Source organism: Ensifer adhaerens, assembly GCF_028993555.1.
Lineage (GTDB): Bacteria > Pseudomonadota > Alphaproteobacteria > Rhizobiales > Rhizobiaceae > Ensifer > Ensifer adhaerens_I.
Map to the genome: position 1 here is coordinate 2,192,219 of NZ_CP118610.1, position 55,056 is coordinate 2,247,274.

Sequence of the window (55,056 nt, forward strand, 5' to 3'; positions counted from 1 at the left end):
CAAGGCCTGGTTCATGGCAACGGCCGAGCGCATTGCCCGAAGCCTGACGCTTTCTCTCTTCTACAATCCCGCGCTTGACGACCCCGCGCTGAAACGGGGGTAACGACCGGGCCCTGTCTTGGCGTCAGAGCGCGCGGCCCACGATCAGGATTTCCTCGGCCTCGTCGAATGACATCGAAAAGACCCGCTTGCCCAGCTCAAAGCTGAAGCCGCCCCTGGCAAAGGCAGAGAGCTCCTTCGCCGCGCGCTTGTCGTCGAGATCGACCTTGCGGAACGGGCCGAAGGCGCGCTTTCTCGCGAGGACCACGGCAGCGTAGAGATCGTCCGCCTCCGCGACCGCCGCCTCGACATCGCCCTTGGCAATGCCCTTCTGCGACAGTTTCTGCGCGATCGCCCGCTTGGACTTGCCGCTGCGCATGCCCGAGCGGGTCTTGATTTCGGCATAGGCCGTATCGTCGAGCGCGCCGTTGTCATAGGCAAAGGTCACAGCGGCAGCGGCCAGCAGTTCGACCTGGTTGACGCTGATATACTCGAACTTCTCCCGCGCCTTGCGGGCGATCGCGTCGAAAAGCTGTTTCTCCGTCATCATCTGGCGGTGGAGGCGATAGGCGGCGGAATTGCGCGCCCAGGCATACATGCGCGGCGTCGGCTGATCCGGTTGCTCTGTCTCGTCGTTGAGGTCCAAGCCTGCCCCACCCTCGAAGTGATCGCGAACGGCCGACGGTCATCCTCCCGGATCCGATCGTCGCCGCTTCGAAGGAAATGACCTGACTCTCCGAGCCAAGGCAATTCCGCGTCCAACCTGGCTCACAGTTTTCGCGGGCCACTATTGCTGGAATAGCGGCGAGCGCACGGACAAGCGAGTGCATGCGTGCCGCTGCGACGGAAGGGCCGCGCGGATCATCCGACCCGCTGGCCCTCCGTTTGTCGCGGAAGCTATTCGAACTTCTCGGTGCTATCGGCCTTGCCCTTCACCCAGTAGCCGGAGGCCTTGAGCCAGGTCAGCGGCAGGCCGCGCTCCTCGACGAAATGCGCCCGGATTGCCCGCGTCACCGCGGCTTCGGCCGCAATCCACACGAAGGTGCCGGGTTCGAGTTTCACCGAGCGCACGACCGAGAGCAGCGCTGAAGGGTCGCTTGCCTGTTCCAGCGGCCGATAGGCCCAATGGGTGGAAAGGGCTGCTTCGGTGCGGAACGACTGGCGCTCGTCCGGTCCGGTCACGACCGCGATGCTGGTGATCGCGTGGCCGGCCGGCGTCTCCTCGATGCGACGGCCGATTGCCGGCAGCGCCGTTTCGTCTCCGATCAGCAGCCAGCGCCGAAAATCTCCCGAGACCACTGCCGAGCCGCGCGGCCCGCCGATTTCGAGGTGATCGCCAACCGCCGCATTCATCGCCCAGGCGGTTACCGGCCCCGCCTCATGCAGCGCGAAATCGAGCGCCAGGATGCGTGCATCGTTGTCGTAGCGCCGGGGCGTATAGTCCCGGTGCTCCACAGTGCCATCGGCGCCCGGCACGAAGATCTTGATGTGGTCGTCCGCCCCGAGGCTGACGAAATCGGCGAGATCGTCGCCGGAAAGCGTGATCCTGAGCATGCCGGGCGTAATACGCTCGATGCCGGAAACGACCAGCGAGCGCCGCTTGAGTTCATGGCGGACACGCTCGATGCGCGGCAGAGGAAGGTTGGAATAGTTGAGAGGATTGTCCATTTGCATCCTTTAGGGGCTCGAAAACCTCGATCCGCAGGACACAGTCGCGCAGATCGAAGCCGCTTCAAGCCGTTCGATCATACGCGTTGAGTGACGTTAACGCTTACGTGGCCGGGATACGCCCGGTCATTTCACGCCTTCTGTCTATCGGAAGGCCCCGCTTCGATCAATGCGTCATCTTGACCAAAAAATGAAGGTTTTTCCAGCCCAAAGAAAAACGCGCCCGCCGGAGCGAGCGCGTTCCTCAAAAACGAAAGACAAGAGGCCTCAGGCCGCGAGCGCCGCCGCTTCGCCGCGGACCAGGTCACCAAGACGGCGAATGCCCTCGTCGATCATCTGGTCGTTGGCGCAGGAGAACGAGACGCGCAGCGTGTTTTCGCCCGAGCCGTCGGCAAAGAAGGCGCGGCCGGGCACGAAGGCGACCTTGACCGTCTCGATCGACTTCGCCAGCAGTGCCGCACCGTCCATGCCCTTCGGCAGCGTCACCCAGACGAACATGCCGCCTTCCGGCTTCGTCCAGGAAACGCCCTCGGGCATGTACTTTTCGAGAGCCGCCAACATGGCGTTGCGGCGCTGCTTGTAGACCCGGTGGATCTTGGCCACCTGCTGATCGAAGCCGCGCTCGGCAACGGTGCAGATCGCCATCTGGTTGATCGTCGAGGAATGCAGATCGGCCGCCTGCTTCATCAAGACGAGCTTGCGGATCACCTTGTCCGACGCAACGACCCAGCCGACGCGAAGGCCCGGAGCCAGCGTCTTGGAGAACGAGCCGCAATAGATGGTGCGGGTGTTGTTGATGTCGCCCTTCTTGGCGATTTCAAGCGCCAGGATCGGCGGCACCGGCTCGCCGTCGTAGCGCAACGACTGGTAGGCCGCGTCTTCGATGACGGCAATGTCGAGCTCTTCGGCCAGCGTCAGCACGCGCTCGCGGCCGGCCCGGTCGACGGTCTCGCCGGTCGGATTGGCGAAATCGGCAGACAGATAGGCGAACTTGACGCGGCCGCCCGCTTCCGATGCCGTCTGGCGGTAGGCTTCCGGCGTGCGGTTGCCGTTCGGGTTCAGCTGGTCGTAGCTCGGCTCATAGGCGTTGAAGGCCTGCAGCGCGCCGAGGTAGGTCGGCCAGGTGACGAGTGCGGTATCCTTCGGCGACAGGAACAGCTTGCCGAGATAATCGAGGCCCTGCTGCGAACCGGACGTGATGAAGATGTTGTCGACACCGGCGGGAATACCGAGCGCCGCCATCTGCTTGGCGAGCCATTCGCGCAGCGGCTTGTAGCCTTCGCTGACCGAGTACTGCAGCGCCGCGCCCACGGCCGGGCCTGAGAAGATCTCGGCATAGGCGTCCTTGAATTCCGCATCCGGGAACAGCGCCGGATCGGGAATGCCGCCGGCAAACGAGATGATGTCGGGGCGGTCGAGCAGCTTCAACAGTTCGCGGATTTCCGAGGCGCGCATCCGGCTCGAGCGCGTCGCGAATATGTGTTCCCAATCCAGCATGGGGCGTTTCCTCAGAGATTATGGTGCGGAAAGCGGTTCTCCGCTTCCTCCCGCGTCATTGTAGACGGTGAAGCGACAGGACCACGACGGCTAATTTATGTCAATATTATTGACCTAATTCCGTGCGTTTTTCGGGCTTTTCGGCACTCTCGCACGTTACGTCCAGCGCCTGACGCTACGTCAGTTATCCCGAATGCCATGCGGTCCCGCGCAATGCAAGGTGGAGTGTAACCGTTACTTACTTGCCGCCCGCGGGAAGGAGGCGCACAGTCACGCCTCCACCGATTGTCTTTCATGACAGCGCCGGGCGTCCGGTCGGACGCAGAGCGGCCGCTGTAGCACTTTCACGTGCCACGTGATGTGCCCTCGGACCGATCCCGATCGCGGCAGTTGCGCGGCACCCAAGCCTTAAGCCCTCTGGCGATATGGAGCGATGTGCCATGAGCAAGCATCCGGTACCCGATCATCCCGAGCAGACCGATCATCCAAAAGACGAACCATGCTTGAGCGTCAGCCGCCGCGACCTCTTGCTCGGCGGCAGTGCGCTCGCCGCCGCAGCACTCACCGTGTCCGCCCCCGCGGTCCACGCACAGCAATCGACGGCATCTGGCGCCGGAAGCAGCGGCAAGCCGAACATCCTGATGATCATGGGCGACGATATCGGCTGGTTCAATCCGAGCATCTATCACCGCGGCATGATGGGCTACCGCACGCCCAACATCGACCGCATAGGCAACGAAGGCGCCATGTTCACCGACTGGTACGGCGAGCAGAGCTGCACCGCCGGGCGCGCCGCCTTCATCACCGGCCAGTCGCCGATCCGCACGGGCCTGACCAAGGTCGGCCTGCCGGGCGCCGACATCGGCCTGCAGGCGGAAGACCCGACCGTTGCCGAATTGCTGAAGGCGCAGGGCTACGCCACCGGCCAGTTCGGCAAGAACCATCTCGGCGACAAGGACGAATTCCTGCCGACTGCCCACGGCTTCGACGAGTTCTTCGGCAACCTCTACCACCTCAACGCCGAAGAGGAGCCGGAGAACCCCGATTATCCGAAGAACCCCGAATTCAAGAAGCGCTTTGGTCCGCGCGGCGTCATCCATTCCTATGCCGATGGCCGCATAGAGGATACGGGCGCGCTGACCCGCAAGCGCATGGAAACCGTCGACAGCGAGTTCCTGGCGGCCGCGCTCGATTTCATCGACCGCCAGCACAACGCCCAGAAGCCGTGGTTCTGCTACTTCAACTCCACCCGCATGCATATCTTCACCCATCTGAAGCCGGAATCTCAGGGCAAGACCGGCAAGGGTGTCTATCCCGACGGCATGGTGGAACATGACGGCATGGTCGGCGAACTCCTGAAGAAGCTCGAAGATCTCGGCGTGCTCGACAACACCATCGTCGTCTACACCACCGACAACGGCGCCGAGGTGATGAGTTGGCCGGACGGCGGCACGACACCCTTCCGCGGCGAAAAGGCCACCAACTGGGAAGGCGGCTACCGCGTGCCCACGCTGATCCGCTGGCCGGGCGTGATCAAGCCGAACACGATCTACAACGACATATTCTCGCACTACGACTTCATTCCGACATTCTGCGCTGCCGCCGGAGAGCCGGATGTCGTCGCCAAATGCCTGACCGGTTACCAGGCCGGCAGCAAGACCTTCAAGGTTCATCTCGACGGCTACAACCTGATGCCCTTCTTCCGCGGCGAGGTCACCGACGGGCCACGGCGAGAATTCCTCTACTGGAACGACGATGGCGAACTCGTCGCCGTCCGCGTGCAGGACTGGAAGCTGGGCTTCAAGATCCAGGAAAACACCGGCTTCGGCGTGTGGCAGCGCGAGTTCACCAATCTGCGCATTCCGCTGGTCTTCAATCTCAGGGCGGACCCCTACGAACGCGGGCCTGAATCTTTCGAATATGACCGCTGGATGGCTGAACGCGCCTTCCTCGTCGTGCCTTCCCAGGCGCTCGTCGCCAAATGGCTCGAAAGCTTCAAGGAGTTCCCGATCCGCCAGAAGCCGGCAAGCTTCAACCTCGATGAGGTGATGGACAAGCTGTCGAACACCAAGCAGTAGGCGGCATTGCCATTGCATTCTTCCCCCACAAGCAACAGCGCTTGCGGGGGGATTTGGCCGTTGATGCGGGGAAATGGCACGCCCTCCCCGCCGGCTTCCAATCGCACGGAATCGCGCTACACCTTCGAGGCAACGCTTCGGAAGGGTGACTGATGACGCAAGCAGACTCCGACGACACCCTCGCCTTCTACCGCGATCATGCGGCGACCTATGCGGCGCGCGACCGCAAGCCACCGACCGAGCGGCTCGGCGCCTTCATGCGGCAACTTCCGCCGGGTGCCGCGGTGCTCGATCTCGGCTGCGGCGGCGGACACGACAGTGTTGCCATGCTGGAGCACGGTCTCGACGTCACCGCCTGTGACGGCTCGGCGGAACTGGCGCGCGAAGCGGAACACCGGATCCGCCGCAAGGTCGAGGTCGTCAGGTTTCAGGAGATCGATTGGCTGGGACGGTTCGACGGCATCTGGGCGGAAGCGTCGCTTCTGCATGTGCCGCGCGCCGAACTCGGCGATGTGCTCGCCCGCATTCACCGGGCGCTCCGGCCGGGCGGCATTCTGCAAGCGAGCGTCAAGGCGGGAGACGCGGAAGGCCACGACCGTTTCGGACGCTACTACAACTACCCGTCACCCGACTGGCTGCGTTTCTGTTTCGAGGAAACGGGCTGGTCGCAGGTCGATATCAGCGCGGCCGACGGCGGCGGCTATGACGGCGAGCCGACCCGCTGGCTGCATGTGGCCGCACGCCGAGCGGCCTGAGGCGCGCTCAGCGCCAGCATCTTTGAAAATGCGTGCCTGGTCCAACCCGACGCAAGCGGTGGCTATTTCGTCGTCGTTGCAAACATAGCGTCGACAAACCCCTTCATCTCCGCCTGTTGCTCCTTCGAACTTCCTCGGGTGTAGACCAACGTTCTCCATGCGTCGCGTCCACTGACGGCCACCGTCACTTCAACACGCGTATCCTCTGCACCCACAGCCTTGCCCGTTGCCCGCAAAGCCGCCACGTCGAGCACTGTGACTGGCAGCCACGGAGAGGTGATCTCGATATCAGAAGCCAAGGCGCTCTCGAGCGCATCCGCATAGATGGCGGTTTCGATGCCGTCGGACGGAAGCTGTTCGTGACCGAGGACCCCCTCGGACAGAAGTTCGGCGGAGAAGAAGTAGAAGGCGCGACCGCCATCGACGTCGAGTTCCTCCGGCTGCCATGACGCTCCGATGGTAGCCACCCTCTGCGTCATCGGATTGGACCAGGACTGGGTAGCGCGGATATTCCTCTCCGACTCCCGTTCTTCCATGCCCAGCACGGAGATGCCGATGAACAGCGCAGCGGCAACGAGGAGTGCGACCCCGAAACGAAACTGCGAGGGATCAGCAACAACAGCCGGGTTGCCGTTGTCATAGCTCGCGGGCTGCCCCAAGGCGAGGCGGCGGTGCTGTCGGATTTGCGTGAACAGTGAAACCAAGGGAATACCCAATCCCAAGCCCACCACCCACACCATGAACTCTCTGCCCAGGAAAAACGAGAAGCGGTCGTGACCGGCCGGTACGGGAACGCGGACGCCCATGATTGCCTTGCCCGGCGTGGTCCCCGTGATCGCCATGCTGATCGCCAGCACCAGCGCGACCAGGGGCAACAACATCAATCCGAAAAGGACACCGGGTACAGAGACGACTCGCAGATAGATACTCGGCGCGTAGAAAACAGCCCACACGCCGATGCCCGCGGCGAGCAGCGGGACAAAGAGGAAATTATCGATGAAGCGCGCCCAAAACCGCGGCCAGGGCCGGGAGTTGACGGTTGACCTTGGCAAGACGGTTGCCGCTTCGGCGATGGGTTCGGCGGCGCCCGGCGTGGCCGGCCGATTGGGCAGCGCTGCGAAGGCATCGGTAAGATCAGGATGACTTCCGGCCGGATGCCGATCTTCAACGCTTTCGCGCCAGACGAAGGTCTGCGCTACAACCTTGCCATCCCGAACGAGCGCGCGAATCTCGTCGTCACTGACAGGCCCATGTTGATCTGGTCCCGCCATATAGTACCAAGCTGCCATGCCGTCGTCCCCTTGCAACGCGGGACGATTAGCAAAGACACCAGCAGCGGTAAAGTTGTGAAAATCGAAAAGGAATATGCCAAGAGTTGTCGCCGCTCGCCGTCGCCACGAGGATAGACCTGGCGCGCTTGAGCGAAATCGGCCGACCGCTCCGGACCGGTAGCAGCCTGCGTGCGATCCTGGCGTATCAGGCCTCGCGGCTGAAGTAACTCAGGATCAGCAGCGTGCAGATCGCAGCAACGATCAAGGCGTCGAAAAGTGCGAAGTGCTCAAAGAATGAGAGCATGGCATTTCCTCCTTCCAACTAAACCTATGAGAGCACATATTTCCACGATTTGGAAGAAGCATGCGCAGATATACTTCTATTCAATCGTCACTACTCGGAAATATTATTGCTATGCAGCAAATTCATTTTGGCAGCGCACAATAGCGACTTCACCATCAAGACAGGTTGCAACCCAAAATTCGACGCTCGAAGGTGCAAGCCGAAGAGCTTGATTTCCTTCAATGGTCAAAGGCATGCCAGCCCGTTCGCAGGCCCGCTCGCCTGCTCGCGCCTGCCGTCGCGTGCCCTCTCGGTGGAAACGGCCAAGGGAAAAATCCCGGCACCGGCGCTCCGGCAAACCGATTGACGGCGCTACCGGAAGATGTAGATATTAGCGATATTGAATGAAAGATCCGCCGGCCGGCAGGGTCTATTTTCCAGGGGGTGCGGGATGTCTGAACTGCAAGCGAACAACGCCCGCGCAGGTGGCGGCGAAACGATTGCAGCCGGCAAGGTTAGAAGCGGCCTGACGCGGCGCGAAGCGCTCATGAGCGGCGCGGCGTTTGCCGCAGCCGTCGGCATGCCGGCCTGCCTTGCCGCCCTCTCGCCAAGCCCGGTCCTCGCCAATGGCGCGGCGCCGCCGAACGTCGTCTACATCATCGCCGACGATCTCGGCTTTGCCGATGTCGGCTTTCATGGCTCCGACATCAAGACGCCCAATCTCGACAGGCTCGCCGAGACCGGCGTGACCTTCGACGCATTCTACACCCAGCCGATGTGCACGCCGACGCGCGCCGCGTTCCTCACCGGCCGCTACCCCTTGCGCTACGGGCTGCAGACCGGGGTCATCCCCTCACCCGGCTCCTACGGGCTGGCGCTCGATGAGTACCTGCTGTCTCAGACCATGAAGGACGCCGGCTACAGGACCGCGCTCGTCGGCAAATGGCATCTCGGCCACGCCAAGGTGGAATACTGGCCGAAGCAGCGTGGCTTCGACACCTTCTACGGTGCGCTGGTCGGCGAGATCGACCACTTCAAGCATTCCTCCCATGGCGTGAAGGACTGGTACCGAGACAACAAGCCGCTCGAGGAAAACGGTTTCGACAACACGCTCTTCGGCGACGAGGCGGTGCGGGTGGTGGAAGGGCACGATCCCGCAGCACCGCTCTTCCTCTACCTCGCCTTCACCGCGCCGCACACGCCGTTCCAGGCGCCCGAGGATTATCTCGACCGCTACAAACACATCGCGGATGAAAACCGCCGCGCCTATGCGGCGATGATCTCCGTGCTCGACGATGGCATCGGCAAGCTGCTGACGGCCCTCGAAAAGCGCGGCATGCGCGACAACACGCTGATCGTCTTTCACAGCGACAATGGCGGCGTGACGAGCTCGCTCTTTGCCGGCGACAGCAAGGTCAGCGGCGGATTGCCGGCGAGCAACGCCCCGTTGCGCGACGGCAAGGGCACGCTCTACGAAGGCGGCACCCGCGTGGCAGCGCTTGCCAATTGGCCCGAGAGGATCAAGCCGGGCAAAGTCGGCGGCATGGTCCATGTCGTCGACATGTACCCGACGCTGGCTGCGATCGCCGGCGCGCCGCTTGGCAAGAACAAGCCGCTCGACGGCATGAACCTCTGGCCGGCCTTGAGCGAAGGCAAGCCTTCGCCACGCGGGGAACTGGTCTACAATGTCGATCCGATGGCGGGCGCCGTGCGCAAGGACAATTGGAAGTTTGTGTGGAAGGCAGCCCTGCCCTCCAGGCTCGAACTCTTCGACCTGGCCGCCGACCCGTCCGAGACCAAGGATCTTTCGGCGGGGAACGCCGACAAGGTGCGCGAGCTTCAGGACTGGATTACCAGCCTTGCCGGCGAGATGGTCCAGCCCCTGCTTCTCATGGATGCATACGGCTGACCTTCTATGCGCCGCCGGTCGTCGCCGATCCGGCGACGCTGTTCAGCCTCGGAGATTGATCACGCTCTCGGCGTCCACGCCGCTTAAATCGGCGTCACCGATTTCACGCTTCCGGCCGTATCGACGATGCAGTTGAACTTGCGGCCGCCTGCGTCGAGATCGACGCTATAGGAGGTCGCGTCCAGCGCCCTGGAACTCGTCGGCAGAACCTTGCTGCTGTCGACCTGTGCCGCGCCGGCGGCGGCATGGGCGCAAAGCAACTGCAGGTCGGCCGGCGCCGTCTGCAGGCTGGTGCGCGCCATATCCTCCGGCTTTGGCGCCGACTGGCAGCCGCTGATCGCGGCCAAGGCCGCCAGCGCCAGAACATGGCCTTTCATACGCAATATCCCCACGCTCACCACGCAATCCTCCCCTTTCGATCTTGTGCCTGTCCGTGCTTTCCTTCACGGCCACCACGCTGCCCCCAAACGGCTGGCCGAATTCATCAGGGCGCCTCAGCACGGCCCCTCAGAGCGAGGCCTGCGCCCGTGCCTCAGACACCCTTGTAGAGTGCCGCCCCCTGCATCAGCACGATCACCTTGGCGCCGATCGCGATGCGGGAATGCAGGTCGACGACGTCGTCATTGTTCATGCGGATGCAGCCGGAGGAGACGTCGAGCCCGATCGTCCACGGCTCCACCGTGCCGTGGATGCGGTAGATCGTGTCCTGGTCGCCCTCGTAGAGATAGAGCGCGCGGGCGCCGAGCGGATTGTCCGGCCCGCCGGGCATGCCGGCCGCCCATTTGGCTGCATTCGGGTCGCGCGCCACCATCTCTGCCGGCGGCGTCCAGGTCGGCCATTCGGCCGTCCGTCCGACGCGCACGATGCCGGCCCAGCCGAAGCCCTCGCGGCCAACCCCGATGCCGTAGCGGATCGCCTGGCCGCCCGGCTGCACGAGGTAGAGGAAATGCTGATTGCCATCGATGATGATGGTGCCGGGCTGCTCCGCCGTGCGGAACGGCACCACCTGACGGCGGAAGGCCTCCGGCAGCTGGTTGTTGCGGGCGAAGTATTGCCGCGCCTTCTTCTTGTCGTAGTTCACCCACTTCCTGGTGCGGGCGTCATAGATCTGCGTCTGCGCAAGTGCCGCCAGCGGCCCGAAGCAGAGGGCGGCGGCAAGAACGGCCGCACCGAGCTTGCGCCGCGTCCATGCGGGCTGATCCTTGCTGACGAGACGGTTATGGTCAGATGTCGCGGTCATGGCTTGGCCCACCCGTCGATGCGCGCTGCGTTGTCCTCGGCCCATTTCTTGGCAAAGTCGGCCGGCGCCTGCCGCTCGACCTCCAGCGCATAGCTCATCTTCGTCACTTCCTCCGGCGAGAAATCCACCTTCTCCAGGAACTTCGCGATGTCGGGGTGTTTCTTGCCGAAGGCGGTGGCATAGGCGATCTGGAAATGCGCCGCTTCCCAGGCGGTCGAGGCACTGGACTTCGAGACCCAGAGCGGGTCGCTCGGCGGCACGATCTTCCACTTGGCGGCATCGTGCGGCGGCTCTTCGAGCCTGACGATCTGGTGCAGCTCGAACACGTGATGCGGCGCGTAGCAGTAGAACACCATCGGCCGCGCGGTCGCGACCGCCGCATCCACCGCCGCCATCGCCACTTCCTCTTCCGCCTCGAACAGCGTCAGGGTTTCGCCATAGCCGTAGCCGGCAGCACGCGCCCGCTCGATGCCGGTCGAAAGCCAGGTCGCAGCCCCGATCCACATCTCGCCCTTGCCGTCGCCGTCGGTGTCGAGGATCTTGGTTTTCTCAGGATCGCTGAGATCGGCGACCGTCTTGATCGTCGCGGCGGCTTCCGGCGTGGCGCAAAGTCCCTGCCAGGCCGGCACGCTGCGTTCCGTCAGCTGGCCGACACCCTTGTCGGTCACGTATTTGCGCACGACATCCTCGAAATTCGGCCGCCAGACCTCAGGCTGGATATCGACCGTGCCCGTCTCGAAGCCGACGAAGGCATTGAGCGTGCCGAGCTCCTTGACCTCGGCATCGAGGCCAAACTTCCTGGCGATACCGACCTTCAGGATGTTGGCCGTTGCCTGGCCCGACGGCCAGTTCGGCATGGCGATCACCAGATCGGCGGCGGCGGCCGGCACGGTCACGGATGCGGCAAGCATGACAGCCAGCACTGCTGGCAGAAACCTCGACTTTCCCTTCACAGTCCCCTCCGGCCTCGATTGATCGATGCGAATGACGTCGTGAATGCGTATCAGGAATGCGTCCAAGTCCCGGGGCAACGCCAGGTGCGCGCCGCGGCTATGCGAATGCCAGGCTTGTCGATGAGCCGTCCGGCCCCTGGAACGTCCCGCTTTCAACTGGATCGATGAAAAGCGGATAGATGCCTGGTATCCAAGTGGTGCAGCGACCTTTGCGCGTCCGACAAGACACGAAGTCCCTGTGCCGTCCGCCGGCATCTCGTTTCTCGGCCGGCAGGATGCATAGAATGGCGGCCTTCGTCAACGATCTGGCTACACCACACGTTGCATGGGCGGGCCTCTTCGTCGGCCTTCGCGCCTCAGCGCCGCGCGAGAGCGGACGCTTTGCATTTCGCAGTTCGTGGCGCCTGCGGCTCCGCCTCGCGGGCATGGTTGGCAGCAAGAAAAGGGATGAGGCGGGTCGCACCCCCGGCCCGCCTGCCCGGTGACGGCAGGGCATGACTACCCCGCACGTCCCGCTATATAGCCTCAGGCGGCCCGTGCGTCGCCGGTGCGACGCCGTTCGCCAATGCCGCGGCTCGCCGCCTCCGTGCCCGCTTCACGCCGCTCAGCGCGGCGGTTGAGCTGGAAGCGATTGACGAGTTCGGTCAGCCTCTGTGCGCCTTCCGCCAGCCGGACGCTGACATCGGCGGTGCGGTCCACCATGCCGGCGTTCTTCTGCGTCATCGCGTCGATGTCGTTCACCGCCACGTTGATTTCGCCGAGACCGGCCGTCTGCTCGGTCGCAGCCGTCGCAATCGCCTCGATCCGAGCGTCGATCGCGGCGACAAAATTCTCGATCTCCTCAAGAGCACTGCCGGTATTGCCGACGAGGCGAACGCCTTCGGCCACCTCCGTCACCGAGTTGTGGATGAGATCCTTGATCTCCTTGGCGGCCTTGGCCGAGCGCTGGGCGAGCTCGCGCACTTCCGAGGCGACGACGGCAAAACCCTTGCCGGCATCACCGGCCCGCGCCGCCTCGACGCCGGCGTTCAGCGCCAGAAGATTGGTCTGGAAGGCGATCTCGTCGATCACGCCGATGATCTGGCTGATCTCCTCGGACGCCGCCTTGATGCGCTGCATTGCCGTCACCGCATCACGCACCACGCCGGACGAGGCATGGGCTGACTGGCGCGCGCTCTGTACGAGCGTGCGCGTCTGCTGCGTGTTCTCGGTGGAGGTGCGCACGGAAACGGTCGCCTGCTCGAGCGCCGCCGAGGTCTGCTCCAGCGCGCTTGCCTGCTGGCGCGTGCGTTCAGACAGATGCTCGGCCGCATCCTTCATCTCGTGGCTGTTGTCGTTCAGCTCGCGGGTCTGGCGCAGTACCGCCGAAAGCGTCTCCTGGAACATACCGATCGAGGTGTTGAAATCGCGCCTGAGGCTTTCGAGTTCGCCGACAAAGGGTTCGTCCAGCGTCATGCGGATATTGCATTCGGCAAGGCGCCCAAGGCCGGCGCCGATCTCCTTCACCGCAAGCACGCGATCGGAAACGTCGAGCGCGAACTTCACGACCTTCAGCACCCGCCCCGCATCGTCGAGGATCGGGTTGTAGGAGGCCTGGATGAAGACCTTTCGCCCACCCTTGCCGACGCGCATGAACTGGTCGGTGGCAAAGCGGCCCGTCGAAAGATCGCGCCAGAAGGCGGCATATTCGGGCGAGTGGGCATAGTCCGGCTCGCAGAACAGGGAGTGATGCCGCCCGACGATCTCGCTGAGTTCGTAGCCCATCGTCTTCAGGAAGTTCTCGTTGGCGGTGATGATCTCGCCCGAAGGCGTGAACTCGATGATCGCCTGAGCGCGTGACAGCGCGTCGATCTTGCCCTGATCGTCGGTGCTCTTCGCCTTCGTCGCGGTGATGTCGGTCGCGAACTTCACCACCTTGTAGGGCCTCTTGCCCCTGAATACAGGATTGTAGGAGGCCTCGATCCAGATCTCGCGGCCACCCTTGCCGATGCGCTTGTATTGCTGGCGGTCGTATTCACCGCGGGCAAGGCGCGCCCAGAATTCGCGATAGACGGCCGACGCCGCCTCCTCCGGCAGCACGAACATGCGGTGATGGCGGCCGACGATCTCGTTGAGCTCATAGCCCATGGCGCGGCAGAAGTTCTCGTTGGCGGTCAGGATATTGCCGGTGAGATCGAATTCGATGATCGCCTGCGACCGATTGATCGCATCGAGCATGGCTTTGGCATCGGACGAAAAAAGAGACGGCAGGCCAGTCATGGAGGGCGAGACCTATAGCTAACAAATCGAAAAGGGATACATGCGAATTGTAGCTATTCGTATGATAAATTCCTTAAGCGATCGTTTTCGAAAACGATCGCTTTGGAAACCGCCTGAAACGCCTCACACGTTCAAACCAGCCCGGCCTCCGCCGGGCGCCGCGTCCGGATATCGCCGACCGCCAGACCCGCCGCCAGCGCCACGATCAGCATTTCGAGCGCGAAGGACCAATGCAGCAGGAAATTGAGATACCAGGGCTGATAGAGCGCCGGCACGTGCACGAGGTTCAACCGCAGGTCGGAGACGGGAAAGAGCCAGCGAATATCGGCAGCGATAGAATCCATCGCCAGATGCATCAGCACGCTCAGGAGACCGACGCCGACGAGGATCAGCTGCCTGCGTCGACCGGTGGCCACGAGCAGAACTGCCGCGGCCGCGGCCACCGCAAGCCAGAAGACCGGAGTGTGTACCCAGTAATCGTGATGCGGCGTGCGGCGCTGGTCGACCAGGTAGAAATAGGCGAGATCGAAATCCGGCAGCACGGAACAGAACAACTCGACGCCGAGGATGGCGCGGGCTTGCTGGGGATTGCGACGCGCGAAGGGACGGCTCAGCAGATAGCCTGCCGGCAGATGGGCAATGAACAAGACGGGTCTCCTCCAGAAGCGCGAGCCGACAGCGCCGCGCGCCACATGCGACACGCACCGCCTTGACGCGAATTTTTGACGATTTGCAACCGAACATGTCGGATTTGTGGCCGTAGCCCACAGCCGCCGGTGCTCGCCGAAACGCTACCAGTTTCCGGGATCTGCCGTGTGATCGATGCTGGCGAATTCGTCCGCCGCTTCCCGGTCGAGCGTCAGGCTGGTCGTGTCCTTGGCTGCATCGGTAACGGTGTAGGAGAGCGGCGCAGGTTCGCGGGTGAGAAACTGATACATCAGAAGTGCTGCTTCCTCGGCACTATCGGCCTCGAACTCCCTGGCAACACTGACGGAAAACTTGTGCATGGCCGGCCCCTGCTCTTTGTACGCTCCTATGAGATGGCGCGCCCGCGCCCGGCGTCAATGCGCCGGACGTCAATGCGTCACTGGCCCATCCGCCTTCTTCCAGGCGGCGATGCCGCCCTCGATATGGCAGGCGGTGATGAGGCCGGCCGCCTGGGCGGCCTCCACGGCCATGGCGGAGCGCTCACCATAGGCACAGTAGAAGACGATGCGCTTGCCGGTTGCCGCTGCCAGTTCGTGCAGTATGCCGCCCGAGGCAATGTTCTGCTCGAGGTCCGGATAGGGCGCGTGCAGCGAACCGGGAATGACCCCGTGCTTTTCCCGCTCCGCCTTCTCGCGCAGATCGACGAGCGCGATCTTCGCCCGGCCGCAGAGCGCCAGCGCCTCCTTTGCCGAAAGCGCCCAGCCGCGCCGCGCGATTTCGTCCTGGTGCAGGCCGATGTGAACGTTGGCCGGCACTGCCACATCCATCATCTTCGGGTTCGGCAGGTTGAGGTTGTTCATCAGGTCGACATATTCGTCGACGGATTTCACCCGCAAGCGCGGGTTGAAGTGCTTCTCTTCGCCGATGGTCGAGACCGTGTCGCCCTTGTAGTCGTGCGCCGGATAGACGAGCGTCTCGTCCGGCAGCTTCAGGAGCTTGTTGAAGATCGAGTCATACTGCTGGCGCGGGTCGCCGTTCTGGAAGTCCGTGCGCCCGGTGCCGCGGATGAGCAGCGTATCGCCGGTAAACACCCGCCGGCCCATGTCGCCGCCCATCAGGAAGGAATAGGAATCGTCGGTGTGCCCGGGCGTATAGAGCACGTCGAGGCTCAGACCCTCGATCGACACCCGGTCCCCCTCCGCCACCCGCATGGAAACGACGTCGGCCGCCGTCTGTTCGCCCATCACGGTGATGCAATGGGTCTGGTCGCGCAGCGCCCCGAGACCGGTGATGTGGTCGGCATGGAGATGGGTATCGACCGCCTTGACCAGCCTCAGGTCGAGCTCGCGGACGAGCTGCAGGTAGCGCTCGACCTTTTCCAGCACCGGATCGATGATCAGCGCCTCGCCGCCCTGCCGGCTGGCGATCAGGTAGGTGTAGGTGCCGGATACGCTGTCGAACAATTGACGGAAGATCATCGGCGGCTCCTTGGCTGACGATAACGCGGCTTCCAATTGGGGCCATCAGGCAGTCGGGGAACTGAAGAGCCCCTCGCCCTGGCCCTCTCCCCGCGAGCGGGGAGAGGGTAACTCGAGAGCGCGGCGCCGTCCCTTCGCCCCGCTAGCGGGGAGAAGGGACGGCAGGCGGATGAGGGGCATTTTCCTTACCACACGGTTGAAGCCTATTTGCCTCGCCGCGCGGATGAGGGGCATCCCCTCGCCACGCCGCACCGATACGTGTCGGCCCAGTCTCAGCCCTTCGGCTGCGGCACGATGCGGATATAGGGCTTCGGAGCCTTCCAGCCTTCCGGATAGACCTTGCGGGCATCCTCGTCGCTGACGGAGCCGGCGATGATGACGTCGTCGCCCTGCTTCCAGTTCACCGGTGTGGCCACCTTGTGCTTGGCGGTCAGTTGCAGCGAGTCGATCACGCGCAGCACCTCGTCGAAGTTGCGGCCGGTGGTCATCGGATAGATGAGAACCAGCTTGATCTTCTTGTCCGGACCGATGACGAAGACGTTGCGCACTGTCTGGTTGTCGGCCGGCGTGCGCTTGGTCGGGTCGCCGGAAACCGGCGCCGGCAGCATGCCGTAGAGCTTCGACACGGTGTAATCGACGTCGGCGATCATCGGGAAGTTCGGCGCATGGCCTTGCGTTTCCTCGATGTCGGCGGCCCAGCCGGCATGGCGGTCGAGCGGATCGACCGAAAGCCCGATGATCTTGACGCCGCGCCGGTCGAATTCCGGCTTGATGCGCGCCATGTAGCCGAGTTCGGTGGTGCAGACGGGCGTGTAGTCCTTGGGGTGCGAGAACAGGACCGCCCAGGAGTCGCCGATCCAGTCGTGAAACTGGATCGTGCCATCGGTCGTTCCGACCTCGAAGTCCGGTGCGAGGTCATTGATTGCAAGCGTCACGATACCCTCCAATGTGTGTGAGCGCTGCGCCCGCCCGGGCGCGATGGGAGCACTCTATTTTCTTGACAGCGCCGCGTCCGGCAAGGTGCCGAAAGGCCGCTGCAATCCTCTGCTTTCGTCCATTGTTTACGCTCCGGCGACGGCCGCGCGGAGGAAAAATTCCTTTAGAAAATCAAATCATTACAGTGGCCATGGATCGCGCCGGAAAGCCCGGCGCCAAGGCGCGAGGCCCAGTGTGCCACTTTTGCCGTTTAAGGCAACCGGAAAGACGGGCGCCATGGCCGTCAGATCGCACTCCGGCGCGCCCTCCTGGCGTCCGGCTTGAAGGAACCTAGCTTTCCTGCAGCAGGGCGCAGAACGTCGCGAGATCGACATTGCCGCCGCTGATCACGATGCCCACTCTTTGCCCGGCACAGGGAAGCACGCCCTGCAGCACCGCCGCCGCCGCCAGGCAGCCGGTCGGCTCCACGATCATCTTCATGCGCTCGGCAAAGAAGCGCATGGTCTCGACGAGCTGGGCGTCGCTCACCGTGGCGATCTCGCCGACATCGCGCTTGAGGATCGGGAAATTGTGCTCGCCGATATGGTTGGTCAGCGCGCCGTCGGCGATCGATTTCGGTACCGGGATATGAACGATCTCGCCCTTCCTGAGCGACTGCTGGCCGTCATTGCCGGCCTCCGGCTCGACCCCGACGATGACCGCTCCGGGCGAACGCTCTTTGGCGCTGAGTGCCGTACCGGCGAGCAGGCCCCCGCCGCCGAGCGGCGTCACGATCAGGTCGAGTTCGCCCACCTCCTCGATCAGTTCCAGGACCGCCGTGCCCTGCCCGGCGATCACGTCCGGATGGTCGAAGGGCGGGATGAGGACGGCGCCGCGCTCGGCCGCCAGCTTTGCGCTGATTGCCGACCGGTCCTCGGTATAGCGGTCATAGAACACGACATCGGCGCCATAGCCACGGGTCGCCGCCACCTTCATTTCGGGCGCATCCTTCGGCATTACGATCGTCGCGGCAACGCCCTGCAGCCGTGCGGCATAGGCGATCGCCTGCGCATGGTTGCCGGAGGAGAAGGCGACGACGCCCCGCTTCTGGCCGCTTTCCTGCAGCGCCGCGATCGCATTGTAGGCACCGCGGAACTTGAAGGCGCCGGCGCGCTGGAAATTTTCCGCCTTGAAGAAAAGCCGTGCCCCGCTGGCAGCGTCCGCCGTGCGCGAGGTCAGAACAGGCGTTCGGTGGGCGACCCCGGCAATGCGGTTGCGGGCCTTCTGCACGTCGTCGAATGTCGGAAGGCGCAATGCCTCGTCTGCCGCTGAAACTGCCATCAAGTCTCTCCCTGAGCCTGCCACTTCGGAGGCTATTGAAGACCGCCATACAAGGCAAGGTCGTCAACCCGGTTACCCATTTTTGGGCGGAACCGCGCAATAGTGATCGACCGCGAAGCTGAAAAGCACCTTCAGCATGAAGAGGGCCGACACCACCATCATCGGCGGCGTCAGAGCAGGCAGAAACGGCAGGCCGGTAAGGCCGGCCGCTAGCAGCAGCCCGCCGACAAAGGTCTGTGTGCCGCGCCCCGCAAGCAGATTGACGATCGCCGCGCCGGCAATCGTATAGGCCCAGACGGCGACCGCAGCACCGAGCCCGGTGCCGACGAGCAGCGCGACAATGACCACATGGAAGTGAATCGCGATGAAGATCCAGCGATTGCGCGGCCGCGCCGCGTAGAAGTCGTTGGTCGAGGGCGTGAAATTGGCGACGCAGCCGGCGGCGATGTCGAGCACGAGGACGAGCGCCAGTGCCGCCCGCCACCAGGCAAGCTCCGCCAGCATTGGTGTTGCCGATAGCGCAAAGATGGCCGCGACAGCAACGCCGAAGAGGAGGATCGCCAGCAGATAGGCCGGCGGCTGCGCTTCACCGAACACGTCATGAAGCTGGGGAGGGATGCGAACGGATCTCATGAAGGCCACACCGCCACACTGAAGGGTTGCTCACTATGTGCGGACACAGCCGTGACGCAAGCAGCTAACCGTAACGCGAGGCCGGTTGCGACCTTGGCCTCACCCCTGTTTGCAGGCGTCAGCTTACGGGCCGGTTACCAGCACTAGCTTGCGACCCTCCTGACGGCCGTCATGATCTCCGCGGCGCTCGGGAACACGCCCAGTTCGTCGGGGCCGAACCGCGCCTCGATCTCGCTCCAGCTGATGATGCCGGCTGCATCGACCAGGAAGTGGCCGACCAGTTGCGTGCCGTGTTCGGCGAAGATGCGCAGATCGGTCTCGTCCGGCTCGAAGCCTTCGCGTGCATTGATCAACTCATTGGCCTGCATCGGATGCATCGGTTCGGCAAGTTCGCCTGTCGGGTTGATGCGCGCCGCCGCGAAATCGGCGGGCCGCGTGCGGTAGGGCCATTCCGGTGTCTCCGTGCTTTCGGGCGGAAGCAGGGCCGCATGCGGCGCGCCGAAATCCCTGTGCGTCTGGCAGTCCGGATCCGCAAGGACCGTGACCGGCGTCGGCTGGAAACGGAAATAGAGGCGCGCCCGCTCGACCGGCGTGTTGACCACCGCCAGCGTTTCCACACCGACAGCGCGCAATGCCGGCTCGACGGCGGAAAACTGCCGCATCTGGCGCCGGCAGAACGGGCAGTGCAGGCCGCGGAACAGGCCGATCAGAAACGGCCGGCCGCGAAGGCTCGCAAGCGAAACCGGATCGTCCCGATTGGCGCTTGCAAGTTCGAAGGCGGGTGCGGGTTGCCCCGGCTGCAAAGGCTGCACTCTCCGGTCTGCCATCGGACTCGCCTCCTGATTACGCCATACTTTCGTAAATCCGCGAAAATTGATCCCGACTTGCACACGCCCATACATGCGAGCGTCGCCGCCACGGACCCGTTGCCCCTGTACCGGTTGCCCGTGGGCCGCACCAACAAGACTATAGCGGAGATGACACCGCCGCACTACGGCGCGGCGCGGCGCCCTTTAGTCGTCCCAGCGCAGCAACATCTTGGCAAGTTCCGCCACGCCCTTGCCGATCTCCGCCGCCTCGAGGCTGGCATAACCCATGACGATCCCCGCCCGATCGGGCCGATGTTCGGCTTCATCCGCACAGTAGAGCGGCGAGATCGGATAGAGGCCGATGCCCGCTGCCCGCGCCCGCGCGATCAGCCCTCCCTCCCGCGCCCTTTCTATCCGCTCGAACCAGACGACGACATGCAGCCCGGCATCGGCGCCCGATATCGTCACCTGGTCGCCGAGTTCCGTCTTGAGCGCCTGAAGCAGCGCCTCGCGGCGGCGGCCATTGCTGCGCCGGCTCCGGCGGATGTGGCGTTCATAGGCCCCGCTTGCAATCATGGCCGCCAGTGCCTCCTGTTCGAGGCTGGGCGAATGGCGGTCGGCGAGCTGCTTGGCGGCGGCGAGGACGGGGTAAAGCGGCGGCGGCACGACGAGATAACCGAGCCGGAGCATCGGCGACAGGCTCTTCGAGATCGTGCCGAGATAGAGGACATTCTCCGCATGGGCCATCGTCTGCAGCGGCGGGATCGGCCGGATGTCATAACGATATTCGCCGTCGTAATCGTCTTCGATCACATAGGCGCCACTGCGTTCCGACCACGCGAGAAGCTCCTGCCGTCGGCGGGCCGAGAGCACGCTGCCGAGCGGAAACTGATGCGAGGGCGTGACATAGGCGAGCTTCACAGCTTCGAGCCCTGCGAGCGCCTCGGTTCGTAGCCCCTCCTCGTCGACGGCAATCGGAACGACGTTCGCGCCGGCGGCCGCAAAGACCCGGCGCGCCATGACGTAACCGGGATCTTCGATCGCGACCCGGTCGCCGGGATCGACGAGCACACGGGCGGCGAGGTCCAGCCCCTGCTGCGAGCCGTTGACGATGATGATCTGATCCGGCGTGCACCTGAGCCCGCGCGCGCGCCAGAGATAGGCCTGAAGCGCCGAGCGCAATTCCGCCGAGCCACCGGGGTCGTCATAGGCGAGCCGCAGTTGGCGCCGCCGAAGTGCGGCGTTGACCGCCCGCCGCCAGGCCTCAGCCGGAAAATCGGCAGCCGACAAGTCGCCATAGCGAAAATCGGCGATCAACCCACCGGACAGAGGCGGCACCCAGGTCGGCCCGTCGCCAAGGGCCGCTCCAAAGCGCGACAGGCGAACGGATGCTGCCGGTCTCGGCGCAGACCGAGAAGGCGTGCCTGCGGGAAGCGGCTTGGCACCCGCATGCGCATGCAGCAGCGCCACCCGTGAAGGCGCACCCTGGCGGCTTTCCAGAAAACCCTCGGAAAGAAGCTGCTCATAGGCCGCTGTCACCGTGGTGCGCGAGACGCCGAGCTCGGCCGCCAGCGCGCGCGTCGACGGCAGCCGATCTTTTGGGCCATAGGTGCCGCCGAGGATCTGCGCCTTCAGCGCCTCATAGATCCGCCGGGTTGTCCCGCCCCTCGCCTCGTCCTTTTCCGTTGCCAACTGGCCCACTCATTTATGCAGAAACTGGATATTCGTTCAGGTCCAGTTTGCATCTATGACAGGACAGGCACAAGGAGCGAGATCATGTACACACCCCCGGCCTTCAAGGAGGAAACACAGAGCGTCCTGCACGCGATCATCGAGTCCGCATCGCTGTCGACCTTCGTCACGGCCACGGCCGATGGCCTGCTTGCCACGCCGCTGCCGCTGCTGCTTGATCGCGACGAAGGTCCCCATGGCACGCTCTACGGCCACCTCGCCCGCGCCAACCCGCAAGGGACGACGGCGCCGATCGGCGCAGCCATGGCGACCTTCATGGGGCCGGACGCCTATGTCACCCCCTCCTGGTACGCCTCCAAGCGCGAGCACGGAAAGGTCGTTCCGACCTGGAACTATTCGGCCGTGCATGCCTATGGCGCGGTCGAGTTCTTCGCCGACGAGGATCGGCTTCTCGAAGTCGTCACCCGCCTGACCAACCGTCACGAAGCGGCGCGTGCCGAACCCTGGCAGGTGAGCGACGCCCCGTCTGCCTACGTCAGGGCCCAGCTTCGCGGCATCATCGGCCTGAGGCTGCCGATCGACCGCCTCGACGGCAAGCGCAAGTTCAGCCAGAACCGCAGCACCGAGGACCGCGAGGGCGTAGCAGCCGGACTCGCAGCGAGCGCCCGCCCGGAGGATCGCCTCGTCGCCGCGGAGATACCGGTCTGACGCTCAACGGGTGCGCCCGGGCCTGCCGTCTCTCGATGGCTGAGGCGCCCCGATTTTCCTTCAACTTTCCCGCGCAAGTCCTTACAACGACTCCCTAAAGAGGCCGCGCATCAGCAGACGAGGTGTATCCCATGCCATCGCTCGACATTCTCCTCACCTTCTTCGTCACCACGGCGATCTTCGCCTATATCCCGGGACCGGCGATGCTCTACGCCGCAGCACAGACGATGGCGCGCGGCCGCTTTGCCGGGCTGATGGCCTCGCTCGGCATCCATCTCGGCGGTTATGTGCATGTCATCGCGGCCGCCGCTGGTCTTTCGATCCTGTTTCATGCGGTGCCGACGCTCTATCTCGCGGTGAAGCTTGCCGGTGCCGCCTATCTCGTCTGGTTGGGCTTCACGCTGATGCGCGCCAAGGCGAGCGGCGAAGGCGGCCTGCCGGTGGTGGAAGCGAAATCGGCACGTCGCGCCTTCTTCGAAAGCATCACCGTCGAGGTGCTGAACCCGAAGACCGCGATCTTCTTCGTCGCCTTCCTGCCGCAGTTCACCGATGCCTCCGCCGCTTTCCCGGTCTGGGTGCAGTTTCTGTTGCTCGGCACCGTCGTCAACCTGATGTTCTCCTCGGCCGATCTCGTCTGCGTGTTTCTCGCCGATGCGGTCGTCGTCAAGATGCGCCGCTCCACCCGGGCTCAGCGCCTGCTGCAGCGCGCCGGCGGCACAGTGTTGATCGGCCTCGGTGCCCATCTTGCCTGGCAAAGGACCTAGGGCGGCGCATCGACGCAAAGACGGCAAGCCCGCCTTGCTTGCACCCGCATCACTTGCAGCTATCATGCGGCTGAAGGCTATCGGGGGACAGGCGCATGGGAGAAGGCGGCCAACGAACGCGCACCACGGGCGCGGACATCCTGGTCGACACGCTCCTGGCAAACGGCGTCGACGTCTGTTTTGCCAATCCCGGCACGTCGGAAATGCACTTTGTCGCCGCCCTTGATCGCAAGCCGGAGATGCGCTGCATTCTCGGCCTCTCCGAAGGCGTCGTCACCGGTGCCGCCGATGGCTATGCCCGCATGGCGGGTCGCCCGGCGTCGACCCTGCTCCACACCGGGCCCGGCCTCGCCAACAGCCTCGCCAACCTGCACAATGCGCGACGCGCCCGCACGCCTGTCATCAACGTCGTCGGCGACCATGCCTCCTACCATCTTCCGCTCGATGCACCGCTGACAAGCGACATCGAGGGCCTGGCCCGCCCGATGTCGAACTGGGTGCGGCGGGTGAAGGATCCCTCCGATGTCGGGCCAACTGCGGCAGCCGCCTATCGCGCCTCGCTGACGCCGCCGGGCGTCGCCACCATGATCCTGCCTGCGGACGCGTCCTGGGGCGCGCATTCCATCGACGCGCCGGCGCAGAAGGTGCTCGTCGCAGCGCCCCAGCCCGCGAGCCCCGAGACGGTCCGCGAGGTCGCCCGCCTCATCCGTGCACACCCTCAAGGGGTCGCCATGGTCCTGAGCGGCGATGCCGCAAAGGCAGAGAACCTCGCCATCGCCGGGCGGATCGCGGCAGCCTGCAACGTCGAGCTTTTCAACGAGGTGCTTGTCGCCCACACCCAGCGCGGCCGCGGGCGGGTGGCGCCGCGACGCATCCCCTACCCGATCGACATGGCGCTCGAAACGCTCCGCAACATCAAGGTCCTGATCCTCGTCGGCGCACCGGAACCGGTGGCATTCTTTGCCTATCCGGGAAGACCCGGCCGCCTGGTGCCGGATGGCTGCGCGGTTACAGCACTTGCCCGCCACGGTGAAGACCTCAAGGCAACGCTCGAAGCGCTGCGCGACGAACTTGGCATCAGCCCATCCCACCCTCTGCCAGCGACCGGCACGCCCACCGATGAAGGCGAACCTTCCGGCACGCTGACGGAAGACGCGGTCGCCGTCATCGTCGCCCATAAGGTGCCGGAGAATGCCATCGTCTGCGACGAGGCGGCCACTTCGGCCCGGCGTTACTTTGCGCTTTCGGCCTTCTCGGCTCCCCACGACTTCATCATGCAGACCGGCGGCGCCATTGGCGAAGGCATCCCGCTTGCAACCGGTGCGGCGATCGCCTGTCCCGACCGCAAGGTGATCTGCCTGCAGGCCGATGGCTGCGCCATGTATAATATTCAGGGCCTGTGGACCCAGGCGCGCGAAAACCTCGACATCGTCACCGTCATCTTTTCCAACCGCACCTACGCCGTCCTGCATGCCGAAATGCGCAATGTCGGCGTTGAAGAGATCGGCACGAACGCGCGCCGCATGCTGAACCTCGACCAGCCCGCGCTCGACTGGGTGTCGCTTGCCCGCGGCTTCGGCGTCGGGGCAGCCGTCGCGACCTCCTGCGAAGCCTTCGCCGCCCTCTTCGATGCCGCACTGTCGCGGCGTGGACCCTTTCTGATCGAGGCTCGCCTGGTGTGAGTTTCCGTGCTGTTTTCGCACTGAGTCGGGCACCGGCGCGTCGTAAGGATGGCGCGCCTGACCCATGGGATTTACCGGCCTCCGGGCGCGGAAACCACAGGATAAGCGGCTGATTTATATAGATATTCCACAAAAATTCGGCCGCAAACTTGCGCCCGGGGACTTCTCGCTTATATTAGCGACGCCCTAGGTTCGCGCTCATCTGTCCGAGTCGCATTTCAGTTTTGGGCCCCCTTCAACCGACAATGTTCTTTGTCGGTGGACCAACGAAGGAGACACTTCATGTCCTTTAAGAAAGACCTAACCAAGGCCCCCGGCGCATCTCTGTCCCGCGTCAATGTGGGAGCCGCCATCAAGCGTTCGCGTGAAACCGCCGGCTACACGGTCGACGATCTCTCGGTCACGACTGGCCTGACGGAAGTTGAAATCTCTAAGATCGAGCTTGGCGCCGATATCGATCCCGCCAAGCTGCAGCGCATCGCCGCCGCATTGCAGGTCTCGCCGCAGACCTTTACAGCCGCCTGACAAGCGGGGGCGGTGCGCCAAAGACAAGCGCGCCGCCGCCTTCTACCCCCGGCCGATCCGGTTGCAACCGGCCCGAGGCCCGCCAGGGCGACACTCGAAGTCCACCTCCCCTTCAAAGACCGATCACGCCAGCCAAGTCCATGCATTCAGCCACGAGGCATGCGCCGCCGCCGATCGGCCCTCCATGCCGCGCACAGCCCTGTCGCAAGTGTTCCGGGGCGCTTCGCAATAAAGCGGACACGGGTCAAACGAGAAAAATATTCGGACGAAAAGCTTGGTATTCCATGATCGTAGGGAGGTTTGCCCAAGCGGACGCAAACGCAAGTCCGGATATTTTTGTTGAACTGAAAAAAGTATCGCCTATATATCGTGCCATCGAATATTGCTTGTGACCTTTGACGAAGCGCTTCCGCGCGGCCAGATTTCCTCTCAAATATCGATTACAGCCGGGAGAATATCTTCCGGAAAACTCAACGAATGAAAGGAAATCATCATGGCTTCAGGCACCGTAAAGTGGTTCAACAGCACCAAGGGTTTCGGCTTCATCCAGCCCGATGACGGCAGCACCGACGTGTTCGTTCATATCTCGGCTGTCGAACGGGCCGGCATGCGCTCGCTCGCCGAGGGCCAGAAGGTCACCTTCGACGTCGTCGCCGACCGCCGCACCGGCAAGAGCTCGGCCGACAACCTCAGAGCGGCTTGATTTGTCATTCGCTCTCCTCTGACCACGGATGTACTGGCAGGGAAGCGCTTGAATGACGGGAAGAGGTCGGGAAGCAACCCGGCCTTTTTGCGTCTCTGGATCTTGGATCTCCGTGAGGGAGATCATCGCGCCGCAAGCCTGCACGTTGAGCGACAACGTCTCGCTCCTGGCATGCGCCGCCGGCCCTTCGCCCCGAACATCGGGTCGGACCGCCACCACAGCTCGACCTTGGCTCAACCTTTGAGCGATCGATAGGCCGACAGTCAGAAGTCATGGCATCGTTGATGCTGCCCAGGAATTGATGAAGGAGAACGTATTTTGCAGGTACTTGTTAGAGACAACAACGTTGACCAGGCTTTGCGCGTCCTGAAGAAGAAGATGCAGCGCGAAGGCCTGTTCCGCGAGTTCAAGGCGCGCACCAGCTATGAAAAGCCCTCGGAAAAGCGCGCCCGCGAGAAGGCCGAAGCGGTACGTCGCCAGCGCAAGCTGCAGCGCAAGAAGCTCCAGCGCGAAGGCCTGCTGCCGGCGCCGAAGCGCGCTGTCAAGGCGCGCTAACAGCGCCACAGTCCCGCGCCGCGGCGACTTGCGAGAAGACAGGATCGGTGGCGCTGACGGCGCCACCGGGACCGGCAACGAAGCGGTCCATGGGCGATGCACAACCGCCCGAACAAACCTTGGCACCGTCGGCATAATTCCTTTAGGACCGACGCGATTTGCAGGTAAAATTACCCGGAGAATCAAAAGGCTAAAGCGACCGTTGCGCGGCTGCGCAGCGTTCGTTGAACGAAGACAGCACTCCTGTGGCGTGCCCGCCCTTTCACGGCGTCCCGCCCATCCTGCGGAGACAAGTCATGACTTCTACCGGCAGCAATCTCTTCAAACCCGGAAAGGCTTCGTCCGCGGACAAAGCCAGCGCCAACGATCATTCGGCGAAAAACATCATCGCCGCCGAGAAGATCGCCCGCGACAAGAAGACGGAAAAGCTCAAAGCGCTCCGCCTCGAACGCGCTGCCACCGAGCCGCAGGCACCACCACCGGCTCCCAAGACCTCCCGCAAACCGCAGCGGCCGTAACCGCTCAAAGCAGAGAACCGCGATCTGTTGCGCAATCGCCCGCGAGGTTCGACAACGATCTTGTGTTGGGCGCATTTGAAGCGCATGTTTCATGCATCGACATCGGCCTATTTGGCTTTTCGCGGCGTCAGAGGTCCACGGCCCGCCAATTTCCCTTTATCGACAGCCAAGCTTGCGCGACCGGAAAGCCGGGCGTGAATGCGGACGCAGCAGCAAATCTGAACCATGCCTTGCGACGCTCATGGAACGGGGATGCGCGGCGCGCAAAGCACGAAATCTCCGTTCGGACGGTCGGCCGCCGCGCAAGCGCTTCTACAACGACGTGCCGCAGGCAACACCACGATTGGACGAATACATGTTCCAAGACCTCGCACACAGAATTCGTCGATACGACTTCACGCTGGCGGCAATCAAGGCGTCGCTCGTCCTGTCGCTGCTGTTCGTCGCTTTCGTTATCTTCAGCGGCCTTCTCTGGTAGACCGCCTCCATTCGACACACGCCGTGTTGTCGATGACATGGCCGCGCGAGTTGCGCGGAGGCCACGATCGGAGGCAAACTCCATATTCCAGAAACTCCGAGAAACCGATTGCCCGCTCGGCAATTGCCCATACTACGCTCTTCGACGGGACACCCCATGGCACTGCACCTTGAAACTCCGCTGATCGAATCCCGGCCGCTGAGCCTCGCTTCGGATTGCTCCGTCTGGCTGAAGATGGATGCGTTGCAACCGTCGGGTTCGTTCAAGATCCGCGGCGTCGGCGCGGCCTGCGAGCACCATGCGCGAAACGGCAAGCGGCGTTTCGTCTCCTCCTCCGGCGGCAATGCCGGCATGGCGGTTGCTTATGCCGGCCGCCGGCTCTCCATTCCCGTCTCCGTCTTCGTTCCGGAAACGACCACCGAACGGGCAAAGGCGCTCATCCGCCAGGAAGGTGCCGAAGTGATCGTCCATGGCGCCGGCTGGGATGAGGCGAACGCCCGCGCGCTCGCATCCGTCGATTCCGAGACGGCGTTCATCCATCCCTTCGACGATCCGCTGCTGTGGGCCGGGCACGCCACGATGATCGACGAGGTCGTCAAGGCCGGCCTCGCCTTCGATGCAGTCGTGCTTTCGGTCGGCGGCGGCGGGCTGCTGTCGGGCGTCGCCGAGGGGCTGGAGCGCAACGGGCTCCGGGATATCCCTATCGTGACCGCAGAAACCGAAGGCACCGCGTCCTTTCTTGCCTCCGTCAAGGCAGGAGAACTGGTGGAGCTTCCCTTGATCAGTGGCGTCGCCACTTCGCTCGGCGCCCGAAAGGTCTGCAAGCGTGCCTTCGAAATCAGCCAGGTCCGGCCGGTCGAATGCGTCGTCGTCAGCGACCGGTCGGCGATCGACGCCTGCACCCGCTTTCTCGACGACCACCGCGTGCTGGTGGAACCGGCCTGCGGCGCGGCCCTGGCGATCGCCTATGCCCATGCCGATCAACTGCTGCGCTTCGCGCGGGTGCTGATGATCGTCTGCGGCGGCGCGACGACCACGGTCGAACGGCTGCAGGCCTGGCGGGATTGCTGATCGAGCGGCTATCGCCCAGGCGCGCCGCGCGCAACCAGAGTGGAAGCCCCTGGCAAAGGCGCCAGCGCGAACTTATCTGCAATTTGGAACCGCAGATTGCTTCGCTGCCGGCCAGGAGCCAGGAATGCGCGCTACGCTTGCCTTTATCGCTCGGTGCCTATGGTGCGTATCCGTCGTCGGAGCCGCGACGACCATCGGCGCCATGATCGGCTGGCAGAGCCATGGTTGGGGCGGAGCGTTCGGTTTCGGCCTGGTCGGGTTCGGCACCGGCTCGGCGCTTGCCGCCTTCCCGTCTTTTTTCCTGGACCTGCTCGTGAGCTTTGTTTTCGGCTAGCCCCCTCGCTGTGCCACACCTCGCGCCCAACACGGCCAGTCTCGATCTGACGAAAAAAGCCGGGGCACTGCCCCGGCTTCCTTCATTCGAGCGTTCGATAAGGCTTAGTTCTTTGCCTTGTCGACCAGCTTGTTCTTGCCGATCCAGGGCATCATGCCGCGAAGCTTCGCGCCGACTTCCTCGATCTGGTGGTTGTCGTTGACGCGGCGGATACCCTTGAAGCGGGCCGCACCCGACTTGTACTCCTGCATCCATTCCGAGGTGAACTTGCCGGTCTGGATGTCCTTCAGGACGCGCTTCATCTCAGCCTTGGTTTCTTCGGTGATGATGCGCGGGCCGGTGACGTATTCGCCCCACTCGGCCGTGTTGGAGATCGAGTAGTTCATGTTGGCGATGCCGCCTTCATAGATCAGGTCGACGATCAGCTTTACTTCATGCAGGCACTCGAAATAGGCCATTTCCGGCGCGTAGCCGCCTTCGACCAGCGTTTCGAAGCCGGCGCGGATGAGCTCGACGAGACCGCCGCACAGAACGACCTGTTCGCCGAAGAGGTCGGTTTCGCACTCTTCCTTGAAGTTGGTTTCGATGATGCCCGAACGGCCGCCGCCAACGCCGCAGGCGTAGGAGAGAGCGAGGTCAAGGGCGTTGCCCGAAGCGTCCTGGTGAACGGCAACGAGGCAGGGAACGCCGCCGCCCTTCTGGTATTCGCCGCGAACCGTGTGGCCCGGGCCCTTCGGCGCGATCATGACGACGTCGAGCGAAGCCTTCGGCTCGATCAGGCCGAAGTGAACGTTGAGGCCGTGAGCAAAGGCGATCGCAGCGCCGTCACGGATGTTGCCGGCGATTTCGGCCTTGTAGATTTCGGCCTGCAGTTCGTCCGGCGTTGCCATCATGATGAGGTCGGCCCACTTGGCGGCTTCCGCAACCGACAGAACCTGGAGACCGTCGGCCTCGACCTTGGCAGCGGTTGCCGAGCCCGGCTTCAGCGCGATGCGGATTTCCTTGGCGCCGGAATCCTTGAGGTTCAGCGCATGGGCGCGGCCCTGGCTGCCGTAGCCGACGATGGCGACCTTCTTCGACTTGATCAGGTTGATATCGGCATCACGATCGTAATAGACGCGCATTTTAGTGGTCCTTCCCGTTGTGTTCACTTTGTTTCCGCCGCATCGCCCAGGAGATCCGGGGCAATGCAGCAATTCCTGACGTTGCAGCGACCTTTGCGCTTCTTTCGAAGCGCGGCGCTGCCATTCCTTGTGCTTCAGCGACCTTTGCGCTTCTTTCGAAGCGCGGCGCTGCCATTCCTTGTGCTACAGCGGCCTTTGCGCTTCTTTCGAAGCGCGGCGCTGCAGTTACCTCTTCGTGCCGTAAAGCGCGAGGAAGGCTGAAACCGCCTGCTCCGCCTTGCGGCTGAAACTCTTCTTCATCTCGCCGGCCTCTTCGCCGAGCAGCATCTTCAGATGCCAGTCGGAGACGACGAGCCCATAGAGGGCACCATAGGCCTCGTCGGCATCGTCGAACGAAAGCAGCCCCGCCTTGCGCCCTGCCTCGAGCAGCGCTGCAGCACGCTTGCCGATCTGCCGGCGGCCGCGCTCCTGCAGCATGTGGCCGAGCTTGGAACCATCGCGGCTCGCCTGGCCGATCGCCAGCCGGTTGAGCGCCAGCGACACGTCGCCAGCGAGAACCTCGAGAAGATCCTTGGCGAACACGATCAGATGGCGCTCAAGGCTCTCGGCATCGAGTGCCCGAGCGGCAACATCCTGCGTGCGCACCTTGCTCGCCTGGAAGCCGATCATCGCCGAGATCAGGCCATCGCGATCGCCGAACCACTTGTACAGGCTTTCCTTGGAGCAATTGGCCGCCCGCGCGATGCCGGCCGTCGTCAGCGCCTTTTCGCCGCCGTCGACCAGAAGACGCAATGCCTGCTCGAGAACGGCGCCCTGACGTTCCGTCAGCCCCTCCCCGGCATTCGCCTCCCTTATCGCCGCAGCCATCTGCACGTCGCCTCGCTCCCGATCAGTACCGTACGGTACGGTTCGCACTCTTCTAGTGAAGCCTCCCGGAGGCGTCAAGACGATTCTCACAACGGGGCGAAATTTCGGCGGTGACGGCGAAAGACGGAGCCCATAGGCTGAAGAAGCAGACTGGAGAGAGGTCGACGTGCCGCCGTTTCAAAAGGCATACATTCTGATTGTCGTGGTTTTCTTCATCGCGGCCTGCATCAACGCAGCCAGGCGTTTCCGGGCCGAGAGAGACGCGATCGCTGCGTGGTTCTGGGGGCTTGCCGGTATTGGCGGCGCACTTGTTCTCGCCCGGTTTGTTTACGTCGCCTGGGGCTGAGTAAATGCGCCCTCCGGGTGCGCACGAATGCTGTCGGTTAGCGAGCCACCATGCCGAAGCTGCCTGGCTTCCGGCGAGACAGATCAATCGAACGTGTGATGGAGTTCCAAAGATGCAGCAGTCAGCCCTCGGTATTCTGATTGGCGGAAGCTCGCATGTCGGCAAGTCGACGCTCGCAGGCGCGCTGGCACGATCGCTCGGTCGCGAGCTGATATCGACGGACGCGCTCGGCCGCCATCCCGGCAGGCCCTGGCCGTCGCTGTGCCCTCAGGTGGCCGAGTACTATGCCAGCCTCACTGACGAAACCATCCATTGGTTCTTGAAGGTGCACCACGAAAACATGTGGCCTCGTATCCGTCAGATCATTGAAAGCCATCGCCAACGCGCGCAGCCGTTCGTGCTGGAGGGGGCGGCGCTGAGGCCAGAATATGTGGCGCAACTCGAATCCGGCAGCATTATCGCCCTGTTCCTCCATGCGGATGACGATTTCCTGCGCCGGCGGATGACGGACGAAGCGCGCCGTGACGAAACGTACGAGCAGAAAGCTGGGATCATCGATAAGTTCATCGAGCGCTCGCTTCGCGAAAACAGGGAAATGCTCGAAGCCGCCCGAACCGCCAACATCCGGTGTGTCGACGTCGCGACACCGGGTGCGCTCGACGCTCTGGTACGGGAGTTTTCTGCGGGCTGATCGATCACGGCCGACGATCGCCTGTCGGCGGTCATGCGTGGTTTTGGTGCTCTCGTAATTCAACGACGGCGCCCCTCATCCGCCTGCCGGCACCTTCTCCCCGCAAGCGGGGCGAAGCGGCGCCAGCTCGCCCCAACAATAAGCGCCGCACCGCCTACTTCCACCCCCGCATCGTCTCCTCGATGAAGGCCGCCACCGCTGCCACGCTCGGCACCCGCGCCCGCTCCGGGTGCATCATCAGATAGACCGGGCGTTCGGCGGTGGCGCCCGGTTCGTCCACCGCCTCGAAACGCGGATCGCGCGAGGCCGACACCTCCGGCAGCATCAGCTCGGCGCCGAGCGAAAGCGCCGCCTCCATCAGGATCTCGAGCTTGTCGGCGGTCAGCGCCACACGGGCGTCGGGCCGCAGCCGATCGAGCACCTGCATTTCCGGGACATGCGCAAGCGCTGGGCCGTAACGCACGACCGGGCAAGGTCCTATCCCCTGCCCCCTTGGCCGGAACAGCCGGAAGCGAAGCGTACCGAGGCTTTTCACCCGCACCGAATCCTCGCCGGTGCGCGCCATGCGGATGGCGATATCCGCCTCGCGCCGTTCGATGCTGAGCATCTGGTTGTCGGCGATGAGATCGAGGGTCAAGCCCGGATGCCGCTGCTCGAGCCGGGAAAGCGATGGCGCCAGAATGGCGCTGAGCACGAAGCCGATGCTCGTCACCCGCACCTGCCCCTTCAATTCCGCCGTACGCCGCAGCAGCGTCGCCAGCGACAGCGAGGCCTCCTCCGACATCGCCCGCAGCCGGTCGACAACCGGGGCAAGCACCGGCGTCGGCGTCAGCCGGCCATCGATACGGTCGAACAATGCGGCCCCGACGCGCCGCTCCAACGCCGCCAATCGCCGCGACACCGTGGTCTGGTCGACGCCAAGCGAGCGCGCCGCCTGACTGAGCGTCGCACCGCGCACGAGATGATCCAGCAGTTCGAGATCCGCCCATCCTCCTGCATTCATGCAGATTACCCTCCGAAAAATTCGGATCACTCTGCATGAACGCAGCCGCTAGGATCAAGCCCATAGACAGACCGCTTTTTGCAACCCGGTTCACAACGGCCTCTTCGACCAACCAAGGAACCTGCCCATGTCCGATTCTGCCAAGCTCTCGCCCTCAGCCCCCGCAACCCTCTTCACGCTCGCCGGCGTCACGCTCACCCCGCCCCCGCTTGCCGAGGCGACGCTGATCCTGATCGACTACCAGAACGAATACCTGGCCGGTCCCTTGCGGCTTTTCGAGCCGGAAGCCGCAGTCGAGAAGGCGCGTGAACTTCTGTCTGCCGCCCGTGCCGCCGGGGCCAAGATCATCCATGTCGCCCATCGCGGCGCGGCCGGCGGCGTGTTCGACCGGGCTGAGCACCGCGGCGCGATCGTCGATGCGCTGGCTCCGCTGAGAGACGAAGCCGTCGTCGAGAAGCCGCGGCCCAACGCCTTCTCCGGCACCGACCTTGCCGAGATCGTCGGCCCGGCCGGCACACCTGTCATCATCGCCGGCTTCATGACGCACAATTGCGTCTCCTCGACCGCCCGCGCCGCCAAGGACCTGGGCTACGGCATCACGATTGCAGCCGACGCCTGCACCACCCGCGACCTGCCTTCTGCGACCGGCACGATTTCCGCTAGCGCCCTGCATGAGGCCGAACTTGCAGGCCTTGCCGACCACCACGGCGCCGTCGTCGAGGTCGCCGAGCTCGTCGCGCCGCGCGGCTGACGCGCTATTGCCAAGGCTTGACAAAGGGGCGCCAGCACCACCCGGGCGCCCCTTTTGCCCTCACCTGCCGCGTCCAGGATTACAAAAATATAATGATCTCAATGCCTTTCGTCGGGGTCATTCTATTTTTGACCTACCAAAACGGCATCCGCGATGCCGGATAGGGCGAAGCGATGAACAAGACAAGGAAGACGGTCCGGGCCGAAACGGCGCCGCGCGACGGCGCGGCCCCCACCGTCACCTTCATCCCGGCGCGGAAGCGGAAAGATCCTCTGGTCACTCGTCGCAAAAGGGAAACGGGAGTAGAATTGCGAAGGCGGGAAAAGGTGTTCCCGTCCACCGAATGAGCCGATAAACGTGGCTTTCGTCACCTCGCCTGAGAGGGTGGGTCATGGGAGAGGACCATGCTGAGCGGCGGCTGGTTGCAATTCTCGCCGTCGACATTGTTGGTTATTCGCGACTTATCGAAGCTAACGAGGCCGGTACGCTTGCCGCGCTGAAGGCGTTGCGCTCCGAAGTCTTCGACCCATTGGTGGCGGAATATCACGGCCGCACAGTGAAGCTCATGGGCGATGGCGCGATCATGGAATTCGGCTCTGTCGTCGATGCTGTCCTATGCGCCGTGGCCTTGCAAAAAGAGGTTGCCGCGCGCCAGGCGGATATCCTGCCCGAACAGCGCCTTCTCTTCCGCATGGGCGTCAATCTCGGCGATGTTGTCGTGGAGGGCGATGATTTGCTGGGCGATGGGGTCAACGTTGCCGCGCGCCTGGAGCAGATATGTGAGTCTGGCGGCGTTTTCATATCCGGTACGGCTTTCGATCATTTGCAAGGCAAGCTCGAACTGCCGCTTGAATTTATCGGCGAACAGCATGTCAAGAACATCGCGCGCGCCGTACGCACCTATCGCGTGCGCTTCGATGGAAACACCAGGCGTTCGCAGTTCAAAATCCAGCGCCTTCGCAGTTGGGGATCGCTCGCGGCAGTGGCTCTCGTTCTGCTGGCTGCCTTCCTTGCCATTTGGCTAAATCAGTGGAAGGCGGGTGCGGAAACGGCATCGATTGCGCGCATGGCACTTCCCCTACCTGACAAGCCGTCAATTGCGGTCCTGCCGTTCGACAATCTCAGTTCCGATCCAGAGCAGGTCTACTTCGCCGACGGCATAACCGAAGATTTGATCACAGACCTTTCAAAACTGCCCACCATCTTCGTTATCGCCCGGAACTCCACCTTCGCCTACAAGGGAAAACCCACCAAGGTGCAGCAGGTGGCCGAAGAACTCGGCGTCCGATATGTGTTGGAAGGCAGTGTGCGTCGCCAGGGCGACCAGGTCCGTATCAACGCACAGCTCATAGACGCGCTCGGTGGCCATCATCTATGGGCGGAACGCTATGACGGCGCGATGAGCGACATCTTTACACTTCAGGACAAGGTCATCGGCGAGATTGTGTCTGCACTCGCAGTCGAGTTCACAATGGTGGAGCGAGCCCAGTCCGAGCAGGCGGAGACGAGCAGCCCGCAGGCTTACGACGCTCTTCTGCAGGGCTGGGATCATCTGCGTGCCGACAGCGAGGATGAAACCCTCAAGGCAATCCCCCTTTTCGAGAAAGCAATCGAGCTTGACCCCGATTACAGCCGCGCTCATGCGGCGCTCGCTTCGGCGAATTGGAGAATTGCTGTTTCCAACTGGGAATCCGCCAATCTTGGCTTCCAGAGGGCGATGGAACGTGTGGATCAGCACCTGGCCTTGGCGATGCGGAAGCCCAATTCGCTCGCCTATGCGATCTCCGCTGAGGTGCTGGCAAGGCAGGGCCAGTATGCGGAAGCCTTTGCCAAAATCAGTCATGCGATGGAACTCGATCCCAACGATCCCGAAAATCACATCAGCAAAGCACGAATTTTGAACGCCACGGGCCGTGCTCCGGAGGCCGAACGCGAAGTGCAACAGGCTATGCGTGTCGACCCACAGTATCCGCCGAGCTATCTCAGGGTTCTTGCGATTTCACAGTTCCACCAGGAGAAATATGCGGACGGGGTGAAGAGCCTCGAACGCCTGGTGACCTGGCAATCCGACGTGGCCGAAGACTACGCCACGCTGGTGTCAAGTCTCGGCCACCTCGGACAGACTGATGGCGTTCAGGAAAACATCGAAAAATACAACGCGCTCGTTGTTCCCGCTGGCTTCTCGCCACTCACGGTTCAGGAGTTGGGATGGTACTGGTACGGCGACATCTTCAATTACGACAGGACCTATCGTGAGCGCCTGCAGGAAGGGTTGCGCAAGGCGGGAGTGCCGGAGGGAGCCGGCACGGATATTTCGTATGACGAATACGCCCGCCTGATGAACAAGAGCAACGGGGAATACAACGTCAAGGGAACCACGAAAATAGACGCCCCGACGGCCAAGCGACTGCACGATCGCGGCGTCAAGTTCGTTGATGTGCGCACCACTCTGAGCTTCAATCGCGGGCATGCGCCCGGCGCTATCAACCTGTCGGTTGTCGAAGTTTTGGCGAAAGACACGCTCTCGAAAGCCGTGAGCAAGGATGAGGAAGTCATCTTCTCTTGCCATGGTAAGTATTGTGGAGATTCCGCCTACGCATCGGCCAAAGCTTTGGTCTGGGGATTCGAGAATGTTTATCATTTTGCCGGCGGTTTCCCTGCCTGGGAGGACGCGCACTACCCCGTAGAGACCACCCCGGCACATTAGGCAGGTACCGACCCGGATCGCATAGCGTAGCATTTGGGGCGGCGTGTGTTCCGCTTGGCCTTGCGTTCGTGCGGGCGCCGCCGCAGCACACTCCCCTCGCCGGCCCTGGACACATTACGAAAATATAATGATCTCAATGCTTTTCGTCGGGGTCATTCGCTTCTATTTTTGACCTATCGATATGGCATCCGCGATGCCGGATAGGGCGAAGCGATGAACAAGACAATGAAGACGGCCCGGGCCGAAACGGCGCCGCGCGACGAGACGGCCCCCAACGTCACCTTCATTCCCGGCGCGATCAAGCCGGTGAAGCGCAAGCGCCGGAGCCGGTCCTGGCTTTGGCTGCCGGTCGTTCTCGCCGTTGCCGGTGCCGGCTACTACGGCTGGGTGCGCTATGGAGAGGAGCCGGCAACGGCTGCGATGGTGACCGACGTCGTCGCCCGCGGCGACATCGAAAACGCCGTCACCGCCGTCGGCACGCTCGATGCGGTCAAATCCGTCGATGCCGGCGCCCAGGTCTCCGGCCAGTTGAAGGCGCTGCATGTCGAGATCGGCGACAAGGTCACTCAAGATCAGCTGATCGCCGAGATCGACCCGGCAACCATCGAGAACCGCATCGAGATCGACCAGGCGGAGCTTGCCAACCTCCAGGCACAACTCATCTCCAAGAAGGCACAGCTGGTTCTGAAGCAGGCCAATATCGACCGCCAGCGCAACCTCGTCGAAACCAAGAGCGTGGCGCAATCGACGCTCGACCAGGCGATCGCCGATCTCGCCGCGGCCGAAGCCGACGTCAACGCCATCGAGGCGCAGATCCGCAAGCAGCAGGCGACGCTTGCCGGCGACAAGGTCGATCTCGGCTACACCAAGATCTATGCGCCGATGACCGGCACCATCGTCGCCAACCCGGCGAAGGAAGGCCAGACGCTGAACGCCAACCAGACGACCCCGACCATCGTCACCATCGCCGATCTCTCTGTCATGACGGTGAAGGCACAGGTTTCGGAAGCCGACGTGACCCGGCTGAAGGTCGGCATGGATGCCTATTTCACTCTGCTCGGCCAGCCGGGCAAGCGCTTCGTCGGCAAGCTCCGCCAGATCCAGCCGATGCCCGACACCGCCAACAACGTCGTGCTCTATTACGCCCTCTTCGACGTGCCCAATCCCGAAGGTGAGCTGATGATGTCGATGAGCGCGCAGGTGTTCTTCGTGCAGGCTGCCGCCAAGGACGTGCTGATCGTCCCGAGCGCTGCGCTCAGCCACCCGGCCAAGGGTAATGGTGAAGCGACCGGCCAGGGCAGCAGCCGACGTAACGGCCAGGGCAGTGGCCAGGCAGGCGGCGCACCGGGCGAAGGCCGCAAGGCTGAGGTCACCGTCGTCACCGCTGCAGGCGCGCTCGAAAAGCGTGACGTCGAAGTGGGTATCCGCAACCGCGTCAGCGCCGAAATCAGAAGCGGCCTCGCAGAAGGCGAGAAGGTCGTCGTCAGCACCGGCTCCGGCAGCAGCAGCAACGCCCGTGACGGCCGCAGCCAGCGCGGCATGCGCATGCCGCCGATGTTCTGAGGTTGGCCATGTCCCCGCTCATCTCGCTCAAGCACGTCAGCAAGACCTATTTCAACGGCGATCTCGCCGTCGAGGTCCTGCATGGCCTCTCGCTCGATATCGAGGCGGGCGAGTTCGTGGCGATCGTCGGCCAGTCCGGCTCCGGCAAGTCGACGCTGATGAACATTCTCGGCTGCCTGGACCAGCCGACCGGCGGCGATTATCTGATCGATGGCGAAAGCGTCGCGGCTCTGGATACCGATGACCTGGCGGCACTGCGACGCCGCACCTTCGGTTTCGTCTTCCAGAGCTACAACCTCATCCCGACGGCGAGCGCCAAGGAAAATGTCGAAGTCCCGGCCGTCTATGCCGGCATGTCGGCCCGCGACCGGCACGACCGCGCCGAGGCGCTGCTCGAAGCGCTGAAGCTCGGCGAACGCCTCGACCATCGGCCGAACCAGCTCTCCGGCGGCCAGCAGCAGCGCGTCTCCATTGCCCGGGCGCTGATGAACGGAGGCCGGGTGATCCTTGCCGACGAACCGACCGGCGCCCTCGACAGCCAGAGCGGCTCGGACGTGATGGCGCTGCTTCGCGACATGAACGAACAGGGCCACACGGTCATCGTCATCACCCACTCGCGCGAGGTCGCCGAACAGGCCGACCGGCTGATCGAGATCCATGATGGCCGCATCGTCGCCGACCGCGCCAAGAAGGCCCGCGTCAACGCCGAAGGGGCGGCCGCCCTTGCCCGCCATGTGAGCGAAGGCTCGGCGGCGATCGCCGACGTCACCGAAGCCGTGAAGATGGCGTTCCGGGCGCTGAGGGCCAACCTCTTCCGCACCATCCTGACTCTGCTCGGCATCGTCATCGGCGTCGGCTCGGTCGTCGCGATGCTGGCGATCGGCACGGGCGCGCAGGATTCGGTGCTCAGCCGCATTTCCTCAATGGGATCGGACCTGCTCGTGGTGCGGCCCAGCATGGCGAATTTCCGCGGCAGCGCGGGGGGAAGCAACGTCACGCTGGTTCCAGCCGATGCGGATGCCATTCTGGAAGTGCCGAACGTCGCCTTTGCCGTTCCGGAACTGACGAGCAGCGTCACGCTTCGCCGCGGCAATATCGATTATCAGACGACCGCCAACGGCACCGTGCCGCAGTTCACCACGGCAAAGTCCTGGCAGATGGCCAAGGGCGAGTTCATCAACCAGAACGACATGGATACCTATGCGCCGGTCGCAGTCCTCGGCCAGACGGTGGTAAAGACGCTCTTTCCCGACGGCGACAACCCGATCGGGCAATATGTGCTCGTCAACAAGATCCCCTTCCAGGTGATCGGCGTGCTGGCGGAAATGGGCGCAACGTCTTTCGGCAACGACCAGGACGACGTCGTCGTGGTGCCGCTGACCACCGGCAGCATCCGCCTCTTCGGCCAGCGCAATGTGCGCACCATTACCGTGCAGGTGAAGGACGGTTCGGCGATCGACATCACCCAGCAGACGATCCAGGCGCTGCTCGACCAGCGCCACAAGCGCCAGGACACGCAGATCACCAACATGTCCTCCGTGCGCGAGGCTTTCACCGAGACCTCGAACACGATGAAGCTGTTCCTGGGCTCGGTCGCCGCCATCTCGCTGCTCGTCGGCGGTATCGGCGTGATGAACATCATGCTCGTTTCGGTCAGCGAGCGCACCCGCGAGATCGGCGTGCGCATGGCGACCGGCGCCCGCCAGCGCGACATCCTCTTACAGTTCATCATCGAGGCGCTGGTGGTCTCGCTGATCGGCGGCACGCTCGGCGTCCTGCTCGGGCTTGGCACAGGCGCGCTCGCCGGCCAGTTCGGCATGCCCGTATCCTTCACATTCGGCCCGGTGGCGCTTGCCTTTGCCTGCGCCTTCATGACCGGCCTCGCCTTCGGCTTCCTGCCCGCCCGCAACGCCTCGCGCCTGCAGCCGGCGGTGGCGCTGAGTGCGGACTAGGCAAAAGCAACGCACCTGCCCGCCAGACGATAGACAAGCGTCGCGACACGACCCAAGATAGCGGAAACCGCACGGAGGGAGATGATTCGCGATGTGGAGGGCGTTTGCCGTTTTTTACTGCCTGTTGGCAACGTTCGGCGCGGTGCTCGGCGGCTACGTGCTGGCGTCCCGTCCAGTGTGGACGTCGGCCATCGGCCTTAGCCTTGCCTCCGTAGCCTTCGTGATGGTGTTGTTGACCGCCGTCGGGCTCGTCGCCTACGCCTTCAAGCTGAATGCCCCGCCCTATGGGCTCTGGCGGCCACTGAGCTGGATCATCGGGGTCTATCAGCTGCTGGTGTCGTTGCTCAGCGTCGTGCGGTTCGCACAGATGTACTCCGCCGTCCCGGCTGGAAGCGACGTTGGCGTCACGAACCTCATCTGGCTGGTGCTCGGCCTCGCCCTCAATTATTTCAGCTGGCTCGGCGTCTGGCGCCATGGGCAGCGTATGGCGCAGCAACCGGCACCAGCGGGCTAGACCGTATGTTCGTGGGCTGAAGGTGGCCCGCCCCCACGATAAGCTGAATTCGGGGGTTGCTCTGGATAGGCCGGAGCCGAGCCCCACGCTTAAGCGAGGGCGAACCATGAAAGACGATAGCGTAATTTTCATCGGCTTGGATACGTCCAAGTTGAAGCTTTCAGTGGCCATTGCGGAAGGAGAACGCAACGGCGAGGTCCGGTTTTTAGGCGACATCTCTTCCGAACCGGCGTCTGTGGAATCGCTGGTCAACAAGCTATCCAAGCGCGGAGCCAAGCTTCACTTCTGCTATGAGGCTGGTCCCACGGGTTACGGCCTTTACCGTCAAATTGTCGAGCTGGGGCATGACTGCGTGGTGGTGGCACCGTCGCTGGTGCCCAAGCGAGCGGGCGACCGGGTGAAGACCAACCGCCGGGATGCTGTCAGCCTGGCGCGCTTGCACCGCGCGGGCGAGCTGACCGCGGTCTGGGTTCCAGATGAAGCTCATGAGGCGATCCGCGACCTGGTGCGGGCTCGCGAGGCAGCCAGCGATGCGCTGAAACAGGCGCGCCAGCAACTTCAGTCTTTCTTGTTGCGTCATGGCCGGATCTATACCGGCCGCAAACCATGGACGCGCGCCCATATAAGTTGGCTGACGCGCCAGGCCTTCGATCATCCCGCCCACCACATCCTGTTGGCGGAATATTGCCAGGCCATCGAGGATGCCAGCGTCCGTCTGGACCGGCTGACCCAGCTGGTGGTGGAGACCGCGGCATCCTGGTCGATGGCCCCGGTTGTGGCCGCCTACCAAGCGATGCGCGGCGTTGCATTCATGACGGCGGTCACCTTTGTCGTCGAAATCGGCGATGTCAGGCGCTTTGATAATCCCCGTCAGTTAATGGCGTATCTTGGTCTTGTGCCGTCGGAAAGCTCGACGGGCGAACGGGTCAAGCGTGGTGGGATCACCAAGGCAGGCAACACAAGGGTGCGTCGGGTCCTCATAGAAGGCGCCTGGACATATCGCTTCCCTGCACGTGTAAGCCCGACGATCCAAGCGCGGCTTGACGGATTACCAAGGACCGTTCGAGAAATTGCCTGGCAAGGCCAAGTGCGGCTTTGCGCGCGCTATCGCAAGCTGATGGCAGCAGGCAAGCCGAAGGTCGTCGCGGTTACCGCCATTGCCCGGGAGATGGCAGCTTTTCTTTGGGCGATTGGACAGGAGGTCGCTCCCACAGCAAAAATCTAAAGCCTATCGTCGGTGCAAAGCGCGACAAACAGTGAGAAGCGAAACATCTGCAGTTGAACAAAGATGGAGACAGGGTTCCGGTGGGGAACCCTCGTCATCTCTATGTGGCGGATAAAATCCATGCCCGACGTTAGATAGAGGCAGCTCCAGACGAACACACGGAAATGCGGTACCCAGCCCGCGCATAAGAGTATGCCAGCCGTCGTCAAAATGCCCTGTCTCCTCCTTTGTTCAACAGCTTCACGCATGTGCTTTCGTCGTCAAAGCCGGAAGGAAAAGTCATGACCAAAGAGCTTGCATACGAACATAAGAGTATGCCAGCCGTCGTCAAAATGCCCTGTCTCCTCCTTTGTTCAACAGCTTCACGCATGTGCTTTCGTCGTCAAAGCCGGAAGGAAAAGTCATGACCAAAGAGCTTGCATACGAACATAAGAGAGATGGGCTTGTCAGGAACTGACACGGGGTGCAGCGCATCTCCCGGCAAGATCTCGCTGCCCCAGAGAGCGGGTAGAGCCCTGTCAATCGGAGGCGCGCGTCGCGATGTGGAAGGCGTTTGCCGTTCTATACGGGCTGATTTTCATTTTTCTTCCGTCATTGGCCTTTGTCAGCCTGCCACCTGAAATCGCACGCCAGCTGTCGTCGGCCGACCGCGGGCTGCTCCATGTAGGCCTGTTGGTGGAATTTGCGGTCACGATAGGCCTCTTTGCCTATGCCTTCGACCTGAAGATCCCTCCCTTTTCACTGTGGCGGCCATTCAGCTGGCTGATCGCCGGCTGGTTTCTCTACACATCACTCGCCGAGGGCTGGGACTTCGTTGCGCTCTTCGTAGCACCTCAACCCGCAGACGAAAGCCTGCTTTCGGGGTTCCTTGGTTTGCTGGTCGTGCTTCTGCTCAACTACTTCGGCTGGTTGGGTGTCTGGCGCTATGCTGGCCGTCTGAGACAGCAATCCGCCGTCATGAGCTAGCAGCAGGCCGCCTGCGGGAAAGGCCCATCCGGGCCACCATACAGAGAGACCCCTGCCGGCGGAAAGGAGGCGATCCCAGCGCCTGGCGCGGTCGGTGATGCGGCGCGCCGTGTAATGGACAAGCTGCCTGCCGCCACCCCAAGATGGCAGCCTCTGCACCCTGGGAGACGATTCGCGATGTGGAAGGCCTTTGCGATTCTTTATGTGTTCGGCTTGGCTTTCGGCCTGGTCATCGCCGCAACCCTCATGTTGGGCGCCTGGGAAGAGATGGCGTTGGCCGCCAAGATCCTTGGCGGCGTGAGCACAGCCATGGCGACGCTGACGGCAATCGGCCTCGTCGCCTATGCCTTCAACCTGCACGTCCCTGCCTTCGGTCTCTGGCGGCCCTACAGCTGGCTTCTGGGCATCCTTCTCGGTGGCCTGTCGGTGATCGGCGTCGTGCGATTTGTCGCTCAGTTCGAAAGGGGCGACGATCTCATCAGCCTGCTCTGGCTTTCGCTGTCGCTTCTCGTCAACTACTTCAGCTGGCTCGGCATCTGGCGTTATGGTCGCCGCACAACGGCCAGCGCCGGTTAGAGCAGCGAAGCGGGCCATGCCCGTCCACCGCCACAGGGAAGTCATGCTCAACCTCATCCTCTACAGCGACCAGATCCACCCCGACTGTTCGGCGATCGACTTGAGGCTCGTGGAGTTGCTGAGAGAGCGCGACGCGGGCAATCGCATCGCCTATATCGCCTCTGGCCCGGAGCCGGACCGCAGCTTCTACCTGGCCGCCCGGTCCTATTACGGCCGATACGGCCTCGACCTCGCGCTGTTCTTCGATCTCGACCGGCCGCAGTCGGAAGACGATATCGCCGCGCTCTTTGCATGCGCCGCCATTCACCTGTCAGGCGGCCATACCGGCAGCTTTCTCGAGCGGCTGAAGTGCAGCGGCATGCTCGCACCGCTGCGCGACTTCGCGCTCTCCGGCAGCGTGCTGATCGGCGTCAGCGCCGGCTCCATCCTGATGGGGCCGACGATAGCAACCGATGCGCCCTTCATCGGCCTGAAGCCGGAGGAGATCACCGACGGCGATGCGCTCGATCTGCTGCCCTTCGAGTTCTTCCCACATCTGAGCGACGAAGAGAGCTACTTGCCCGCGCTCATGCGCTACAGCACCCAGACGACGAGCCCGATCCTTGCCTGCAACGACAGCGACGGTGTCGTCGTCACGGGCAGCCGGATTGAATGCCTGGGAAACCCAGTCTGGCTTTCGGGCGGAGCCGTAACGACGCCGTACGAGATCGAGCTCGACGGTTTTTCAATCGTGCAGATGTGACGGCGGCGCAGATGACGCTGCACGCCCCCAGGCCGCATCCCAACCTCGAAAGCACCATGCGATGAGGCAGCGCGCAGAATTGCAGACTATCCTCCAGAAGAGCCTGCTCCTGTCTCCGATCCTCGATCATTGGGGCCGGATTGCCCTGCCCAACGCCTTCCTGGTAGCTGGCGCGATCGCGCAAACCGTCTGGAACCATGCGTTCGGCTTGCCTGCCGCACATGGGATCGGCGACATCGATATCGCTTATTTCGATAGTGATGACCTCTCCGCAGAAACGGAGGCAGGGCATGCGACGCGGATCAGAGGCCTGTTTGGCGATTTGCCTGTCGCAATCGACGTCAAGAACGAGGCGCGCGTGCATCTCTGGTACGAGGAGAAATTCGGCGCGCCGCTTGAACCCTACGGTTCGAGCGAAGAGGCCATCGCCACGTTCCCAACTACGGCAACAGCCGTCGGCATCCGCCCGTCATCTAAAGGTCTCGATGTGTATGCGCCCTTCGGGCTGGATGACCTGCTGGCAGCCATCGTGCGCGCCAACAAAAAGCAGATTACACGCGAGATATACGAACGGAAGACGGATCGATGGAGCGCCCTTTGGCCTCAGTTGCAGATCGTGAGCTGGGATCAACAGCCGAACTAAATCAAGGCTGTCAGCCGGCAGCATTGGCTCACCGGACGGCAGGCGATTGCCCGAACCCTACATCGCCCCTGCCCGCGCGGCTTCGGCATGGCGCGTTACCCTCGCATCTGCCAGCAGCGGCGCCCGCGCAACCTTGCGCCGCCCGAAAAACGCTTCGCCCTCGGAGATGCCGACGTCGGCGAGACGCTCCGCATTGAGCTCACGCAGTTGCTGCAATTGCCGATACCGCGACCGCGGCGAGGCGACGAGATAGAGCCCGATTTCCCTGAACATGTCGAACATCCCTGTTCTGTTTCCAACCATGCCCACAGTCTGCGCCTCGACATTTCATAAAAGAAGCTTAGCATTCATATTCAAAGCATAAGAGAAACTTTGATATGAGCACACTCGATCTCGACTATCTCAAGACCTTCGCGCTGGTGGCCGAACTCGGCAGCTTCTCGGCCGCCGCCGAACGTCTGGGGCTCACCCAGCCGGCGATCAGCCTGCAGGTGCGTGCGCTCGAAAAACAGCTCGGCGTGCGCCTGGTCGAGCGCGTCGGCCGCACCGCAAGGCCGAGTGCGGCAGGCGAAGAATTGCTTCAGCATGCCGGCCGCATCGAGGCCGCGACGAACCAGGCGGTCGAAGCGGTGGCGCGCCACGCCAAGGGCGTTCTCGGCCGCGTGCGACTCGGCACCGGCGCCACCCCATGCGCCTTCTTGCTGCCGCCGCTTCTGGCCGATCTCAAGCGCCGCTTTCCCGACCTCGACATTACCGTGACAACGGGCAACAGCGCCGACATCGTCCGCGCCGTCGACGACAACCTGCTCGATATCGGCCTCGTCACCCTTCCCGTGACCGGCCGTATTTTCGACATCGAGCCGCTCTTTGACGAGCGCTTCGTCGCGATCGCCCCATTGGGAACCGAACTGCCCGAAAGCGTGACCGCACAAACCCTGGCGAAACATCCGATGATCTTTTACGAACCCGGCGCCAACACCCGCCGGATCACCGATGATTGGCTGCTATCGGGCGGCGCCGACGTCAGGCCGCTCATGTCGTTCGGCAGCGTCGATGCGATCAAGGAAATGGTCGCCGCCGGCCTTGGTGCAGCCCTCGTGCCCGAGATCGCGCTTCGCGCCGGGGATCGCGAGCGGCTGGAGGTGCGGCAGGTGTCGCCGCCGTTCGCCCGCCGTTCCGCCCTCGTGCTTCGCCGCGACAAGCGGCTCGATCGCGCGCTGCGCGAGACGCTCTCCGCCTTGAGGACGCTGGCGAATCTGGATGAAGACTAAAGAAGCCAACGCCTTGAAAGGGCGCGGGGGTGCTCCCGGCAGGGGTTAGAGATGCCGCACCTCAGCTGGCGTCTCACCCCAGTTGTCGTTGAGCCCGTCGCAATAGGTCACCGGCGCGGCCATCAGCTCGTCGATATCGACGTCGTCGAGGCAGGCGACGTTGATGTTGTAGTAGGTGTGGTTGGTCATGTTGGGCGCGTCGATCCGCTCGAATGGCCTGACGCCGCACTGGCTGCAGAAGAAGTGATGCGCGACCGGGTTGCGACCGCGATAATCCGTCAGCGCGTCCTCGCCCGCGACCAGGCGAAAGGCTTCGGGCCGGATCGCCACGCACCAGAGCCGCATCTTCACGCAGATCGTGCAATTGCACTTTTCCGTGCCGGCACTGATGTCGAGGTCCGCCTCGATGCGCACCGCACCGCAGTGACAGCTCCCCTTGTATGTCTTCAGCATCCGCCTCTCCCCGCCCTCCTTGTCAGCCGCGACTATGCCACCGGCCCCGCTGATTGAAAATCGTCGCCCCTCAACCGGCTTGCGAGATCGAGTAGGCGGAAATCGGGTGGGCGCTCGCGTTTCTCGGCAATACTCAAGGCGCCTCAACCTAAGAGGAGCCCAGTCCATGTCCATGCTTGAAAACAAGATCGCAATCGTCACCGGTGCCTCGTCCGGTATCGGTCGCGCAATCGCCGAACTGTTTGCCGCCGAAGGCGCCAAGGTGGTTCTCAACGCCCGCAGCGAAGCGCCGCTTCAAGCCGTCGTCGAGGCGATCCGTGGCAAGGGCGGCGAAGCGATCGCCGTCAGCGGCGACGTCACCGCGGAGGAGACCCATGTCCGGCTGGTGGAAACGGCCGTCAGCCGCTTCGGTGGCCTCGATGTCGCCGTCAACAATGCCGGCGCCGTACACGCCATGAAGCCGGTCGCCGAGATCACCGCTGTCGAATGGCAGCAATCGCTTGCCACCAACCTCACCTCCGCCTTCCTCGGCGCCCGTCACCAGATCCCGGCCATGCTTACCCGCGGCGGCGGCGCGCTGGTCTTTACCTCCACCTTCGTCGGCACCAGCGTCGGCATTCCCGGCATGGCCGCCTATGGCGCCCCGAAGGCCGGTCTGATGGGGCTGGTGAAGGGCATTACCGCCGACTATGGCGCCATGGGCATCCGCGCCAACGCGCTCCTTCCGGGCGGCGTCGATACGCCGGCCGGCGGTAGCAAGGAGAACAAGGAATGGGCCGCCGGCCTGCACGCGATGAAGCGCATCGCTCAGCCGGAAGAGATCGCCCAGGCCGCCCTTTTCCTATCGAGCCCGATGGCAAGCTTCGTGTCGGGGGCAGCACTCTTTGCCGATGGCGGCAATGCCGCGGTGAAGTGAGGGGCAGCGCGAACGCCGGGGGCAGTTCTCCAATTGCGGCCCCCGGTCAACCAACGAAGGGGCCCTGTCGCGCCAGAAACAATCATTGCGAGCATTGCCAAATTGCCTGATCTTCAGCCTTTGCAAACGTCAGGCTTCATCGCCGACGAGAGTCGAGCTTCAGTCGGCAAAGGCAGGGTTTTGCAAATGGCCTTCATCCCTTTCAAGGGCGCAAAAATCGCATTGCTCTTTCAGGGGCAATTGCTCGCCTATCAGCGCGATCACAAACCGGACATCCCCTTTCCCGGCATGTGGGATCTGCCTGGTGGTGGCCGGGAAGACGATGAAAGCCCGGTTGAGTGCGCGATCAGGGAGACCCGCGAGGAGTTCGATATCGCAATCGATCCAGAGTGGATCGTGTGGACGCGATATTATCCAGCGCTGATTACAACCGTTCCTGGAAGTTACTTCCTCGTCGGAAAGCTCGAAGATGGCTTCGGGCCCATAAGGTTTGGCGACGAAGGCCAGCAGTGGGCAATGATGTCGATCGCTGACTTCCTGGACCACCCGGACGTCGTCGAGAGTTTGAAGAGCAGATTGCGCGACTATCTGGTGGAAAACATTTGATTCGGATTCCGGCGCCAGCGGCAGGCACGCCAGCGCCTGCCGCTTCGGGTCGTCGCCGTGGCGACCGCCTCTAGACCGGGATCTCCGTCGTCTCCTTGCCGGTGCGGATGACGAACGCCGTGTAGTAGCGCGCGACATTGCTCTCTTCCTTGAAAAGCCGCTCGGTCAGCGCATCCAGTTCGTCCATGTCCTTCAGTCGCAGCATCAACATCGCGTCGGTCTCGCCGCTGACGCTATAGGCCTGGACCACGGCCGGCTCTTTTATCGCCATGTCGAGGAAGCGGCGGATATATTGCTCGCCATGGCGCTCGAGCTCGACCGTGATAATCGCCTTCATGGTGCGACCCGCCTTGGCGGGATTGAGCACCGCCACGATCCGGTCGATCACGCCGGCCTCATGCAGCCGCCTGATCCGGCGCAGGCAGCTTGACGGCGAAAGGCCGACTTCGGCCGCAAGCTCGGCATTGGTGCGCGAGGCATCCGCCTGCAGGAGCCTCAGAAGTTTCCTGTCGATCTTGTCCATGCCCACCCCCATTGCGACCCTTATGCAATTTTATTGCAAAGAAGTGCATATTTTGACCACAACTGCGAATGGCCTCGCGCTAGTCCTTGGACAACACCCCAAGGAGAGACCGCCATGACCGTTCTGATCATCCTCTACCGCAAGACGCTCGCCACCCTCGAAGTCTACTGGGATCTGGTTCGCATCATCGTTCCCGTCACCATCGTCACCCATGTGCTGCAGGAGCTCGGCGTCATCCGCGCGGTCGCACCCGCCTTCGAACCGCTGATGACCGTCGTCGGGCTGCCGCCCGAGCTTGCTTTTGCCTGGCTTACCGGCCTGCTCGTCGGCATCTGGGGCGCGGTGGTCGTGGTCTTTGCGCTGGTGCCGGTCTCGGAACTGACGACCGCCGACATGACGGTGTTTTCGGCGCTGATGCTGGTGGCACACGCCATCCCGATCGAGCAGCGCATCATCCAGAAGGCAGGCCCGGGCTTCCTCGTCACGGCCGCGATCCGGATCGGCGGCGGCCTGGTCTTTGCCGCCCTGCTGCACCAGACCTTCGCCTTCACGGGATGGCTTGCCACACCGCTCGCCCCAGCCTGGATACCGGTCAATGAGGGCACCGGTTGGCTCGCCTTCGCTTTCAGCACGCTGAAGACACTCGCCACCATGCTCGTCGTGCTGCTCGCCTTAAGCTGGACGATCGAGATCCTGAAGCTCATCGGTATTCTCAGCTGGCTGAACCGGGGCATGGCACCACTCTTCCGGCTTGCCGGTGTAAAGACGGAAACCGTGCCCTTTGCCGCCGTCGGCGTGCTGCTTGGCATCTCCTATGGCGGCGCGCTTTTGATCCGCGAGGCACGCGAAGCCAATGTCGAGCCGCGCCAGGTGTTCCTCGCCTGCGTCTTCATGGGCTTCGGCCATAGCCTGATCGAGGACACGCTGGTCGTCGTCGCGCTCGGAGCGGATTTCACCAGCGTCTTCTTCGGCCGCCTCGTCTTTGCCATCGTGGCAACGGCCATCGTCGCCCGGGTCGTCGTCTCGGCACCGGACGCCGTGTTCTTTCGCTCCTTCTTCCGCAAGGAAGGCGCCGAGCCTGCGCTGTCGGAGGCGTAGCGGTCAGCGCGAGGTCGCCCGGCTACTCCGCGGCGACCTCAGCAGCCACGTTTGTGGACGCCCCCATCCGCCCGAAGGCGGCGCGGTAGGCGGCGGGTGTGGTCGAAAGCTGCTGGCGGAAATGGTGGCGCAGCGTCTGGGTCGAGCCGAAGCCCGAAGCTTCGGCCACCTGCTCCATGCCGAGCGCGGTTTCCTCCAGCAATTGCCGGGCGCGCGAAAGCCGCTCGGACAGCAGCCAGCGCGCCGGCGTCGTGCCGGTCGCTGCCTCGAAGCGGCGCATGAAGGTGCGCTCGCTCATGCCGGCAGCTTTTGCCAATGCCGCGATCGAAAAGTCCTCGCCCAGCCGTTCGCGCATCCGGTCGAGTAAAGGCCCCAGCCGTGCGCTTTCATGCACATCCGGTACCGCCCGCTCGATGAACTGCGCCTGGCCGCCATCGCGGTGCGGCGGCACCACGAGGCGGCGGGCGACACGATTGGCCGCCTCGCTGCCGAAATCGCGGCGGATGAGATGCAGGCAGAGATCGATGCCGGCGGCACTGCCCGCCGAGGTCAGCACCTGCCCACTATCGACATAGAGCACATCGGGCACCACCTCGATGTCAGGGTAGAGTGCCTTCAGCTTGTCGGTATAGCGCCAGTGGGTCGTCGCCCTCAGGCCCGAAAGCAGGCCTGCCGCCGCCAGCACGAAGACGCCAGAGCAGATGGAAAGCACGCGCGCACCGCGCGCATGAGCATCCCGCAAAGCCTCGCAAACCGCTTCGGGCACCGGCTGGTCGGCGCCGCGCCAGCCGGGCACGATGATCGTCCCGGCCTGCCCCAAAAGCTCGATGCCACCATCGGCGACGAACCGCACGCCGCCGGTCGCCCTCAACTCCCCGGGATCCACAGAGGCGACGGCGAAGCGATACCACCCCTCGCCCATTTCCGGCCGCGGCAGGCCGAACATCTCGACGGCAACGCCGAACTCGAAGGTGCAGAGCCCGTCATAGGCGAGCGCCACGACGAGTGGGTTTTCAAGCGGATTGGCAGCGGATGATGACTTTGGCATGATCTTGAGGATATATGGCAATATTGCCAACTGCCAGCCCCCGCGAAGCGCTGCTACACATCTCCTCGTCAACCCGCACGAACCCGAGGAGATTCCCGATGAGCTATGTCACCGAAACCCCCGCCGCTTTCCCCGAGATCGCCATCGCCCACTTCGCCAAGCGCCTGAGCGTCGAAACCGATTGCGCCGACGTCGCCCATGCGCTGAAGAGCGGGGAGCAGGATTTCGTGCTTCTGCATGTGGTCGGCTCGGACACCGCCTATGCCCGCCGCCATGTGCCGGGTGCGATCCACCTGCCCCACCGCGAGATCAGCGCCGAGCGCATGGCCGAGTGGCCTGAAGATACGCTCTTCGTCCCCTACTGCGCCGGCCCGCATTGCAACGGCGCCGACCAGGCGGCGCTCAAGCTCGCCCGCCTCGGCCGCCCCGTGAAGATCATGATCGGCGGCATCACCGGCTGGGAAGACGAAGGCTTCGCCTTCGCCACTGGCGCGGCGCCCGGTGAAGCGCAGACCCTGCTCGCCGCTTGAGCGCCGGTCGGCGCGCACCGCGGCGCCTTGGCTCTAATCAAGGTCGCCACAGCACTTTGAACCGCGGGATATTTGTCCCAAAATGAAGTGCGGTCCAAGATATCCGCAGCAAGGCCGGCGTCTCCGCCGGCCTTCAGTAACCCACGCCTGACAGGTCACCCCTTTGCACGAGGTGTCGAGATGAATGCATCACCCCTCACCGTCCGCGCCTTCGAGCGCCGCGACGTGACCGATGTGCTGAGGCTGATGCGTGGCCTTGCAATCTTCGAAGGTTACATCGAGAAATTTTTCGTGACCGAATCGGATCTTATCGAGCACGGGCTTGGCGATAACCCGCGCTTCGGCGTGCTGGTCGCCGATCTCGGCGGTCGTGCGGTCGGCATCGCCGTACACTATGTCATCCCGTGGACCTACGACCTGAAGCCGACGCTGGTGCTGAAGGAACTTTTCGTCGATGAAACAGCACGTTCCGCCGGCGCAGGCGCCGCATTGATCGCAGCCTTGAAGCGCCACGCCGCCATGATCGGTGCGCCGCGTATCAACTGGACTGTGCTTGCGACCAACGACGCCGCCAAGCGCTTTTACCGACGCGAAGGCGGCAGCCACGATGCGATCTGGGAGCCCTGGACGATGCCAGTGGAGATCGCGGCAGATGGCTGCGAGAACGAGATGTCAGCCTGGCCAGGGGACGAAAAAGTGGCATCTAACCCCGGAAAAGCCTTTGTAACCCGCCTGGGCAGGCCATCGCGTGACCTTGCCTAGCTCGAATTGACTACTCAAATGCCCCTTAAATTCAATTGATTTCATTCCCCGCATTTGCCAAACTGTACCTGTAATTGCACACCGCAAACATACAATCCCCGGAAGAGTAGTGTGGTTGCGTTTTATTGCCGTGCAGTTGCTTTATTTATTTTTATTGCGCGCTTGAGCCTCCGTTCCCCGCGGAGGCTCAATTCATTTGAGGGACAGGCAAAGAAAGAAGGCCCCGACCGTTTCCGGTCGGGGCCTTTCCTATTGGCTGCTTGCGTGCTTGGGCTCGGCGCCTCAGTGCCCGCCGAGCACCAGCGTCTGTACCGGCAGCATCAAGGCCTGAATGCGCAGGATTGCCGCGTGGACGAGCCCCACCGCATCGACCCCGTGCAGATAGACCCATTCCAGCGTGCTGATCCCGGGCTTGTCCAGTTCGTCGTGGTTGCTGGTATAGGCATTGGCGATGCAGCTGCTGCCGGGCGGCACGTCGTCGAGCACGCCGGGGAAGAGCGGCTCCATGACCACGGTGATCGTGCCGGGCTGGGAAATCTGCGCGACATCGATCAGCTGGTCGCTCGCCCTCACCTGACCGGCGGCGATCACGTCCTGTACCTCTGTGACGACGAGCGGGATGATGGTGAAGGGCTTGCCGACGCAGGTCGCCTCGCCGATCATGCCGACCTTCATCACCTGCGCCTCAATCTGCCCGAAGCCGGCGACCAGCCGCGCCCGCCCGGCATTTTCCGGGACCAGGACACCAGCAGGGCGCAGCAGCGGATTGACGATTTCGCCGACCCGAAGAGTGAACTGCTGCAACGTGCCGGATACGCCGGCACGCACGGTCGTCTTGGTAATGTCGACCTCCGCCTGTTTCAGCGCCGCCTCGGCGCTGGCCTTTTGGGAGGGCAGCAGTGAGGAAAGCTTCGTCTCCAGCGTCTGCTTGTTGGACTGGGCGGCCGTCAGCCCGCCCTTGCGCCCTTCGACCAGCACTTGCTTACGCTCGATCTCACGCCGGGCGACGACGTTGGGGTTGAGCTTGTTCAGCTCCACCTGGGTATTGTATTCGTCCTCGGCCTGCTTCAGGTCGGCCTGTGCTTGGACGATCACGCCATCGGCAGCGACAAGCTCGGTGCGGGCAACGGTCGTCTCAGCGTCGACCTCGGCGATCTGGCGCCGTGCGACCTCGGCCTTCGCCTCCTCCTCGGAACTGTCGAGCTTGAACAGCGGCTGACCGGCCTTCACCTTCTCGAAGCGGGTAACATAAATCTCGGTCACACGCCCGTTGGTCTCCGGCAGGACCGCCACGGTGCGGAACGCCGCGGTGACGTTTTTCGTCGACGGGTGGAAGTAGAAGATCAGGGTGATCAGCGAGATCGTCAGCACGATGCAGGCGGTAATGCCCCAGCGCAGTTCGAACCAGACCGAATAGATGGTGATTTCGCGCCCGATGCGCTTTCCCTGGCCGTAGCGGCGGAAGAGATAGTCGGGCAGGATGGTCAGCATCGAGCAAAGGATAAACTCGAACATGGCTTATGCCTTCCCTTCCGTCGACGACTGATCGTGTGACGCGCGGCCGGGCAATGCGCGCGGCAGCGGCAGCGGCTCGCTCGCCGCCGGTTCGGCTTCCGCCGCGGCCGTCTGTGCCGTTTCGGGCTGGTCAACCACCTTGCCGGCAATTTTCTCCAGCGAGCCGGCGATCGACGATAGCGGAGAGGAGAAATCAGGAAGGTCGATCAACGCCAGAAGCAGGGCTGCGCCCCACAAGAGATTGTTGTGGGTGAGCAGCGACAGGAGCGCCAGGACCGCGACCAGTTCCAGCTGGATCTTGTTGGTCTTGTGCGCCATGAGCTCCGGCAGCGAGTGTAGCCGGAGATAAAGCGTGCCGAGCGCGAAGATCGACACGATCAGGAAGACGGCAACCGCATTGAACAGCCAGTCGGACTGGCCGGGTGCCGTTATAAAGCCCGGTAGATGATGGATGGCAGCAGGATGGATGGCTTCGGACATTACGCCTCCACAATTCGGACTGGACCACGAGAATCGTACATTAGCACACCACTCGAAAACAAAAACAAAAGCTTGCACGTCAACCGCAACTTGACCTTGCAGCGCCGCACACCCTAACAAGTCGACGCGTCGGCGCCTTGAAGTGCCGCCGGTTTCAAGCAGGATCGTCGGCAGCTTGCTGTTCCCCAGGTTACGGCGTCAGATGCCCGCTCGCCCTATCGCGCGGTAGATTCCCGCCCGCAGAGCGCCACCAGAAGGAGACCGCGATGGCCCAGAACATCTATGACAAACCGGAATTCTTCGAAGGCTACAGCCAGCTCGGACGTTCCGTCCACGGGCTTGCCGGCGCCGCCGAATGGCCAGCGATTCGCGCGCTTCTGCCTGATCTTGCAGGAAATCGCGTCATCGATCTCGGTTGCGGCTACGGCTGGTTTTCGCGCTTTGCTCGTGAAGCTGGCGCAGCCCAGGTGCTCGGCCTCGATCTCTCCGAGAAGATGATCGCGCGCGCCAGGGCCGACACATCAGATCCGGCGATCGAATACAGGATCGCCGACCTCGACCAGCTCGAGCTTCCCGAGCAAGGCTTCGACTTTGCCTACAGCTCGCTCGCCTTCCACTATATCGAGGACTTCGGCCGGCTGGTTGCCACGATCCACCGGGCGCTCGTGCCCGGCGCCCATTTCGTCTTCACCATCGAGCACCCGATCTACATGGCCTCGCACAATCCGGGCTGGCGGATTGAAAACGGTGAGCGGACCTGGCCGGTCGACCACTATTCGGCCGAGGGGCCGCGCACGACCGACTGGCTCGCCAAGGGCGTGATCAAGCACCATCGCACCATCGGCACGACGCTGAACACGCTGATGACAACCGGTTTTGCCATCCGCCACGTCGAGGAGTGGCGTCCGACAGAAACGCAGATCGCCGAGATCCCGGCGCTTGCGGAAGAAGTCGACCGCCCGATGATCCTGATCGTCAAGGTGCAGAAGTAGGGAGCTTAGCAGTCTATGCCTGCGTCAGGGGCCTGAGAAAAAGGTCTCCATGGCCGCCGCCCGGCAGGCATGAATCATCCCGATCGCGCCGGCTTCGCGACGGCTGACATCCGCCTTGCCCCAATAGGCCTGTCCGGATTTCGCGCTCGGCGTGCGCAGGGACGTTAGGATGTCGGGCAGGGTTTCGTTCACGCAACCGAGGACAAACGCGCGCACAGCTTGAATGCCGCACTCTGCGCCCTGTGCGTTCAGGCGAACTTTTGGCAGCTCCCTGAGCCGCTGGTCCACGCCCTTCAGAAGGAAGGCGCTTTCCTCGCGTGAAAACGCGTTTGCCGCAAGCAGCTTTTGCAGCCGCGCCCGCTCTGCCGAATAGCTGACCTGCGGAC

At 63.3% G+C, this 55,056-nt stretch carries 59 protein-coding genes (2 of these 59 only partly in view); 33 read left to right on the top strand and 26 right to left on the bottom strand.

What is annotated here, in order from left to right:
• Positions 1–103, top strand: the 3' portion of a protein-coding gene (locus PWG15_RS10725) for a group III truncated hemoglobin (protein WP_275019755.1). 365 nt of this gene lie to the left of the window's left edge; the window shows 103 of its 468 coding nt (coding positions 366–468); its start codon lies beyond the left edge, outside the window; it ends in the stop codon at positions 101–103.
• 21 nt (positions 104–124) lie between these two features.
• On the opposite strand, the gene recX is transcribed toward PWG15_RS10725, so the two are convergent.
• The 3 genes from recX to PWG15_RS10740 form a co-directional block, all read right to left on the bottom strand.
• A complete protein-coding gene (gene recX, locus PWG15_RS10730; protein WP_275024401.1) occupies positions 125–637 on the bottom strand; it encodes a recombination regulator RecX in 513 nt (170 codons plus the stop codon).
• Positions 638–936: 299 nt separating this feature from the next.
• Positions 937–1,707: a siderophore-interacting protein gene (locus PWG15_RS10735; protein ID WP_275019756.1), complete on the bottom strand. Its 771-nt coding sequence runs from the start codon at positions 1,705–1,707 to the stop codon at positions 937–939.
• 267 nt (positions 1,708–1,974) lie between these two features.
• Positions 1,975–3,204 (bottom strand): aminotransferase-like domain-containing protein, encoded by a 1,230-nt coding sequence (locus tag PWG15_RS10740; protein ID WP_275019757.1) that lies wholly within the window; start codon positions 3,202–3,204, stop codon positions 1,975–1,977.
• Between the two features lie 440 nt (positions 3,205–3,644).
• On the opposite strand from PWG15_RS10740, the gene PWG15_RS10745 reads away from it, so the two are divergent.
• Both PWG15_RS10745 and PWG15_RS10750 read left to right on the top strand, forming a co-directional pair.
• Entirely contained in the window at positions 3,645–5,282 is a 1,638-nt protein-coding gene (locus tag PWG15_RS10745; protein WP_275019758.1) for an arylsulfatase, read from the top strand.
• A gap of 152 nt (positions 5,283–5,434) precedes the next feature.
• The gene (locus tag PWG15_RS10750; protein WP_275019759.1) at positions 5,435–6,037 is read left to right on the top strand and encodes a class I SAM-dependent methyltransferase; all 603 of its coding nucleotides are present in this window, start codon (positions 5,435–5,437) and stop codon (positions 6,035–6,037) included.
• Positions 6,038–6,099: 62 nt separating this feature from the next.
• Here the strand turns inward: PWG15_RS10750 and PWG15_RS10755 are convergent, their stop codons facing one another.
• Positions 6,100–7,326 carry an RDD family protein gene (locus tag PWG15_RS10755; RefSeq protein WP_275019760.1) on the bottom strand — a complete coding sequence of 409 codons (1,227 nt, stop codon included), beginning with the start codon at positions 7,324–7,326 and terminating at the stop codon, positions 6,100–6,102.
• 716 nt (positions 7,327–8,042) lie between these two features.
• Between PWG15_RS10755 and PWG15_RS10760 the strand changes: the two genes are divergently transcribed.
• Complete coding sequence (locus tag PWG15_RS10760; protein WP_275019761.1) at positions 8,043–9,500, top strand: arylsulfatase B; 1,458 nt, start codon at positions 8,043–8,045, stop codon at positions 9,498–9,500.
• An 83-nt stretch (positions 9,501–9,583) separates the two neighbouring features.
• Here PWG15_RS10760 and PWG15_RS10765 read toward each other — a convergent pair whose 3' ends face one another.
• The 12 genes from PWG15_RS10765 to PWG15_RS10820 form a co-directional block, all read right to left on the bottom strand.
• Complete coding sequence (locus tag PWG15_RS10765) at positions 9,584–9,877, bottom strand: hypothetical protein (RefSeq protein WP_275019762.1); 294 nt, start codon at positions 9,875–9,877, stop codon at positions 9,584–9,586.
• A 155-nt stretch (positions 9,878–10,032) separates the two neighbouring features.
• The gene (locus PWG15_RS10770; RefSeq protein ID WP_275019763.1) at positions 10,033–10,740 is read right to left on the bottom strand and encodes a L,D-transpeptidase; all 708 of its coding nucleotides are present in this window, start codon (positions 10,738–10,740) and stop codon (positions 10,033–10,035) included.
• Entirely contained in the window at positions 10,737–11,651 is a 915-nt protein-coding gene (locus PWG15_RS10775; RefSeq protein ID WP_275024402.1) for an ABC transporter substrate-binding protein, read from the bottom strand. The genes PWG15_RS10770 and PWG15_RS10775 overlap by 4 nt, the downstream gene beginning before the upstream one ends.
• A 567-nt stretch (positions 11,652–12,218) precedes the next feature.
• Complete coding sequence (locus tag PWG15_RS10780; protein ID WP_275019764.1) at positions 12,219–13,952, bottom strand: methyl-accepting chemotaxis protein; 1,734 nt, start codon at positions 13,950–13,952, stop codon at positions 12,219–12,221.
• 131 nt (positions 13,953–14,083) lie between these two features.
• A complete protein-coding gene (locus PWG15_RS10785; RefSeq protein ID WP_275019765.1) occupies positions 14,084–14,599 on the bottom strand; it encodes a metal-dependent hydrolase in 516 nt (171 codons plus the stop codon).
• Positions 14,600–14,743: 144 nt separating this feature from the next.
• Entirely contained in the window at positions 14,744–14,959 is a 216-nt protein-coding gene (locus PWG15_RS10790) for a hypothetical protein (RefSeq protein ID WP_275019766.1), read from the bottom strand.
• Between the two features lie 69 nt (positions 14,960–15,028).
• Positions 15,029–16,078, bottom strand: coding sequence for an MBL fold metallo-hydrolase (locus PWG15_RS10795; protein WP_275019767.1), 1,050 nt, complete (start codon positions 16,076–16,078; stop codon positions 15,029–15,031).
• A gap of 272 nt (positions 16,079–16,350) precedes the next feature.
• Positions 16,351–17,013: a peroxiredoxin gene (locus PWG15_RS10800; RefSeq protein ID WP_275019768.1), complete on the bottom strand. Its 663-nt coding sequence runs from the start codon at positions 17,011–17,013 to the stop codon at positions 16,351–16,353.
• Between the two features lie 331 nt (positions 17,014–17,344).
• Entirely contained in the window at positions 17,345–18,334 is a 990-nt protein-coding gene (locus PWG15_RS10805; protein ID WP_275019769.1) for a threo-3-hydroxy-L-aspartate ammonia-lyase, read from the bottom strand.
• A 72-nt stretch (positions 18,335–18,406) separates the two neighbouring features.
• A complete protein-coding gene (locus PWG15_RS10810; protein ID WP_275019770.1) occupies positions 18,407–18,967 on the bottom strand; it encodes a hypothetical protein in 561 nt (186 codons plus the stop codon).
• Positions 18,968–19,110: 143 nt separating this feature from the next.
• Positions 19,111–19,794, bottom strand: a complete 684-nt coding sequence (locus PWG15_RS10815) for a redoxin domain-containing protein (protein WP_275019771.1) — start codon at positions 19,792–19,794, stop codon at positions 19,111–19,113.
• A gap of 186 nt (positions 19,795–19,980) precedes the next feature.
• Positions 19,981–21,468, bottom strand: a complete 1,488-nt coding sequence (locus PWG15_RS10820; protein WP_275019772.1) for a MocR-like pyridoxine biosynthesis transcription factor PdxR — start codon at positions 21,466–21,468, stop codon at positions 19,981–19,983.
• A gap of 84 nt (positions 21,469–21,552) precedes the next feature.
• Between PWG15_RS10820 and PWG15_RS10825 the strand changes: the two genes are divergently transcribed.
• The 10 genes from PWG15_RS10825 to PWG15_RS10870 all read left to right on the top strand — a co-directional run bounded on the left by PWG15_RS10825 (position 21,553) and on the right by PWG15_RS10870 (position 28,806).
• Positions 21,553–22,176 carry an FMN-binding negative transcriptional regulator gene (locus tag PWG15_RS10825; protein WP_275019773.1) on the top strand — a complete coding sequence of 208 codons (624 nt, stop codon included), beginning with the start codon at positions 21,553–21,555 and terminating at the stop codon, positions 22,174–22,176.
• A 131-nt stretch (positions 22,177–22,307) separates the two neighbouring features.
• Positions 22,308–22,940 carry a LysE family translocator gene (locus PWG15_RS10830; RefSeq protein WP_275019774.1) on the top strand — a complete coding sequence of 211 codons (633 nt, stop codon included), beginning with the start codon at positions 22,308–22,310 and terminating at the stop codon, positions 22,938–22,940.
• A gap of 95 nt (positions 22,941–23,035) precedes the next feature.
• Positions 23,036–24,622, top strand: a complete 1,587-nt coding sequence (locus tag PWG15_RS10835; protein WP_275019775.1) for an acetolactate synthase large subunit — start codon at positions 23,036–23,038, stop codon at positions 24,620–24,622.
• A 282-nt stretch (positions 24,623–24,904) separates the two neighbouring features.
• Complete coding sequence (locus PWG15_RS10840; protein ID WP_275019776.1) at positions 24,905–25,147, top strand: helix-turn-helix domain-containing protein; 243 nt, start codon at positions 24,905–24,907, stop codon at positions 25,145–25,147.
• A gap of 493 nt (positions 25,148–25,640) precedes the next feature.
• The gene (locus PWG15_RS10845) at positions 25,641–25,850 is read left to right on the top strand and encodes a cold-shock protein (RefSeq protein WP_173517077.1); all 210 of its coding nucleotides are present in this window, start codon (positions 25,641–25,643) and stop codon (positions 25,848–25,850) included.
• A 318-nt stretch (positions 25,851–26,168) separates the two neighbouring features.
• The gene (rpsU, locus tag PWG15_RS10850; protein WP_113536011.1) at positions 26,169–26,405 is read left to right on the top strand and encodes a 30S ribosomal protein S21; all 237 of its coding nucleotides are present in this window, start codon (positions 26,169–26,171) and stop codon (positions 26,403–26,405) included.
• A 296-nt stretch (positions 26,406–26,701) separates the two neighbouring features.
• The gene (locus tag PWG15_RS10855; RefSeq protein ID WP_275019777.1) at positions 26,702–26,923 is read left to right on the top strand and encodes a hypothetical protein; all 222 of its coding nucleotides are present in this window, start codon (positions 26,702–26,704) and stop codon (positions 26,921–26,923) included.
• 172 nt (positions 26,924–27,095) lie between these two features.
• Positions 27,096–27,401: a hypothetical protein gene (locus tag PWG15_RS10860; protein WP_275019778.1), complete on the top strand. Its 306-nt coding sequence runs from the start codon at positions 27,096–27,098 to the stop codon at positions 27,399–27,401.
• 156 nt (positions 27,402–27,557) lie between these two features.
• Entirely contained in the window at positions 27,558–28,472 is a 915-nt protein-coding gene (locus tag PWG15_RS10865; RefSeq protein WP_275019779.1) for a pyridoxal-phosphate dependent enzyme, read from the top strand.
• 124 nt (positions 28,473–28,596) lie between these two features.
• Positions 28,597–28,806: a hypothetical protein gene (locus tag PWG15_RS10870; protein ID WP_275019780.1), complete on the top strand. Its 210-nt coding sequence runs from the start codon at positions 28,597–28,599 to the stop codon at positions 28,804–28,806.
• Between the two features lie 104 nt (positions 28,807–28,910).
• On the opposite strand, the gene ilvC is transcribed toward PWG15_RS10870, so the two are convergent.
• Positions 28,911–29,930 (bottom strand): ketol-acid reductoisomerase, encoded by a 1,020-nt coding sequence (gene ilvC / locus PWG15_RS10875; protein WP_275019781.1) that lies wholly within the window; start codon positions 29,928–29,930, stop codon positions 28,911–28,913.
• 225 nt (positions 29,931–30,155) lie between these two features.
• A complete protein-coding gene (locus PWG15_RS10880) occupies positions 30,156–30,797 on the bottom strand; it encodes a TetR/AcrR family transcriptional regulator C-terminal domain-containing protein (protein ID WP_425536697.1) in 642 nt (213 codons plus the stop codon).
• Positions 30,798–30,963: 166 nt separating this feature from the next.
• Here PWG15_RS10880 and PWG15_RS10885 point away from each other — a divergent pair, with 166 nt between their 5' ends.
• Both PWG15_RS10885 and PWG15_RS10890 read left to right on the top strand, forming a co-directional pair.
• Positions 30,964–31,143: a hypothetical protein gene (locus PWG15_RS10885; protein ID WP_275019784.1), complete on the top strand. Its 180-nt coding sequence runs from the start codon at positions 30,964–30,966 to the stop codon at positions 31,141–31,143.
• A 112-nt stretch (positions 31,144–31,255) separates the two neighbouring features.
• A complete protein-coding gene (locus PWG15_RS10890) occupies positions 31,256–31,834 on the top strand; it encodes an AAA family ATPase (protein WP_275019785.1) in 579 nt (192 codons plus the stop codon).
• Positions 31,835–31,988: 154 nt separating this feature from the next.
• Here the strand turns inward: PWG15_RS10890 and PWG15_RS10895 are convergent, their stop codons facing one another.
• Positions 31,989–32,837: a LysR family transcriptional regulator gene (locus PWG15_RS10895; protein WP_275019786.1), complete on the bottom strand. Its 849-nt coding sequence runs from the start codon at positions 32,835–32,837 to the stop codon at positions 31,989–31,991.
• Positions 32,838–32,964: 127 nt separating this feature from the next.
• Here PWG15_RS10895 and PWG15_RS10900 point away from each other — a divergent pair, with 127 nt between their 5' ends.
• The 10 genes from PWG15_RS10900 (at position 32,965) to PWG15_RS10945 (ending at position 44,476) form a co-directional block, all read left to right on the top strand.
• Complete coding sequence (locus PWG15_RS10900) at positions 32,965–33,588, top strand: cysteine hydrolase family protein (protein WP_275019787.1); 624 nt, start codon at positions 32,965–32,967, stop codon at positions 33,586–33,588.
• Between the two features lie 391 nt (positions 33,589–33,979).
• Positions 33,980–36,295 carry a rhodanese-like domain-containing protein gene (locus PWG15_RS10905; protein WP_275019788.1) on the top strand — a complete coding sequence of 772 codons (2,316 nt, stop codon included), beginning with the start codon at positions 33,980–33,982 and terminating at the stop codon, positions 36,293–36,295.
• A gap of 213 nt (positions 36,296–36,508) precedes the next feature.
• Positions 36,509–37,858 carry an efflux RND transporter periplasmic adaptor subunit gene (locus tag PWG15_RS10910; RefSeq protein ID WP_275019789.1) on the top strand — a complete coding sequence of 450 codons (1,350 nt, stop codon included), beginning with the start codon at positions 36,509–36,511 and terminating at the stop codon, positions 37,856–37,858.
• 8 nt (positions 37,859–37,866) lie between these two features.
• The gene (locus PWG15_RS10915) at positions 37,867–39,810 is read left to right on the top strand and encodes a MacB family efflux pump subunit (RefSeq protein ID WP_275019790.1); all 1,944 of its coding nucleotides are present in this window, start codon (positions 37,867–37,869) and stop codon (positions 39,808–39,810) included.
• A 91-nt stretch (positions 39,811–39,901) separates the two neighbouring features.
• Positions 39,902–40,324 carry a hypothetical protein gene (locus PWG15_RS10920; protein ID WP_275019791.1) on the top strand — a complete coding sequence of 141 codons (423 nt, stop codon included), beginning with the start codon at positions 39,902–39,904 and terminating at the stop codon, positions 40,322–40,324.
• A gap of 106 nt (positions 40,325–40,430) precedes the next feature.
• Positions 40,431–41,549, top strand: coding sequence for an IS110 family RNA-guided transposase (locus PWG15_RS10925; RefSeq protein WP_275019792.1), 1,119 nt, complete (start codon positions 40,431–40,433; stop codon positions 41,547–41,549).
• 540 nt (positions 41,550–42,089) lie between these two features.
• A complete protein-coding gene (locus PWG15_RS10930; protein WP_275019793.1) occupies positions 42,090–42,515 on the top strand; it encodes a hypothetical protein in 426 nt (141 codons plus the stop codon).
• A gap of 177 nt (positions 42,516–42,692) precedes the next feature.
• A complete protein-coding gene (locus tag PWG15_RS10935; protein WP_275019794.1) occupies positions 42,693–43,091 on the top strand; it encodes a hypothetical protein in 399 nt (132 codons plus the stop codon).
• A 16-nt stretch (positions 43,092–43,107) separates the two neighbouring features.
• Positions 43,108–43,833, top strand: a complete 726-nt coding sequence (locus PWG15_RS10940) for a Type 1 glutamine amidotransferase-like domain-containing protein (protein ID WP_275019795.1) — start codon at positions 43,108–43,110, stop codon at positions 43,831–43,833.
• Positions 43,834–43,894: 61 nt separating this feature from the next.
• A complete protein-coding gene (locus PWG15_RS10945) occupies positions 43,895–44,476 on the top strand; it encodes a nucleotidyltransferase family protein (protein ID WP_275019796.1) in 582 nt (193 codons plus the stop codon).
• Positions 44,477–44,533: 57 nt separating this feature from the next.
• On the opposite strand, the gene PWG15_RS10950 is transcribed toward PWG15_RS10945, so the two are convergent.
• Positions 44,534–44,749 carry a YjiS-like domain-containing protein gene (locus tag PWG15_RS10950; RefSeq protein ID WP_275019798.1) on the bottom strand — a complete coding sequence of 72 codons (216 nt, stop codon included), beginning with the start codon at positions 44,747–44,749 and terminating at the stop codon, positions 44,534–44,536.
• Between the two features lie 104 nt (positions 44,750–44,853).
• Here PWG15_RS10950 and PWG15_RS10955 point away from each other — a divergent pair, with 104 nt between their 5' ends.
• The gene (locus PWG15_RS10955) at positions 44,854–45,747 is read left to right on the top strand and encodes a LysR family transcriptional regulator (RefSeq protein WP_275019799.1); all 894 of its coding nucleotides are present in this window, start codon (positions 44,854–44,856) and stop codon (positions 45,745–45,747) included.
• A 45-nt stretch (positions 45,748–45,792) separates the two neighbouring features.
• On the opposite strand, the gene PWG15_RS10960 is transcribed toward PWG15_RS10955, so the two are convergent.
• A complete protein-coding gene (locus PWG15_RS10960; protein ID WP_275019800.1) occupies positions 45,793–46,200 on the bottom strand; it encodes a GFA family protein in 408 nt (135 codons plus the stop codon).
• 166 nt (positions 46,201–46,366) lie between these two features.
• Here PWG15_RS10960 and PWG15_RS10965 point away from each other — a divergent pair, with 166 nt between their 5' ends.
• Together PWG15_RS10965 and PWG15_RS10970 are read left to right on the top strand one after the other, a co-directional pair.
• Entirely contained in the window at positions 46,367–47,116 is a 750-nt protein-coding gene (locus tag PWG15_RS10965) for an SDR family oxidoreductase (RefSeq protein WP_275019801.1), read from the top strand.
• 102 nt (positions 47,117–47,218) lie between these two features.
• Complete coding sequence (locus tag PWG15_RS10970; protein WP_275019802.1) at positions 47,219–47,722, top strand: NUDIX hydrolase; 504 nt, start codon at positions 47,219–47,221, stop codon at positions 47,720–47,722.
• 70 nt (positions 47,723–47,792) lie between these two features.
• On the opposite strand, the gene PWG15_RS10975 is transcribed toward PWG15_RS10970, so the two are convergent.
• A complete protein-coding gene (locus PWG15_RS10975) occupies positions 47,793–48,245 on the bottom strand; it encodes an Lrp/AsnC family transcriptional regulator (RefSeq protein WP_275019803.1) in 453 nt (150 codons plus the stop codon).
• A gap of 114 nt (positions 48,246–48,359) precedes the next feature.
• On the opposite strand from PWG15_RS10975, the gene PWG15_RS10980 reads away from it, so the two are divergent.
• Entirely contained in the window at positions 48,360–49,343 is a 984-nt protein-coding gene (locus PWG15_RS10980) for a nucleoside recognition domain-containing protein (protein WP_275019804.1), read from the top strand.
• Between the two features lie 22 nt (positions 49,344–49,365).
• On the opposite strand, the gene ftrA is transcribed toward PWG15_RS10980, so the two are convergent.
• Positions 49,366–50,391 carry a transcriptional regulator FtrA gene (gene ftrA, locus PWG15_RS10985; RefSeq protein WP_425536755.1) on the bottom strand — a complete coding sequence of 342 codons (1,026 nt, stop codon included), beginning with the start codon at positions 50,389–50,391 and terminating at the stop codon, positions 49,366–49,368.
• Positions 50,392–50,489: 98 nt separating this feature from the next.
• On the opposite strand from ftrA, the gene PWG15_RS10990 reads away from it, so the two are divergent.
• Positions 50,490–50,921: a rhodanese-like domain-containing protein gene (locus PWG15_RS10990; RefSeq protein WP_275019805.1), complete on the top strand. Its 432-nt coding sequence runs from the start codon at positions 50,490–50,492 to the stop codon at positions 50,919–50,921.
• 180 nt (positions 50,922–51,101) lie between these two features.
• The gene (locus tag PWG15_RS10995; protein WP_275019806.1) at positions 51,102–51,683 is read left to right on the top strand and encodes a GNAT family N-acetyltransferase; all 582 of its coding nucleotides are present in this window, start codon (positions 51,102–51,104) and stop codon (positions 51,681–51,683) included.
• 282 nt (positions 51,684–51,965) lie between these two features.
• Here the strand turns inward: PWG15_RS10995 and PWG15_RS11000 are convergent, their stop codons facing one another.
• Together PWG15_RS11000 and PWG15_RS11005 are read right to left on the bottom strand one after the other, a co-directional pair.
• A complete protein-coding gene (locus PWG15_RS11000; RefSeq protein WP_275019808.1) occupies positions 51,966–53,198 on the bottom strand; it encodes an HlyD family secretion protein in 1,233 nt (410 codons plus the stop codon).
• Between the two features lie 3 nt (positions 53,199–53,201).
• On the bottom strand, positions 53,202–53,678 hold the full coding sequence (locus PWG15_RS11005) for a hypothetical protein (RefSeq protein ID WP_275019809.1): 477 nt from the start codon (positions 53,676–53,678) through the stop codon (positions 53,202–53,204).
• Positions 53,679–53,944: 266 nt separating this feature from the next.
• Between PWG15_RS11005 and PWG15_RS11010 the strand changes: the two genes are divergently transcribed.
• Positions 53,945–54,670, top strand: coding sequence for a class I SAM-dependent methyltransferase (locus PWG15_RS11010; protein WP_275019811.1), 726 nt, complete (start codon positions 53,945–53,947; stop codon positions 54,668–54,670).
• 24 nt (positions 54,671–54,694) lie between these two features.
• Here the strand turns inward: PWG15_RS11010 and PWG15_RS11015 are convergent, their stop codons facing one another.
• Positions 54,695–55,056: the 3' portion of a hypothetical protein gene (locus PWG15_RS11015; protein WP_275019812.1), read on the bottom strand. 46 nt of this gene lie beyond the right edge of the window; the window shows 362 of its 408 coding nt (coding positions 47–408); the start codon falls outside the window, past its right edge; the stop codon is at positions 54,695–54,697.

What these genes read in the sequence shown, in the direction of transcription:
- recX (WP_275024401.1), bottom strand. Translation starts at nt 637, where the DNA reads ATGTATGCCTGGGCGCGCAATTCCGCCGCCTATCGCCTCCACCGCCAG.
- PWG15_RS10735 (WP_275019756.1), bottom strand. Translation starts at nt 1,707, where the DNA reads ATGGACAATCCTCTCAACTATTCCAACCTTCCTCTGCCGCGCATCGAG.
- PWG15_RS10740 (WP_275019757.1), bottom strand. Translation starts at nt 3,204, where the DNA reads ATGCTGGATTGGGAACACATATTCGCGACGCGCTCGAGCCGGATGCGC.
- PWG15_RS10745 (WP_275019758.1), top strand. Translation starts at nt 3,645, where the DNA reads ATGAGCAAGCATCCGGTACCCGATCATCCCGAGCAGACCGATCATCCA.
- PWG15_RS10750 (WP_275019759.1), top strand. Translation starts at nt 5,435, where the DNA reads ATGACGCAAGCAGACTCCGACGACACCCTCGCCTTCTACCGCGATCAT.
- PWG15_RS10755 (WP_275019760.1), bottom strand. Translation starts at nt 7,326, where the DNA reads ATGGCAGCTTGGTACTATATGGCGGGACCAGATCAACATGGGCCTGTC.
- PWG15_RS10760 (WP_275019761.1), top strand. Translation starts at nt 8,043, where the DNA reads ATGTCTGAACTGCAAGCGAACAACGCCCGCGCAGGTGGCGGCGAAACG.
- PWG15_RS10765 (WP_275019762.1), bottom strand. Translation starts at nt 9,877, where the DNA reads ATGAAAGGCCATGTTCTGGCGCTGGCGGCCTTGGCCGCGATCAGCGGC.
- PWG15_RS10770 (WP_275019763.1), bottom strand. Translation starts at nt 10,740, where the DNA reads ATGACCGCGACATCTGACCATAACCGTCTCGTCAGCAAGGATCAGCCC.
- PWG15_RS10775 (WP_275024402.1), bottom strand. Translation starts at nt 11,651, where the DNA reads ATGCTTGCCGCATCCGTGACCGTGCCGGCCGCCGCCGCCGATCTGGTG.
- PWG15_RS10780 (WP_275019764.1), bottom strand. Translation starts at nt 13,952, where the DNA reads ATGACTGGCCTGCCGTCTCTTTTTTCGTCCGATGCCAAAGCCATGCTC.
- PWG15_RS10790 (WP_275019766.1), bottom strand. Translation starts at nt 14,959, where the DNA reads ATGCACAAGTTTTCCGTCAGTGTTGCCAGGGAGTTCGAGGCCGATAGT.
- PWG15_RS10795 (WP_275019767.1), bottom strand. Translation starts at nt 16,078, where the DNA reads ATGATCTTCCGTCAATTGTTCGACAGCGTATCCGGCACCTACACCTAC.
- PWG15_RS10805 (WP_275019769.1), bottom strand. Translation starts at nt 18,334, where the DNA reads ATGGCAGTTTCAGCGGCAGACGAGGCATTGCGCCTTCCGACATTCGAC.
- PWG15_RS10810 (WP_275019770.1), bottom strand. Translation starts at nt 18,967, where the DNA reads ATGAGATCCGTTCGCATCCCTCCCCAGCTTCATGACGTGTTCGGTGAA.
- PWG15_RS10815 (WP_275019771.1), bottom strand. Translation starts at nt 19,794, where the DNA reads ATGGCAGACCGGAGAGTGCAGCCTTTGCAGCCGGGGCAACCCGCACCC.
- PWG15_RS10825 (WP_275019773.1), top strand. Translation starts at nt 21,553, where the DNA reads ATGTACACACCCCCGGCCTTCAAGGAGGAAACACAGAGCGTCCTGCAC.
- PWG15_RS10830 (WP_275019774.1), top strand. Translation starts at nt 22,308, where the DNA reads ATGCCATCGCTCGACATTCTCCTCACCTTCTTCGTCACCACGGCGATC.
- PWG15_RS10835 (WP_275019775.1), top strand. Translation starts at nt 23,036, where the DNA reads ATGGGAGAAGGCGGCCAACGAACGCGCACCACGGGCGCGGACATCCTG.
- PWG15_RS10840 (WP_275019776.1), top strand. Translation starts at nt 24,905, where the DNA reads ATGTCCTTTAAGAAAGACCTAACCAAGGCCCCCGGCGCATCTCTGTCC.
- PWG15_RS10845 (WP_173517077.1), top strand. Translation starts at nt 25,641, where the DNA reads ATGGCTTCAGGCACCGTAAAGTGGTTCAACAGCACCAAGGGTTTCGGC.
- PWG15_RS10855 (WP_275019777.1), top strand. Translation starts at nt 26,702, where the DNA reads ATGACTTCTACCGGCAGCAATCTCTTCAAACCCGGAAAGGCTTCGTCC.
- PWG15_RS10865 (WP_275019779.1), top strand. Translation starts at nt 27,558, where the DNA reads ATGGCACTGCACCTTGAAACTCCGCTGATCGAATCCCGGCCGCTGAGC.
- PWG15_RS10870 (WP_275019780.1), top strand. Translation starts at nt 28,597, where the DNA reads ATGCGCGCTACGCTTGCCTTTATCGCTCGGTGCCTATGGTGCGTATCC.
- ilvC (WP_275019781.1), bottom strand. Translation starts at nt 29,930, where the DNA reads ATGCGCGTCTATTACGATCGTGATGCCGATATCAACCTGATCAAGTCG.
- PWG15_RS10880 (WP_425536697.1), bottom strand. Translation starts at nt 30,797, where the DNA reads ATGGCTGCGGCGATAAGGGAGGCGAATGCCGGGGAGGGGCTGACGGAA.
- PWG15_RS10890 (WP_275019785.1), top strand. Translation starts at nt 31,256, where the DNA reads ATGCAGCAGTCAGCCCTCGGTATTCTGATTGGCGGAAGCTCGCATGTC.
- PWG15_RS10895 (WP_275019786.1), bottom strand. Translation starts at nt 32,837, where the DNA reads ATGAATGCAGGAGGATGGGCGGATCTCGAACTGCTGGATCATCTCGTG.
- PWG15_RS10900 (WP_275019787.1), top strand. Translation starts at nt 32,965, where the DNA reads ATGTCCGATTCTGCCAAGCTCTCGCCCTCAGCCCCCGCAACCCTCTTC.
- PWG15_RS10905 (WP_275019788.1), top strand. Translation starts at nt 33,980, where the DNA reads ATGGGAGAGGACCATGCTGAGCGGCGGCTGGTTGCAATTCTCGCCGTC.
- PWG15_RS10910 (WP_275019789.1), top strand. Translation starts at nt 36,509, where the DNA reads ATGAACAAGACAATGAAGACGGCCCGGGCCGAAACGGCGCCGCGCGAC.
- PWG15_RS10915 (WP_275019790.1), top strand. Translation starts at nt 37,867, where the DNA reads ATGTCCCCGCTCATCTCGCTCAAGCACGTCAGCAAGACCTATTTCAAC.
- PWG15_RS10920 (WP_275019791.1), top strand. Translation starts at nt 39,902, where the DNA reads ATGTGGAGGGCGTTTGCCGTTTTTTACTGCCTGTTGGCAACGTTCGGC.
- PWG15_RS10925 (WP_275019792.1), top strand. Translation starts at nt 40,431, where the DNA reads ATGAAAGACGATAGCGTAATTTTCATCGGCTTGGATACGTCCAAGTTG.
- PWG15_RS10930 (WP_275019793.1), top strand. Translation starts at nt 42,090, where the DNA reads ATGTGGAAGGCGTTTGCCGTTCTATACGGGCTGATTTTCATTTTTCTT.
- PWG15_RS10935 (WP_275019794.1), top strand. Translation starts at nt 42,693, where the DNA reads ATGTGGAAGGCCTTTGCGATTCTTTATGTGTTCGGCTTGGCTTTCGGC.
- PWG15_RS10940 (WP_275019795.1), top strand. Translation starts at nt 43,108, where the DNA reads ATGCCCGTCCACCGCCACAGGGAAGTCATGCTCAACCTCATCCTCTAC.
- PWG15_RS10945 (WP_275019796.1), top strand. Translation starts at nt 43,895, where the DNA reads ATGAGGCAGCGCGCAGAATTGCAGACTATCCTCCAGAAGAGCCTGCTC.
- PWG15_RS10950 (WP_275019798.1), bottom strand. Translation starts at nt 44,749, where the DNA reads ATGTTCAGGGAAATCGGGCTCTATCTCGTCGCCTCGCCGCGGTCGCGG.
- PWG15_RS10955 (WP_275019799.1), top strand. Translation starts at nt 44,854, where the DNA reads ATGAGCACACTCGATCTCGACTATCTCAAGACCTTCGCGCTGGTGGCC.
- PWG15_RS10960 (WP_275019800.1), bottom strand. Translation starts at nt 46,200, where the DNA reads ATGCTGAAGACATACAAGGGGAGCTGTCACTGCGGTGCGGTGCGCATC.
- PWG15_RS10965 (WP_275019801.1), top strand. Translation starts at nt 46,367, where the DNA reads ATGTCCATGCTTGAAAACAAGATCGCAATCGTCACCGGTGCCTCGTCC.
- PWG15_RS10975 (WP_275019803.1), bottom strand. Translation starts at nt 48,245, where the DNA reads ATGGACAAGATCGACAGGAAACTTCTGAGGCTCCTGCAGGCGGATGCC.
- PWG15_RS10980 (WP_275019804.1), top strand. Translation starts at nt 48,360, where the DNA reads ATGACCGTTCTGATCATCCTCTACCGCAAGACGCTCGCCACCCTCGAA.
- ftrA (WP_425536755.1), bottom strand. Translation starts at nt 50,391, where the DNA reads ATGCCAAAGTCATCATCCGCTGCCAATCCGCTTGAAAACCCACTCGTC.
- PWG15_RS10990 (WP_275019805.1), top strand. Translation starts at nt 50,490, where the DNA reads ATGAGCTATGTCACCGAAACCCCCGCCGCTTTCCCCGAGATCGCCATC.
- PWG15_RS10995 (WP_275019806.1), top strand. Translation starts at nt 51,102, where the DNA reads ATGAATGCATCACCCCTCACCGTCCGCGCCTTCGAGCGCCGCGACGTG.
- PWG15_RS11000 (WP_275019808.1), bottom strand. Translation starts at nt 53,198, where the DNA reads ATGTTCGAGTTTATCCTTTGCTCGATGCTGACCATCCTGCCCGACTAT.
- PWG15_RS11005 (WP_275019809.1), bottom strand. Translation starts at nt 53,678, where the DNA reads ATGTCCGAAGCCATCCATCCTGCTGCCATCCATCATCTACCGGGCTTT.
- PWG15_RS11010 (WP_275019811.1), top strand. Translation starts at nt 53,945, where the DNA reads ATGGCCCAGAACATCTATGACAAACCGGAATTCTTCGAAGGCTACAGC.